The following is a 53,042-nucleotide window of genomic DNA, read 5'->3' on the forward strand; positions in this document are numbered from 1 at the left end:
CGCTTCGACAAGCTGGCCAGCCGCTACCTAGCTGGCGTCACCATCGCCTCACTCATGCTCTGGCTCCGGCAAGCCGAATTGTCAGACACCCTCTAGGGGGCGAGATCACCTCCGCTTGTCGTCACCATCAAGGTGTTGTGCAGGCAGGTGTCTCTACCCCTCCAGATACCGCTGCTCACTGCAACAACTGGTCAAGCAGGTACGACCACCTTGAGGGCAGACGGTCAGATCACCGGGACAGGCGGCGGTGGGTCAGGGCATGAGCATGCCCTGAGTCCGATCTCCATGGTTGGTGGAAGCCTGTCGCTCACTGCGGCCGAGCCGCTGTGATCACGCTCACCGCCCTGGACTACGGAAACACCATGAAGTAAGGCGATCACCAATCGTAAGAGGCCAGATTCAGTGGACGAGCACAGTCCGTGGTAACGGATTGCGATATTCCTCTTACTCTTGTGTCGCCGGGAGCGGAAATGAGTATTTCCACATCATCTCTTGTTCGGCCCCGCATGTCGGCTGACAATGGTATTGCCTCGCAAAGAGAAGCGTGGGCCTCATGACGTTGAATTAGGCGAGATGAGGGAACTGTTGAGCTGTCCGCCGGTTGGCCAGTCTCTGTGTATCGGTGCGACGACCACTTCCCGAGCAATACATCAATTCTGAGCTCAATATACAGCCACGGTCCTACTCTATCCCTCGACGTTGATCCGTGCAGGGCTGCATCCGCTGCGCATATCGGTATTCACTGTGTCAGTGATCGACCTGGCGAACATAAGGAGAATTTTTCCGATTTATGGGATCACGGATCCTGACACCGTTGATACGGGAGGCGTCCATGTCAATTGTTCTGGCGTCCGTATTGGCCGGCAGCGCTGTTTCTGCAGTCGCCGTTCTTTGGTTTCGTCGTACCTTTCTAGTCGTGACGGTGCGGGGCAAGAGTATGGAGCCAACCTATCAAACCGGGGAACAGGTGCTCGTCCGCCGGATGCGGCGGTCGGAAGTGCGCGCAGATGAAGTCGTTGTCCTTCGCGGGCCAGAGTCGGCACGCGTGCAATCTCCTTCTCGATCTGCTCAGAAGGGAAGCGGCGCGGAACCCGGATATCTGATCAAAAGAGTGCTGGCCGTTCCTGGTGACGATCTCCCGCGCGAGCGGGTGCCGGCCCTGCGGGACGTTGCCGACCGACATGTGCCGGCAGGCATGGTGGTCCTGCTGGGGGATAATTCCGCAGCCAGTTACGACTCTCGCAGCCATGGTTATTTCTCCCTCGCGACCGTCGTCGGAACAGTTGTGCGACGGCTCCCGACGCAATCGAGATCCGGCTCCTGAATCAGAAGTGCGGTGCCTCTTCCCGCAACTGAGCGTGCTGTGTTGACGTCGGTTGATTCCTCGATCAGAACGGCTATTAACGACTCATCTCTTTCCGGGAACTGCTCCATGCCGTGGCTTCCGGCCGACTCTGTCACCGACTATACGTTCATGCGCACCGAAAGATGAGAGCAGAAGTGAGTGATTTTCAATTCCGTCTGTTGGGGCCGCTGCGAGTTATCACCACGGAAGGTGTGGAGGTGAAGATCGGCCGCCCGAAGCTGCGACTGCTGCTCGCCATTCTGCTGACCGATCCCAACGCCCCGGTGTCGGTGGACCGACTCGTGGACGAGCTCTGGCAGGGGGAACCGCCGGAGTCGGCCCTTTCGAACGTGCGGACGTATGTGTGGACCCTTCGCCGCATGTTGTCCTCGACTATACGGAAGACCGCTCCAATCAGCACGGATCCGCTGGGCTACATGATCGAGGTACCATCGGACGGCCTCGACGCTGTGGTGTTCGAGCGCCTGATCGCGGAGGGCACCGCAGCGCGACTACAGGGCGACCTGTCGTTGGCGACTGAACGCTTCAAGCAGGCGCTGGGCCTGTGGCAAGGGCCAGTTTTCCAGGACGTGCCGCACTTGAGTGATGCGCTCGCGATTGCCGCCCAGCGTTTGGATGAGCAGCGTCTGATGGCAGTGGAGTCGCTCTGCGATGCGCAGCTCGCCATGGGGATGCAGGCAGAGGTCACCGCTGAGCTGCAGAGCTGGGTCCATCGATATCCACTGCGGGAGCGTCTGTCGGAACAGCTGATGCTGGGACTGTACCGGGATGGCCGACAGGCGGAAGCGCTTTCAGTCTTTCATCGCCTCCGGACGCACTTGATCGAAGAAATCGGCGTGGAGCCAAGCCTGCCGTTACAAATCCTACAAGGCCGCATTTTGCAGTCGGATCCACAACTGTCGTTGCCCGGCCATGGCGCCATGACGGTCGCCGCGCCTCCAATCTTCACCACACCGCAGCAGTTACCGCTGGACATCGAAACATTCGTCGGCCGGCACGACGATCTAGAGATGCTCGGCGGCCTGCTGCGGACAGGTGATCCGGCAAGGTCTGGTGCGGTGGTGGTGATCCACGGTCCGCCTGGCGTCGGCAAGTCGGCGCTGGCGATTCGATCCGCATATCGATGGTCTGCCTATTTCCCGGACGGACAGTTGTATGTGGATCTGAGAGGGACGACATCCGATAACGAACCGCTGTGTCCAGGCGAGGCCCTGGGACGCTTTCTGCGAGCTCTGGGCGTCCCTGCAAAGGGCGTGCCACAGGACATCGAAGAGGCTGCTGCGCTCTTTCGCACCTTGATCGCCAGGCGACGGATGTTGATTATCTTGGACAACATCGCGACAGAAAGGCAGGCGCGCGCTTTGCTGCCTGGCTCGTCCCGCAATGTTGTGCTGATGACCAGCCGTGCCAGGCTTGCCGCCCTCAACGGGACCACTGATCTGGAGCTTGGCCCGCTCGATCCAGACGCCGCGCAGACGATGTTGCAGCATCTCGTCGGAAGTCCCCGGGTGGTGTCGGACCCTTTGGGGGCGGTCGAGCTCGCGCAGCTGTGCGAATATTTGCCGCTCGCCCTTTACGCGGCCGCGTATCGACTGAAGGCTCGTCCGGGCTGGACCGTTCGTTGTCTGGTGAACCGTCTCGCAGACGAGCGATATCGTCTAGATGAGTTGGCTGTCAGCGACGTCCGCGTGCGCGAGAGTCTTGAGGTCAGCCATTCCGCTCTGCGGCGCAGCGAACATCCCGATGACAGGGTGGCGGCGCGCGCGCTCTGCCTGATCGGGCTTGCACCCGTCCTCGAACTCGATGTCGGCAGAGTGGCGGATCTGCTTGACATTACCTCGGTCGAGGCGGACCGAATAGTTCAGCGCCTGCTCGACGTTCATTTACTGGAGACGGTAGGACATGACCGCTATCGAATGTCCGGCTTAATCCGGTTAGTCGCCCGTGAATTGGCGACCGATGCTCTTATGCATGACCAAGGCATCACGGCGCTCAGCGGGGCGCCGGCGTATGACTAGGAGCACGGTGCGGTCTGGCGCATAACGGATCCGGCTTCCCGGTGGGCAGTGGTCCATCGGGAAGCCGGCCGGCCTCTGCAGGCACGCATCAGGTCGCGATACGCCGAAGGCGGCGGGCATGTAGGCCGCCTGAAGGGTTACCGACTCAGGCGGCGGCGGCGCAGGTCCCGCAGTCGCCCATGTCCCACGAAGTCATGCATATGCCATTGCTGTAGCAACAGGTTTGACCGTACCTGATGCGGTCCTGCCAGGGCAGGGTGCAGAACCCGCTGACGCACGAATCGTAGAACCAGGGGCCGCATGTCGCACCGTCGGCAGTAACCGACGGCGCCACCAGGCGGACCATCCGCTCGCCCAGTGACTCCAGAAACTTCATTTTCGCCTCCCTCTCTTCGATGCTCTTACTGGATGTGACGGGTGACGTCGGCGACAGGAAACGTCGCTGTTGACATTTGTGAACCCGTCCTCGGCATATTACGATTTGGCATGCGTGAGTGTGTACACGATAAATCCAATACTCCTACACTCGCAGAGGTGTGCGTGTATTCACTCGTCGTACGCGGTAAGCGCCGATCGTGTGGAGTGCTCGCGAGCTGGGATCCAACGTCGGATGCAAGAGCCAAGGGGTGCGTATTCGGTCTTCATTCGCCAGCGTAACCGGGTCGAATGTAGCGCGCCGTAGTCCCAAAAGCTGCGCGGTGGTTGCTGATCAAGAAAGGCCGTTTGGGTGCCACGTTGACCGCGGCAGGTCCTGCCGTCCGGCGCGGGCGGCGGCTTGCGGCAGGGGCTCGGCCGGGCAGCGCTGATCTCCCTTCCCTTCGCGGTCTGTCTGGCGCTGCTCGGACGCAGGGCCCGGGGTGTCCGTGGACGGAGGAGGCTGCGTTGGAGCGCTGGGGCCGATCACGCAAGAGCTCGGACGAGGAACGTTCCTGCTCCGTGCTTCGGAAACCGGCTCCGGTACGTCGCCGTAGTGGGGGACGACGGCCAGACGCACGTACGAGAGGCGCAACCCCACGACGAGCCACGCGTGTGGGACCTTCGCCGCTGGTCCTACGAGAAGCGGCCGCCGGGCGAGCCGGTGGCCGGAGAAGTGCTCGGCACGGTGGAGATCCAGTTGCAGCAGCCGTCACCGGACACGTGCGAGCTCACCGAGTTCACGATCACCCGCACCGGCCATGGGCAGGCGGTCAGCGGCCTGCTCGGCCGGCGCGTCCGTCAGGATCTACAAGAGGCCGGTATCAGCCGCACCACCGGTTGGCTTCCCTGGAACGACCTGTATCCGCATGGTCGCCGTTTTCTGCGGGTGCTCGGCCGGATTCGTGAGGGCTCTGACGGGGTCCAGGTCCTGATCGGCGGGTGACGTGGGCCCGCCTCCGGCGCGGGGCCGGAGGCGGGTGTGGTGCGGGCGGGGGGAGTCGCAGTCAGGCGGGGAGCAGGCCGATGGCTGCCTTGGTCTGGCGGATCTTGGCGCCGGCCAGGTCGCGGGCTCGTTCGGCGCCGGACCGCAGAGCCTTCTGGACGTGGCCGGGGTCTTCCGACAGGTGCAGGTAGCGGTCGCGGATGGGGGTCAGGGTGGTCACCACCGCGTCGGCCACCGCCTCCTTGAGCTCGCCGTAGCGGTCGAACCGGGACGCCAGGTCCTCGGGGGCCTCGCCGGTGCAGGCGGCCAGGATGGCCAGGAGGTTCGAGACGCCGGGTTTGCGGTCGGGATCGTAGGCGACCGTGTTGTCCGCGTCGGTGACCGCGCGCATCACCTTGCGCCGCAGCACGTCGGGCTCGTCGAGCAGGCGCAGGGTGCCGCCCGGCGTGGCGGCCGACTTGCTCATCTTGTCGGCGGGAGACGTCAGGTCCATGAGACGGGCGGCCACCGGCGGGTTGACCGTCGTGGGCACGGTGAAGACGGGGGCGTACCGGGTGTTGAACCGCTGGGCGACGGTTCTGGCCAGCTCGACGTGCTGGCGTTGGTCCTCGCCGACGGGGACCTCGTCGGTGTCGTACAGCAGGATGTCGGCGGCCATGAGGATCGGGTACGTCAGCAGCGACATGCGGACCTGCTGCTGGCGGCCGGACTTCTCCTTGAACTGGATCATTCGCTGGGCCTCGCCGTAGCCCGTGGTGCATTCGAGCAGATAGTGCAGTTCGGTGTGTTCCGGGACGTGCGACTGGACGAGGAACAGGCAGGACTCGGGGTCGGTGCCGGCGGCCAGCAGCAGGGTGGCGAATTCCAGGGTGCGCCGGCGCACCTGGGTCGGGTCGTGGTCCAGGGTGAGCGCGTGCAGGTCGGAGATGAAGACGACGGTGTCCGTGGTGGTCTGACCGGCGATGATCGGGGCGATGGCGCCGAAGTAGTTGCCGAGGTGCAGGTCGCCGGACGGCGTGAAACCCGTGAGACGTCGTGGCATCGGTGGAGCTCCCTCAGGTCGGGAGCCGCCCGTCGTCCTGGATCGGCCGAGGAATGAGGACACCGACGGGCCGCCCGGGACTGGGCGGCCGCTTTGTCAGGTCTGCGCGGATGAGCAGTGCCGCCCGGTCAGGGGCGCCACCAGCCGAGAAATGAGTGGATCATCCGCATGACGCATACCGTACCACCCGGTTTGCAGCGGGTGGGGCGCCGGTTGATGACTGTGGGAAACGTCTGGCGGTTGGGTGGGTTGGTCCGGGATCATGCTGCTCGTGGCGATGCTCCTGTTGTTGGCGATTGGTCTTCTTGCCGGTGCCGCGCTGTGCCTGGTCCTGTGGCCGCCGCTACGTGCGGACGATTTTCAGCATGCGCGGCTCTCGACGCTGATGGCCCTGGAGATGGGGCAGTTCGTCACCGTGCCGATCGCGCTGGTCGTGGGGCTCGTGCTCGCCGTGAAAGGGGTATGGGCGCGGACTCCTGGCTATCTGCTGGGAACGGTCACGACGCTTTTCGGGCTGCTGGTCGCCACTCAGGCATGGGCCATGGGCGAATGGGTCGAGACTGGCCCGTCCGGGATAGGCGATCCGGACGGCGAAAGCGTCCTGGCGTTTTCGGGCCTCTTCTCCGGTGCGATGACGACGGTCGTCGGCCTGTGCATCTTGATGGTGCGATGGTCCGGCTACGATTCCGCGACCGCGCCGGTACGTCAGCGACGCCCCCGCAGGGGGACTGATTCGTGGAAACAAGGAGTTCAGTGAAGCGCTGGTTCTCGCGGGTGATGGTCGCGGCTGCCGTGGCATTGTCGGGGATGTCCGGGCAGGCCGCGTCGGCCGAAACAGGGCCCGGTCCCGCGGATGTCGCCGCCGTCGACGACGGGGAAATCGCGGTGTTCCTCTGTACGCCGTCCGCCCGCGGCTGTCACAAACGGCCCGTGACGGCGAAACAGCGGCGGGACGTCGAGGCTTTCCTGACATCCACGCCCGGGGTGACCGAGGTGCGGTTCGTGAGCCGGGCGGCGTCCTATGCGGAGTTCCGCCGGGAGTTCGACGGCGAGACGAAGATGCTGGCCGAGGTACGGGCCAAGGACCTGCCTGAGTCGTTCTGGATACGGGTTTCCCAGACGGCCGACCGGGCACGCATCGCGTCGGCGGCGGGTTTGCGCCCTGGCGTGGCGCGGGTCGTCGACCAGTTGGAGGTCCGTAGGGCCACCCGGTCCCGTTGGGAGGCGGAACTCTCCGTCTTCCTCTGCACGAGCGGTACCGTCATGCCCGGATGTCGGCACGGGCGGGGACCGGCGAACCGGAAGGCCGCCACCGCCAAGGAGAAGAAGGCGATCGTCGCCGTCATCGAGCGGATTCCCGGCCTCGAATCGTACGAATACGAGGACCAGAGGACGGCGTATCGCAACTTCGCCGAAGCGTACGCGGACAGGGAGTCGCTGATCGCGGCCACCAGGGTGTCGGACATGCCTGAGTCGTACCGGCTGTCGATTCGGTCGGACGTGAATCGCGGCCCCTGGCGCCGCCGGCTCGCGAGGATGCCGGGGGTCACGGAGGTGTTCGACTACGAGTGCTTCGTGCAAGAGGTACGGCTCAGGTCGGAGTACGGGCTGAAGAAGGTCGGAGCCCGAACCCGGGCATGCGAGTAGCGGCGGTCACGCAGGCGTCGTGCGAGCGTTTCGTTCAAGACCGGGATGCGGCGGGCGGATGAGACTGCGTCCATGTCTGAACAGACCTTCACCCCCGCCCTCGGACGTCTGAAGTTCACCCGCCTGTACGACCCGGTGGTCGCGCTGACGCGGGAACGGCTGTGGCGCACCCTGGTGGCCATGCACGTCGCCCCCAGGCCGGACGAGACGATCGTGGACGTCGGCTGCGGCACCGGTTCGCAGGCCATGCTGCTCCACCGCCTCCAGCCGCGGGCCAGGATCGTCGGCGTCGACCCCGATCCGGAGACGCTGGCCCAGGCGCGGCGCAAGGGCAGGGCGAGCGGTACGGCCCCGGAATGGCGGCTCGGCATGGGGGACGCGCTGACCGGCCTGCTGGGGCCGGGTTCGGCCGACACGGCGGTGTCGAGCCTGGTCCTGCACCAATGTCCGCTCGCGATGAAACGCGCGATCCTCGCCTCCATGCACGCCGTGCTGCGGCCGGGCGGCAAGCTGGTGATCGCCGACTACGGTTGGCAGCGGACGGCGTCGATGCGGCTGGCGTTCCGCGTGGTGCAACTGGCCGACGGGGTGCGGGACACGCAGCCCAACGCCGACGGCGTGCTGCCGGCGCTGATGACCGACGCGGGGTTCGCGGACGTCCGCGAGGCGGAGGTCGTGCGGACGGTGACCGGCTCAATCTCCGTCTACGTGGCCGCCCGCGGCTGACCGGCTCAATCTCCGTCTACGGGCCGCCCGCGGCTGATCGGCGCAGCAGCGGCAGCACGGTCGCCGGCGTGAGCCCCAGCATGTCGCGTAACTGCCGATGGAAGTGGGCCTGGTCGGCGAAGCCGCCGTTGAGCGCGGCCTCGGCGATCGAACTGCCGTCGGCCAGGGCGCGGGCCGCGCGGGTGAGCCGCCGCCAGATGCGCCACCTGGCGAGCGGCATGCCGAGTTGCAGCCGGGCCAGGGCACGCAGGCGCTGCGGGGAGAGCCCGGCCTGCGCGGCCGCGTCGGCGACCAGGAGGTTCCGCGACGTCAACGCCTCCATCGCCACCACCAGGCGCGGATCGAGCGCCCGGAACGGCCGAGGTTCCACGACCCGACGGAAATCCTCCTCACGGAGGGCATGCAGATCGGCAGCCGCGGTGATCACCCCACCGCCGGGCGGCAGGTCGGAGCCGGTAGGGGGGCCGTCGTCGGGCGGAAGGTCGGAGCCGATGGGCGTGGTGCCGGGGAACCGGGTGCAGCGGTCGCGCAGGACGGACGCGTACGAGCACTGCGGCTCGACGAACCAGATGCGGACGTCCGGCGCCCCCGGCATGCGGTGCCGGACCATGGGCGGGATGATCAGCGCAGGCCCGCGATGACACGTCCCCCGCTCGTCGACGACCGCCACCTCGCCCTCCACGGCGGCCGTCACCTGGTACGCGGCGTGACGATGGAGCGAGTTGTCCGCCGACGGCCCCTGGTACGTCGCGTACCCCTCACCGATGAAGAACCGGCTCGCCACCCCTCACCCCCATCCCCGAACCACCGCCCATCGTGCCAGCCGGCACCCGGAAGCCGGGACGTGCGGGATCAGTTCCAGGTGGCGCGCTTGAGCACGCCGGCCAGCCCGTAGGTGTTCCAGGCGTCCACCACCAGGATCCCGGACTGCGGCAGGAACCACTCCTTCTCGTTCCACTTGCTGGTGGTGCGGCCGGTGTCGTTCGTCACGCAGCGGTTCGGCCAGGTGGTGTACTTCGCCTGGTGCCCGGCGCCCACCGGCCGCAGCCCGCGGTAGGACGCCTTCTCGCCGGGATACCAGCTCAGGTTGGAGTTGAACGGGCACGGGATCACCCCGCTGAACGGATGGAACTGCTGCTTGCCCGTGTACGTCATGGAACCGCCGCCGACCGGCACGTTCGTGTAGTCCTTCGGCCCGAAGATCCAGAAGCTCTCGCAGTCGGGCGCGAACGGCTCCGGCTTCTTGCACAACAACCCGGTCACCACCACGACGTGGTCACCCGACCGGTGCACTTTCCAGTCGGCGGGGATCCGCAGCGTCATGCCGCGGAAGGAGAGCGTCTTCCCGGCGGCGGAGGCCGACGCGAGGGACGTGGTCGCGGGCAGCACGACGGCGGAGGCGGCGGTCAGGGCGGCGAGGAGGAGAGGGAGCTTTCTCATGGTTCGGGAAGGTACGCACCCCCACTTGCGGAGGGCTGGCCATCCACTTGGAGGAGGTCCGTCCTGGGTGGGTATGGGGTAAAGCATGATCTTCCTGAGACGGGCCGTTCTGATGGCCGTCCTCGCCTTCCTGGTCATCCCGATCACCGAGGTCGTGGCCGCGCCGCAGCCGGCCGCGGCGCAGTCCGGCGCACGCGCCCATGCGGGCGCGCAGGCCAGTGCGGCGCGGGCCCGCCGCATGCTGGCCCAGCTGCGGGTCGCCAGGCCCTTATCGTTGCGCGGCTACACCCATCGCCGGTTCCAGCCCAAGTGGGGACGTCACAAGGGAAGGTGTGACGTACGCGAGACCGTCCTGGCCCGGGACGGGCGGCGGGTGCGCAGGAACGCGGCCTGCCATCCGGTGAAGGGCGTCTGGTACAGCCCGTACGACGGCAGGCGGCTGAAGAGCGAGCGCCTGGTGGACGTCGACCACGTCGTCCCGCTGGCCTACGCCTGGCGCTCGGGCGCCAAGAGGTGGAGCCCGGCGCGGCGGCGGGCCTTCGCCAACGACCTCACCCGTCCTGAGCTGGTCACCGTCAGCCATTCCGCCAACATCGCCAAGGGCGGGCAGGGGCCGCAGAGCTGGCGTCCGCGCCGCCGTGCGTACTGGTGCCGCTACGCGACCTCGTGGATCACCGTCAAACACCACTACCGGCTGTTCGTGACGCGCAGCGAGCGTGTGGCGCTGTCCAACATGCTCCGCACCTGCGGCCGCTGACCGCCCCGCGCTGACCGCCCGGCGCTGACCGCCCGGCCGCTGACCGCGCGGACGTTCGCGCCCGTACGTTCACGCCTGGACGTGGCGCGGAGCGAGGAGCTTCTTGAGTGCCCGAGCCGTCGCGCGCGGGAAGGCCGTGTTGCCGTTGTGGCCGCCCGGCAGCGTGACCGGCTCGACGCCGAGCAGCTCGGCCAGCGCGAGCGCGCAACGGTAGGTGTGCACCGACGGCCGGGTGGCGAGGCCGATCGCCGGGATCACCCGGGTCCCGGTGCCCGCCGTCTCGGCCGGGGCGAGGTCGTCCTCCATGACGGCCGTGAACTCCGTCCCGATGAAGAACCCGAAGTTGGCCTGCCGCCTGGCCGTGAGCGGCTGCGGGGTGAGCCCGTCCTCGGTCTCGTCGTGGGCCGGGTCGATGCCGAGGTGCCGGGTGATCGCGGGGAAGGCCGCGGCCAGCCCCCCGTCCGCGTACGCCCGCTGGATGGCCGCCAGCTCGGCCACGTGCTCGGCGCGGCCGGCGGCGGGCAGCAGGTTCGGCAGCACGGGCTCGTGCGCGATCAGCGTGCGCAGCACGCCGGGGTGGCGGGCCGCGACCCGCAGGCCGATCGCGCCTCCCATGCTGAACCCGGCCATCAGGGCGGGCCCGTCGGCGACCTCGGCGAGCAGCCGCGCGACGTCGTCGGCGTGGTCGGCCATGGTGACGGGCGGCGCGGCGGGGTCGAGGGTGCTGCGCGACAGGCCGCGCCGGTCGTAGGTGACGACGGTGAAGGTGTCCGCCAGGAGCGGCACGAGGTCGGCGGTGCGATCGGCGTCGCCCTCGCCGCTCTGCGACAACAGCAGGACCGGGCCGCTGCCCTCGACCTGGAAGTGGAGGGTGGCGCCGGGGACGGGAAGGGCGGTCATGCGGGTCTCCTCCGCTAGGGAAAAAAAGCATCTAAATCGATGCATCGATCTAGATGTATCATGACTTCATGAACGGAGTCGAACTGTTCCTGCTAGGCCGCACCCTCATGAAGATCGGCGAGCAGGCGATGCCCCAGCCGAAGGGCGACGGCCCGCGGGGCTCGGTCCGCACGGTGCTCGTCGTCCTCGGCGACGTGGTCGCCCACCCCGGCACGACGGTCAGCGAGATCGCGGCCCGGACCGGCCTGCCGCAGAGCCAGGTGTCCACGGCCGTCGCCCGGTTGGAGTCCACGGGGTCGATCGAGGGCGTGCCCGATCCGGCCGACCGGCGGCGGCGGCTCATCCGTCCCGCGGCGACGCCCTCCGCCCGGGTCGCCGAGGTCAGGGCCGCCCCGATCGACGACGCCCTCGCCGCCGCCCTGCCCGACCCGGGCCCCGAGGCGGTCGGCGAGGTCACCGCCGCCCTGGAGGTGCTGGCCCGCCACCTCACGCCGGAGGTCGCCGCCCGCGTACGCGATGCCGAGGGGGCGGCGGGCGTCCTACGATCTCAACCGTGAAGACACCGGCACGCAGTCTCCATGTCATCGTGTGCGCGGCGGGCCCGGCCGGCGACGTCGCCAGGCTCGTCGTCCCGGCTCAGGAAGAGGGCTGGGACGTCCAGATCGTCGCCACGCCCTCGGCGCTCGGCTTCGTCGACGTGCCGGAGCTGGAGCGCCTGACCGGGCGCCCGGTCCGCAGCCGCTACCGCAGGCCGGACGAGCCCAGGCCGCCGCGGGCCGACGCGATCATCGTCGCCCCGGCCACGTACAACACGATCAACAAGTTCGCCATGGGCGTCGCCGACACCTACGCGCTCGGGCTGCTGGCCGAGGCTCCGGGGCTCGGCATCCCCGTGGTCGTCCTGCCGTTCGTCAACAGCGCGCTCGCCGCCCGCGCGCCCTTCCGGCGCAGCGTCGAGGAGCTGCGGTCGGAGGGGGTGCGCGTCCTGATCGGGCCGGGGCAGTTCGAGCCGCACGCGCCGAGCGCGGGCGACGGCAACGACACCTACGTCTGGGAGAGCGCCCTCACGGCGCTGCGTCCGTGACGAGAGCCTCGTCCGTGACGAGAGCCGCGTCCGTGACGAGAGCCGCGTCCGTGACGAGCGGCCGGAAAGAGGCGCGGTAGGACTGCGGCGGCACGCCGACCACCCGCTTGAACCGCTCGCGGAGGGCGACCGCCGAGCCGAACCCGGACTGCGTGGCGATCCGCTCCACGCCGTGGTCGGTGGTCTCCAGGAGGAGCTGCGCCCGCCGCACCCGGGCGCGCAGCAGCCACTGCAGCGGCGTGGTGCCGGTCTGCTCGCGGAACCGGCGGCCGAACGTGCGCTCGCTCATCCCGCTCTGCGCGGCCATCGCGGCCAGGGTCACCTTGCCGTCGAGGTTGTCCTCGATCCACGCCAGCACCGGCTCCAGCAACGAGCCCTGGGGCACCGGCGGCCGGGTGTGCGCCATGAACTGGGCCTGGCCGCCCTCCCGCTCCAGGGGCGTCACCGACAGGCGGGCCGAGTCCGCGGCGACCGCCGAGCCGAAGTCGCGCCGGACGAGGTGCAGGCACAGGTCGAGCCCGGCGGCGGCGCCGGCCGAGGTCAGGATCTGGCCGTTGTCGACGTAGAGCACGTCGGGCCGCACGTCGACGTCGGGGAAGAGCTCGGCCAGCCGGTCGGCGGCCATCCAGTGGGTGGTCGCGCCCAGCCCGTCGAGCAGCCCGGCCGCGGCCAGCGTGAAGGCCCCCGCGCAGATGGAGGCGATGCGGGTGCCGGCGGCGGCCGCGTCGCGCAGCGCCGCGAGCACCTCGGGGCTCGGCGGGGCGGCCTGCTCCGAGCAGCCGGGCACCATGATCGTGTCGGCCGTGCGCAGCGCCTCCAGGCCGTGGGGCGCGACGATCGTGAAGGCGTCGGCGGCCACCTGCGGCGTCGCCGCGCACACCTGGACCCGGTACGGGCGGCTCCCGTCGGCCAGCCGGGCGCGGCCGAAGACCTCGACCGGGATCGCCAGGTCGGCCGCCACCACGTGATCGAGGGCCAGGACCGCCACAGTGTGCATGCGGCCACGCTAGGCCAGGCGGCGGGCGGTTGGCGGGAACTCGTCGGAGTTTGTCGAGCCACCCTCTGGGAGGGTCAGGACGGCCCGCCTAGCCTGGCTGCGTTCCCCCGAATCCAGCAGGAAGTGCCCCATGTCCATCCTCATGCCGATCCTGATCGGCCTGGTCGCCGTCTCCCTCGTCTCCCTGATCCCCGAGCCGCACGGCCGCCGCGCCAACGCCGTGCTGGTGGCCGGCGCGGGCGCCGCGTACCTCAGCGGCGGCGGGCTCGGCTACTGGGAGTTCCTGCTGCCCGTCGTGATGACCTACGTCGCCTACCGCGGGCTGGAGAGCTGGACGTTCATCGGCATCGGCTGGCTGCTGCACACCGCCTGGGACGTGCTGCACCACCTCCAGGGCAGCCCGCTGCTGCCCTTCGCCGCGGACTCCTCCTTCGGCTGCGCCATCTGCGATCCGGTGATCGCGTTGTGGTGCTTCGCGGGCGGTCCGCCGGTCCTCGGCCGGCTGCGGGCCCGCTTCACCCGGCCGCGGGCCTTGTCGAACGAGATTCGCGAATGACATTCTGGAATTCGGAACCTCGTCCCCGGAGGACGTATGGACAAAGAAGCCCTCCGCCGCAAATACCTCGAAGAGCGCGACAAGCGGCTCCGCCCGGACGGCAACGACCAGTACGTCCGCCTCACCGGCCGCTTCGCCCACTACCTCGAGGACCCGTACACGCCGAGGACCGAGCGCGAACCGAAGACCGACCACGTGACGGTGGCCGTCGTCGGCGGCGGGTTCGCCGGGCTCGTCACCGGCGCCCGGCTCAGGGAGGCGGGGGTCGGCGACGTGCGGATCGTCGAGAAGGGCGGCGACTTCGGCGGCACCTGGTACTGGAACCGCTACCCGGGAGCCCAGTGCGACACCGCGTCGTTCGTGTACATGCCGCTCCTGGAGGAGACCGGCCACATGCCGACGGAGAAGTACGCGCACGCCCCCGAGATCCTCGAACACTGCCGCCGCATCGGCAAGCACTACGGCCTGTACGACGACGCGCTCTTCCACACCGAGGTCCAGGACCTGGAGTGGGACGCCTCCCGGTCGCGCTGGACCGTGCGCACGAACCGCGGCGACGCCTTCACCGCCCGGTTCGTGGTCATGGGCATCGGCCCGCTGCACGTGCCCAAACTCCCCGGCATCCCGGGCATCGACGACTTCCGCGGGCATTCGTTCCACACCAGCCGCTGGGACTACGACTACACCGGCGGCGACCCCACCGGCGCGCCCATGGACCGGCTGGCGGACAAGCGTGTCGCCGTCATCGGCACGGGCGCGACGGCCGTGCAGTGCGTGCCGCACCTGGCCCGCGCCTGCGCCGAGCTGTACGTGTTCCAGCGCACCCCCTCCTCGGTGGACGTACGCGACAACCGGCCCACCGACCCCGCCTGGTTCGCCGGCATCGCCGCCACCCCGGGCTGGCAGCAGCGCTGGCTGGAGAACTTCACCGGCAACCAGACCGGCGGCCTGGTCGACGAGGACCTGGTGATGGACGGCTGGACCGACATCGCCCGCCGCGTCCGCGCCCGCATCGCGGCCCTGCCGCCCGAGGACCTGACCCCGGAGAAGATGGCGCAGGCGTACGAGGACTCCGACTTCGAGAAGATGGAGGAGATCCGGGCCCGCGTCGACGCGATCGTCGCCGACCCGCGGACCGCCGCGAAGCTCAAGGCCTGGTACCGCCAGCTCTGCAAGCGTCCCTGCTTCCACGACGAGTACCTGCAGTCCTTCAACGTGCCGGGCACCCACCTGGTGGACACCGACGGCAAGGGCGTCGAGCGCGTCACCCGGCGCGGGGTGGTGGCCGGGGGCGTCGAGTACGAGGTCGACTGCGTCATCTACGCCTCGGGCTTCGAGGTGACCACCGACTACACCCGGCGCGCCGGCTACGAGCTGACCGGCCGCGACGGCCTGCGGCTCACCGACCGCTGGGCGGACGGCATGCGCACCCTGCACGGCATCCACGTGCACGGCTTCCCCAACGCCTTCGTCGTCCAGCCCACGCAGGGCGCGAACCTCATCTCCAACATCCCGCACAACCTCACCGAGGCCGGCCGGACCATCGCCACGATCGTCAGCCACGCGCTCGACCAGGGCTTCGACGAGGTCGAGGCGACCCGGGAGGCCGAGGACGCCTGGATCGAGCTGCTGCTGTCGGGCCCGGGAAGCATCCTGGGCGCCTCCGCCGACTGCACACCCGGCTACTACAACAACGAGGGCCAGGACGCCGGCATGAAAGGCCGGCTGAACATCGGCCATCCCCAGGGGGCGATGGCGTACTTCGCCTACATCGACGGCTGGCGCACGTCGGGAACGTTCGAGGGGCTGGAGTTCCGCAAGCACGCAGCGGGAGAATGATCCGGCGCTCCCCGTCGGAACATTACTGCCGCCGCAGTGAATTCACTCTTCCGTGACGGGGACATTGTCGGTCATGGCATTCGATGTCACACTCATGCGTAACGCCACCAGGGAAAAGGGGATTTGCCGTGGCGCGTCCATGGGAAGCTGACGCATCGGCCGAACTGCGACGACGCCTGGGGAGGTCGGCCCTTGAGCTGGGCGATACCACGGCAAGCCCCTCATGTCCCGATATCTGGGAGCTCTCCAACGGCGATATCGCGGTGATAGGACGCGACCTCACGGAGAGTTATCGTGGCCGCCTGCCCGCGGGGGTTAGTATTGCCCGAGACGAACGCCTGGTCGTCATTCCCCGCAAGATGCTCGTAGCCGCCAAGCCGGATATCCCTGATGCTTAGAAACGTCGCTGCGGCGCAGTCCCAGCAGCTCACTCCAGATGAGTATTTCTCCGATTTCTGGCCGTACTTCCGCGAGCTCGAACGTGTCTTCTGGAAACTGGAGACCCGCCAGAGCTACCGCGAGCCGGACGAGCCGAGCTGGCTGGCCCTCGACGCCGGCGACTGGGGAGAGGCGATCCGGCTCATCGACGAGCGTCGCCACGAGATCCAGCGGCCGCTGCGCGAGGCGGGGGAGTTCGCGATGCGGCGCGTGCGGCTGGTCGAGCGGCCCTTCAGCCGTTACCTGCAGTGGGAGCTCTACTACATCCGCCTGCGGGCGCTGGCCGGTGAGCACATCCGCGTGCTCGAAGCCGACCGCCTGCCCGCTCTCGGCTTCCCCGGGCCGCTGCCCGAGCTGGTCGTCCTCGACTCGACCGTCATGTACGAGGTGCTCTACAGCGAGGACGGCACACTGACCGGAGCGCGCAAGATCCTCGACCGGCCGTTGATCGAGAGCTGCGGAGACGAGCTGGAAAAGCTCTTCGGTCAGGGAGTGGAGCTCATCCCGTACATGACCGCCGAACGCGACGTCCTCCCCCCGCCCCTGCGCCACTCCGCCACGTTCTAGCGCGGTGAACAGACGGTCGTTCGGGCGCTACTGGGTGACCATTTTGCTCCTGCTGTCGGTCGTCGCCGCCGCCGGACTGGTCGTCGCCTCCCCGTTCTTCCTGGCCGCCCTGGGGCGCAGCCGCGGCGACTGGTCGGTGCTCGGCGACATCGGCCAGACGTACGGCGCGGCCTCGGCCATCCTGGCCGTCCTCGCGCTCATCGGCGTGGCGTTCTCGCTCGTGCTCCAGGCCAGAGAGGCCAAGTCCGCCAGGGAGCAGGCGCTGCGCACGCTGCACGGCGACCTGATGAAGATGGCGATGGACGACCCGCTCTACCGGGCCTGCTGGGGAGCGTTCTTCGCCTCCGGCGACGAGGAGGGGCAGCGGGCCCACCTGTACGTGAACATGATCCTCAACCACTGGCTGCTGATGTGGGAGCTGCGCTCGATCACCGAGGCGCACCTGCGGCAGATCGCCGCGACCGTGCTCGCCGGGCCGATCGGGCGCGACTTCTGGCGTCAGGTGCGGACGTTGCGGACGACGAGCGCCGGGTCGCGCAGGGAACGCCGGTTCAACCTGATCATCGACGACGTCTACTCGGAGGTCACCGCCGGCGAGGCGGCGCCCGTGGCCGCGCAGGCGCCCCGCGGGGGAAGTTCCGTGGTGGTGAGGGTCGGGGTGGCGCTCGCGCTGGTCGTTGTCGTTCGGCGTATTCTGCGGGGTTTCGTCGGGGGTGGGCGCTAGTTTCGTCCACCATGAGCTACGACCTGTACTTCGGCTCGGAGAGCGACGAGCCGCGCCCGCCGGACCTGGTGGCCTGGAACAACGTCGTCACCCAGGCCCGCGCGCTCCTCGGCGACGTGACGGTCTTCGAGGGCCCGCCCAACTGGGAGCTCGAACACGAGGGCACCGGCATCTCCGTGGACCACTGGGCGGGCGGCTGGGGGATCAGCGTGCCGTACTGGTGGCACGGTGAGGCCGCGGGCCGGGTCGTGGGCCTGATGTACCAGGTGGCGCGGATCGTCGAGCGGGAGTCGGGGCTCGACGGCAATGACCCGCAGCTCGACTGCCCGATCACGGAAGCGGACGCGGCGGCGGCGGTCCGGATCTTCGACGCGGTCGCGGTGCGCTACGGGAGGGTCTGACCCCGTCAATCTGAACGATCGGTCGTTAATGTATGCTGGCGGCATGGCCGACGTGAAGGAAGACGGTCGCCGGGCGCGCGGGCAGCGCAGCCGTGAGGCGATCCTCGGGCAGGCCGTGTCGCTGGCCTCGGTGCACGGTCTGGACGGGCTGACCCTGGGCCGGCTGGCCGAAGCCGCCGGTGTCAGCAAATCCGGATTTTTCGCTCACTGGCGAGATAAAGAGCAACTTCAGCTCGACACCATCGAGTGGGCCGTCCGCCAATGGACCGACGAGATCGTCAAGCCCGCGCTCAAGGCCCCTCCCGGCGTGGCCCGCGTCCTGGCCCTGCACGAGGCGCGCCTGCGTTTCTACGAGAGGGGCGTCCTGCCCGGCGGGTGCTTCTTCTACACGGCGCGGGTGGAGTTCGACGACCGTCCCGGCCCGGTCAGGGACCGGGTGGCCGAGTCGATGGCCGAGTGGCTGCACTTCGTCGAGCGGCTGGTCCGGGAGGCGGTCGAGCTGGGGGAGCTGCGCCCGGAGACCGACCCGGCGCAGCTCGCGTACGAGATCGACGCCCTCGGCGAGGCCGCGGTCACCCACACCCGCCTGCTCGGCAGGGGCGAGGCCGCCTACGAGCGGGCCCGCCGCGCCGTCCACGACCGACTGAAGGAGCTCGCGTGACCCAGACCCGACCCGCCCAGGTGCACTTCGACGACCTCGACGCGATGGGCCTGCTGCACAACTCGCGTTACGCCCTGCTGGTCGAGCGCGCGATCTCCGCCTACTGGGCCGAGCAGGGCTGGAGCTTCGACCCGGCGATCTCCAAGTTCAAGGACCTCTACCTGGCCGTACGCGAGTTCAAGATCACCTACAACGCGCCGGTCATGGGCGCGGGCGAGGTGCAGGTCGACTTCTGGATCGACCGCATGGGCCGCACCAGCGGCGTGTACGGCTTCCGCGTCCTGTCGCAGGACCGCTCAATCGTGCACGCCGAGGGCTACCGCGTCAACGTCAACCTCGATCCGCAGACCTTCCGGCCCACGCCGTTCAGCGCCGAGCTGCGTACCGCCGCCGAGCCGCTGATGGCGAGCTGAGCCGCCGAGGGTAGACCCTGCACTACTGCGGGCCGTTCCCGTCCCCGGATACGGTCGCCGGGTGGGAAACAGGACCGCGCTCGAAGCGCTCACGCAGCGGCCGGCCGCCTTCCTCCGGTCGGCCTGGCCGTGGCGGTGCGTGGCGTACCTGGTGGGCAGCGTGCTGCCGGGGGCGGCCGTCGGGCTCGGGGTCATCGCGGTCGGGCTCGCCGGGCCGCCGGTCGGCCTGCTGCTCGTGCCGGTGCTGCTCGCGCTGGTCGTGCCGCCGGTCGCCCGGTTCGAACGGGTGCGGCTGCGCCTGGTGGACACCGTGCCGCTGCCGTCGGTGCCCGACCGGCGCCGGCGGGCGGCCGGGGTCGCGGTCATGACGGTGTTCGCGATGTGGTGGATCGACCTGGTCATGCTGGGGTTCACCGTCGGGGGGCCGGTGCTGCTGATCCTGTCCCCCGTGGTCCAGCCGGAGGCCGGGCCGGTGCTCGGCGCCGTGGCGGGCGTGGCGGGGGTGCTGCTGCTGCCGGTGGCGGCGTACACGATCACGGCGTGGGGCGGGGCGCGCGGCGCGATGGTCAGGGCGGTGCTCGCGCCGGCCGGGTCGGAGCTGAGCGAGATCATGCGGTCGCGGGCGCGCCTGGTGGACGCGTTCGAGACCGAACGCCGCCGGATCGAGCGGGACCTGCACGACGGCGCGCAGCAGCGGCTGGTCGCCCTGTCGATGACGCTCGGCCTGGCCCGGCTGGACGTGCCCGACGATTCGCCGACGGCCCGGCTGCTCGACGTGGCGCACGACGAGGCCGGGCAGGCGCTGGCCGAGCTGCGCGAGCTGATCCGGGGCGTGCACTCGCAGGTGCTCACCGACCGGGGGCTGGGCGCGGCGATCCGCGACGTGGCCGGACGCTCGCCCGTCCCCGTGGACGTGGACGCCGACGAGCTCGGGCGGCTGCCCGCGCCCGTCGAGGTCACCGCGTACTACGTGGTCACCGAGGCGCTGGCGAACGTGGCCAGGCACAGCGGCGCCACCAGGGCCGCGGTCACCGCCCGGACGGCGGCCGGCACGCTGGCCGTCGAGGTGCGCGACGACGGCGTCGGCGGCGCGGACCCGGCCAGGGGCACCGGGCTGACCGGCCTGGCCGACCGGCTGGCCGTGGTGGCGGGACGATTGTCGGTGTCCAGCCCGCCGGGCGGCCCGACCCTGGTACGAGTGGAGATCCCGTGCGCGTCGTGATCGCCGAGGATGCCGTGCTGCTCCGCGAGGGGCTGGTGGGGCTGCTCGAACGGTTCGGCCACACCGTGGCGGCCTCGGTCGGCGACGCCGGCGCCCTGGTCGCGGCGGTCGCCGAGCACCGCCCCGACGCCGTGGTGACCGACGTGCGCATGCCCCCGGGCTTCACCGACGAGGGCCTGCGCGCCGCGCTCGGCCTGCGCCGCCGCCACCCCGAGCTGGCCGTCCTCGTGCTCAGTCAGTACGTCGAGCAGACGTACGCGGCCGAGCTGCTGGAGTCCGGCGCCGGCACGGGCGTCGGCTACCTGCTGAAGGACCGGATCGGCGACGTGCGCGAGTTCGTCGACGCGCTCGACCGGGTGGCCGCGGGCGGCACGGTCGTGGACCCGGAGGTGGTGCGCCAGCTCCTGCGCCGCCGGCGCGACCCGCTGGCCCGGCTCACCCCGCGCGAGCAGCAGGTGCTCGCCCTGATCGCCGAGGGCCGCGCGAACGCCTCGATCGCCAGGGAGCTGGTCGTCACCGACGCCGCGGTGGCCAAGCACATCGCCGGCATCTTCACCAAGCTCGACCTGCCGCCGGAGTCTGACGGCCACCGCCGGGTCCTGGCCGTGCTGGCCTACCTCCGGGGATGACCGGCGGGAAGTCCGAAAAGTAAGGTTCGTTGCCATGAACGAGCAGTGGCAGGAGGTCGGCGACCGCGTCTACGTGCGTCGCCATGAGTCCTTCGACCTGAACACGGGCCTCATCGTGGGCGACGGGCACTGTCTGGTGCTCGACACCCGAAGCTCCCACCGGGAGGCCGCCGACCTGATCGACGCGATCAGGACGATCACCGGCCACCCGTGGACGGTCGTGAACAGCCATTCGCATTTCGACCACTACTTCGGCAACGCGCTCTTCCGTCCCGCCGAGATCTGGAGCCACGTCCGGTGCGCCGAGGAGATCGAGGTGTACGGCGAGCGGCACCGCGCGGACGTCATGGAACGGCGGCCCGACCGCCGCGCGGAGATGGAGGAGATCGCCGTCACGCCGCCCGACCACACCTTCACCGTCTCGGCCAGCCTCGACATCGGCGGACGCATGGTGCACCTGCGGCACTTCGGGCTCGGCCACAGCAGCAACGACATCGTCGTGCACGTGCCGGACGCCGGCGTGGTGTTCGCCGGCGACCTGGTCGAGGAGGGCGCGCCGCCGGCGTTCGGCGACTCCTACCCGCTCGACTGGCCGGACACGACGGCCGCGATGCTCGACGCGCTGCCCGAGCAGGTGTTCGTGCCGGGGCACGGCGCGGTGGTCGGCCGGGCCTTCGTCCAGGAGCAGCAGGCCGAGCTGGCGCTGGTGGCGGAGCTGGCCGCGAAGGCCCACGTGGAGGGGCTGCGGGACTCGATCACCCGGTTCCCGTACCCGGAGCAGGTGTCGCGGCAGGCGATCGAGCGGGCCTTCCTCCAGCTCGACGGGTGAGCTATATTGCAAATTGCAATATAGGGGGAGGCAACATGGCACAACGCAAGGGCCTGGTCGACCTGACCGTGCTCGCCCTGCTCACGGTGCACCCGAGCCACCCCTACGAGCTCCACCGCTTCATCATCGACACGCACAAGGACTACATCACCGGCCTGCCGCGCAGCCTCTACCACGCGGTCGAGCGGCTGGCCAGGGACGAGCTGATCGTCCCCGCCGCGACCGGCCGCGAGGGCCGCCGTCCCGAGCGCACGGTCTACGAGATCACCGACGAGGGCCGCGAAGAGCTGATCACCCGGCTCCGGCGGCTGCTGGAGCAGCCCGACCCCGACCGGCGCGCCTTCGTCGCGGCCATCTCGCTGATCGGCTGCCTGCCGCTGCCCGAGGCGCAGCGGGCGCTGCGCACCCGCGCCGCGACCCTCGAAGGCACGCTCGCCGGGATGGAAGGGCACATCAAGGCCATGCACGACAGCGGCCTGCCCGAGATCCTCATGCTGGAGGTCGAGTGCGAGCAGGCGCTGCACGCCGCCGAGCTCGCCTGGATCAGAAGACTTCTCGACCGGCTCGACCAGGGCGAGCTCGCCTGGACGAGCACGACCGAGGGGTGAGAGAAGGGCCGCCGGGGTGCGCCAACACCCCGGCGGCCGACATCCGAACACGGCGCCTGCCCTGCCCGGACGCGCAACTCCCAGGATAGGCGCCGCGACGAAAGGAGCTGTGCCATGTCCGAAGAGATCACCCGCCTGGTGGAGCGGATGACGGAGACCTGGAACGCCGGCGACTCCGCCGCCTACGCCGGCCTGTTCACCGAGGACGCCGACTACATCACCTTCTTCGGCCTGCACCTGCGGGGCAGGAAGGCGATCGAGGAGACCCACCGCGCGCTGTTCGAGACCTCGATCAAGCTGGCCGAGGGCGGCCCCGCGCCGATCGTCCGGCCGCTGACCGACGACGTCGCGCTGGTGATCGTCGGCGGCAGCTCGTCGGTGGCCGGCGTGCCCGACCCGAGCAGGGAGTCCGTCGTCACGCTGACCGCGCTGCGCACGCCGGAAGGCTGGCGGTTCGCCTCCTTCCAGAACAGCCGGGTGCGCAAGCCGTGAGGAAACGGCTGATCACCGAGGTGGCCGGGGTGGTCGGCGCCCCGGTCGAGCAGGTGTGGCAGGCCCTGACGCGCTCACTGCCCACACACCCGATGACCGTCGAGAAGGACGGGTACACCGTCGCCTTCCAGGGCGGCTGGTGGTACCGGGGCGAATGGGCCGTGCTCCCGCACCCCGAGGGCGCCCGCGTGGAGCACCGCGTCTACGACGTGGCCGAGCGGGGACGCTGGGCCGTGCCCCTGGCCAACCGGTTCTTCATCGGGTTCGGCCAGCGGACGAGGAAGGGCTTCGCCGAAGGCATCACCCGCATAGGGAAAGAACTGGGGTGTTTCGCCAGGCTGTCCTAGGCTGCTGGCCATGAGCCTGGTGTGGGAACCGCTGACCCCTGACGACGCCGAGGCGCTCGCCGCCCTCCTGGCCGCGATCGAGGCCGAGGATCGCACGGGCGAGATCCCCGACCTCGACGACGTCAGGGAGCAGCTCGGCCACCGCCTGATCGACCTGGCCGCGGGGACGCTCGCGGCCAGGCAGGGCGGCGAGATCGTCGCCTACGGCTACCTGCCGGTCCGGCAGTCCGTCACCGACAGCCACGTCATGCGGCTGTCGGGCGGCGTGCACCCCGCCCACCGCAGGCGCGGGCTCGGCCGGCGGATCGTCGACTGGAGCCTGGCCGTGGCGCCTGGGTTGAGCGAGCGGGCCTTCCCCGGCGTCCAGCCGGAGATCCACCTCCACGTGCCCGACACCAACGTCGGGCTGAAGGCGCTGGCCGAGGGCGCCGGTTTCGTCGCCAACCGCTGGTTCGCCCACATGGGACGCTCGCTGTCGGGCGACCTGCCGGCCTTCGCGCCGCCCGCCGGGGTGACCGTCGCCCCCTGGTCGCCCGAGCTGGACGAGGGCGCCCGCCGCGTACGCAACGAGGCGTTCCTCGACCACTGGGGCAGCGTTCCGCACACCCCGGAGAGCTGGCGCGACTACATCGTCGGCTCCCAGAACTTCCTGCCGGAATCGTCGTTCGTGGCCCTGCACGACGGCCGGGCGGTGGGCACGCTCATCACCCACACCTTCGAGGGCTACAACGAGCTGGCCGGCGAGCGCCGGGCCTGGATCCAGATCGTCGGCACGCTCCGGGAGTGGCGCGGCAAGGGCGTGGCCGGCGCGCTGATCGCGCACGCCCTGGCCGCCTTCCGCGCGCAGGGGTTCGACACGACCGGGCTGGGCGTCGACGCCGACAACCCCACGGGAGCCGTCAGCGTCTACTCCCGCGCCGGTTTCGAGATCTTCCAGCGCAGCACGAACTACGCCCTGGTCGTCAAACGGGGCTGAGCGCCCCCTCCGCGAGGGGGAACCGGGCCACGAAACCGGCGTCCGTGTACGTGAGCGTGCCGCCGTGCAGGTGGGCGATGTCCCTGGCGATGGGCAGGCCGAGCCCGGCGCCGCCGGCGTCCCTCGCCCGCGCCTCGTCCAGGCGGGTGAAGCGGCCGAAGACGGCCTCGCGGTGCTCCGGCGGGATCCCCGGGCCGTCGTCGTGCACCTCCAGCACGGCCTGGCCCTCCTCGGCGCGCACCCGCACGCGTACGGCCGAGGCGGCGTGCCGGACGGCGTTGTCGGCCAGGTTGGTGACCAGCCGGTCGAGGTGCGCGCGGGAGCCGTTCAGCACCACGTCGGGCTCGATGTCCAGCTCGACCCTGATCTCCGGCCGCCGCCTGACCCGCAGCGACTCCTCGGCCGCCACCTGACCCAGGTCCAGCTCGCCGGTGCGCAGCGGCTCGCCGGCGTCCAGCTTGGCCAGCATGAGCAGGTCGGCGGCCAGCGACTGCAGGCGTTCGACGTCGGCCAGCGCCTCGCGGGTGAGCTCGCTCTGCTCGGCCAGTTCGAGCCGGGCCCGCAGGGTGGCGATGGGGCTGCGCAGCTCGTGAGCGGCGTCGGCGACGAACCGTTTGTGCCGGCCCACGGCCGTCTCCAGGCGGTCGAGGGTGCCGTTCACGGTGGTGGCCAGGGCCGCGATCTCGTCCTTGGAACCCGGCACCGGCACGCGCTGGTGCAGGTCGCGGGCCGTGATGTCGGCCACCTTGGCCCTGATCGCGGCCACGGGGGCCAGCGCGCGGCCCACGGAGAACCAGGTCATCCCGGCCACCACGAGCAGCAGGGCAGGCACGCCGGGCAGCAACGCGCCGTACAGGGCCTGGACGGCCTTCTGCACGCCGTCCAGGGAAACCCGCGACCAGAGCGTGGCCGGGCCGGTCGGCGTGCTCACCTGCAGGCCCGCGACGGCGTATTCGGCCGGCTGCGCCCACAGGGCGGGCGAGCCGGTGGCGCGGCCGGCCAGGACGAGGTCGGGATCGGCGAGCCGCACCACGGACAGGTCGTCCGCCATGATCGTGGTCGTCCGGGCGGCGGTCGTCGTGGCCGCCGGCGTCACCCCCTCAGGCATGATCGGCACCGTCTCCGCGTACGGCATCGCCGCCGCGGCGCGCCTGGCCGCCTCCTCGCCCGCGTTGCCCTCCAGCGTGCCGCGCAACGCCATGACCAGCACCAGGGCGGCGACGCCGAGCGCCAGGGCCACCACCAGCGTCGCCGCGACGGTGGCCCGCACCCGCACCGACGACAGCCCGCCCGGCACCCGCGCCCAGCTCGGCCTCCGTTCGAGCAGCGCCCTCATGCCGCCTCCAACCGGTAGCCCGCTCCCCGGACGGTCACCAGCGTCGTCCGCCCGAACGGCAGGTCGATCTTCCTGCGCAGTGCGCTGATGTAGACCTCGACGATGTTCGGGTCACCGTCGTAGGAGAAGTCCCACGCCTGGGCCAGCAGCTCGCTCTTGGAGACCACCTCGCCGGGGCGGCGGGCGAGCGCGTGCAGCACCGCGAACTCCTTCGGCGTCAGCCCGACCTCCACCCCGCCCCTGCGGCAGCGCAGGCCGGCCGGGTCCACCACCAGGTCGCCGACCGTGATCGTGACCGGCCGCTCGGTCCCGCCGCGCCGCACCAGGGCGCGCAGCCGGGCCAGCAGCACCACGTACGAGAACGGCTTGGCCAGGTAGTCGTCGGCGCCGTTGTCCAGCGACTCGGCCTCGTCGTGGACGCCGTCCTTGGCGGTGAGCATCATGATCGGGGTCCAGTCGCCCGCCTCGCGCAGCCGGGAGCAGACCGTGTAGCCGTTCATCCTGGGCAGCATCACGTCCAGGACGATCACGTCGTAGGCGTTCTCGGTCGCCATCCACAGGCCGTCGCGGCCGTCGTGGGCCACGTCCACGGCGAAGCCCTCGCCCGCCAGCCCGCCCTTGATCAGGCCGGCCAGCCGTTCCTCGTCCTCCACCAGCAGCACTCGCACGACGTAAAGAGTGCCTGAGCGAACCTAAAGCCAACCTGAAGATCATTTAGGGCGCGTTCAGGGACGCTTCAGGTGCGGGCGAGCACGCTCGGGGCGTTCGGATGGATCCCACTGAGGAGAATGCATGTTCAAGCGACGTCTCGCGGTCCTCGGCACGGTGGGGGTGCTCGCGCTCGCGGGCCTGGGCGGCTCCGCCCTGGCCGACGGGACCCCCGCCCCCGACGCCACCACCACCACCATGGCTGTGTCCTGCCGGACGGCGGACGGCAAGGAGCTCAAGCTCGCCGACGGCCCGGCGGCTCGGGTGTTCGTCATGCGCGCCGAGAAGGGTGAGCGGGCGGACGGCGCGCCGGAGCTCAAGGCCGAGCAGGGCCGCGTGATCGAACTCGCCCCCCGGGCCAGCACCGAGGCCACCCCGACCACCCCCTCCGCCCCGGCCGCCCCTCGGTCCGGCACCGAGGCCGCGCCCACCACGCCGAGCGCCACCCTTCCCGAAGGCGAGGCCGTGCCCGCCGTCCCGGCGACGCCCCTGACCGATGCCGAGACCGGGCCCGCCGACCTTCCCGAAGGCGAGGCGGCGCGGGTGCTCCCGGCGCTGCCCGCGACCGAGCTTCCCCCGGGCGCCGTGAAGCTGGACGACCCCAGCAAGGTCGTCCGCATCGTCTGCGCCCCCGCCGAGTCCGTCAAGTAGTTCACCCGGGGAACGACGGGTGCGGGCCGAGCGCCCAGTACTCGAACAGGCCGTGGCCGACGAGCCCGTCGTACTCGAAGCGGCCGACGGCGTCGACCAGGCCCCACATCCTGGCGGCGTCGTCGGGCAGCCGGTACGTCACCCCCTGCACGACCGTTCCCGACCCCTGGTACATGCCGTGCCGCCACTCCGGCTCCAGCCCGTATCCGGTGCCGGCCATGAGGTGCACCGGCAGCACCGGCGTGCAGCGCACCTCGAACGGCTTGCCGCCGGGCGGCGAGAAGGCGATCACGGCGTCCACGACGTCCCGGGTGCCAGGGGCGTAGACCGGGCGGTAGTCCGGCCGGCCGAGGTACTCCTCCTCCCGCCCGTCCGTCCAGACGCGTACGGCCTCCTCCAGCAGCCGCCGGCCACGGTGGTCCTCCTGGACGATGCACAGGATGGCGTGGTCGTCGAACTTCATCGGCGTGTACAGCCAGTAGAACGTGCCGGGGTTGTTGGCCTGGATGCCGGGCGGCTCGGGCTCGCCCACCGGCCGCACACCCCATGACCGGTCCCTGGTGCCGAGCCAGCGGTCGGGGGTGACCGGGATCACCTGGTCGCCGACGGTGATGCTGCCGGACCAGCGGCCGGTCTGGGCGAGCCGCACCGAGTCGAACATCACCCGTTCCTGCCAGCGCAGGAAATGGCGGGGTTCGAGGGTCGCCGGGATCGTCCCCTCCCAGTCGAGCTCGAAGGACAGGCCATGCTCGGTCGGCTCAAGGATCACCCGGAGCCGCTTGAGCCCTTCGATCACCTCGACCCGGAAGGGGCCGATCCTGGTGTCCATCCGGTCGGGGCCCAGCTCGCGCGAGGCCCGCACGACCCGGTGCAGGTCGCCGTGCCGTACGCAGGCGAAGGCGTCGGTGACGCCGAGGTTGGGGTACTGGCCGAGGCCGACGATCAGCATGAGCTCGTCGGTGCCGGCGTGGCAGTTGAAGTAGTAGCGGTCGTAGAAGTTGCGGTCGGAGGTGGCGACGTGCCGCATGACCTGGGCGGTCTGGTGCACGGGGTGATCGTCGAGCGGTGACAGCGCCATGCCCGGGTTTGTAGCAAGCGCTTGGTGAAACGTCAACGGGCCGGAACGCGGAAGCGCGCCCCCGCTCTCACGAGAGCGGGGGCGCGCTTCCTGTCCGGATCAGGGCATGTTGTGCGATGCCTGGTCCGTCTTGTTCTGCACGTTGGACGCCATCCGGTCCGCCGAATGCGCGGTCCTGTCCGCCTTCTCACCGACCCAGCGTGATGCATCGGAGGCAGAGTCCTTCATGTGCTCGGTCCACTGCTGGGCGTTGCGGCGGTAGGCCATGTAGCCGATCGCGCCGACCGCAAGACCGGTCAGCAGCACCATCGTCGGCCACCGCCGTGACCGGGACGGTTTCGGATCGATTCTCCTGGCCGCCGCCGACAGCATCCTGCTGACCTTGGGGGCGACCTGATCCTCGAACCCGTGCGCCGCGGCGTCGAGCCTGGGCGCCGCCCAGTAACGGGCGTCTTCGATGCGCTGTGCGGTGGCCACCTTGGCCTGGTCCGCCATTGGCGCCATGCGATGGCCGGTCTTGACGGCCTGGGCCTTCATGCGGCCCATCCACGTGGCGGGTACCTCTATTACCACGCGGCGTCTCTTCAGTGTCAGGGACACGACAACCTCCCCTGTCGTTGGGGCCCCGCGCTTGACCTTCCCTGGACAAGGCGGCTCAATCATGGCGGTCCATGGGAGGATGGCTCAGGAGGCCGAACGGCCATATTCCGCAGAACATCACATACAACCCTGTACATAGAGGGGGGCAGCTGTCTCGTGGCTGAGAAGCTGATCGCAAATCTGAAGACCAATCGCGGCGATATCAAGGTCGAGCTTTTCCCGAACCAGGCGCCGAAGACCGTCCGCAACTTCGTGGAGCTCGCCGAGGGCACCCGCGAGTGGACGCATCCGGAGTCGGGCGAGAAGAGCACGGCCCGGCTGTACGACGGGACCGTCTTCCACCGGGTCATCTCCGGTTTCATGATCCAGGGCGGCGACCCGCTCGGCCAGGGCATCGGCGGCCCCGGCTACGAGTTCGACGACGAGATCCACCCCGACCTCTACTTCAACCGGCCCTACCTGCTGGCCATGGCCAACGCGGGCGTCCGGGGCGGCAGGGGCACCAACGGCTCGCAGTTCTTCATCACGGTCGTGCCCACGCCGCACCTCAACGGCAAGCACACGATCTTCGGTGAGGTCGTCGAGGGCCAGGACGTCGTCGACGCCATCGCCAAGACCGACACCGACCGGCGCGACCGTCCGGTCCAGGACGTCGTCCTGGAGTCGGTCACCATCGAGCGCGTACAGGGCTGAGCCCGTCCCTGACGGGGGCGGGCCACCCACGGGTCCCGCCCCCTTCGGGCAGGCATGTCACAGCCCTGATCGACGGCACACAGCTGGGTCCGGTACGTCATAGGCTCTGGACATGACCAGCCAGCCGCCCAGCCCGCCCTCGCAGCCCGAGCAGCCCGCCGAGGCGGTCCCCACGTGCTACCGGCATCCCGGCAGGGAGACCTGGGTCCGCTGCCAGCGCTGTGACCGGCCCATCTGCCCCGACTGCATGCGCGACGCCGCCGTGGGCTTCCAGTGCCCCGAATGCGTCGCCCAGGGCAACCAGGGTTTCCGCCAGGCCCGCTCCACCTTCGGCGGCCAGGTCGTCGGCACGCCGTACGTCACCTGGGCCATCCTGGCCCTCAACGTCCTCGTCTTCGGCGCCCAGTACCTCGTGCCCGCCGTCACCGGGGCGCTGCAGATGTGGCCGGCCGGAGTGGCGGTCTTCGGCGACTACTACCGGCTGGTCAGCGCCGCGTTCGTGCACGCCGGCGTCTTCCACATCCTGTTCAACTGCTGGGCGCTCTACGTCGTCGGGCCCTATCTGGAGCGCGCCTTCGGTCACGTGCGCTACACGGCCCTCTACCTCGTCAGCGCCGTCGGCGGCAGCGTGCTCAGCCTCTGGCTCGACCCGCTCGGCCAGCCGACCGTGGGCGCGTCCGGCGCCATCTTCGGCCTCTTCGGCGCCGTCTTCGTGGTGGGCCGAAAGCTCAACATGGACGTCCGCGGCATCGCCATGCTCATCGTGATCAACCTGGTGATCACCTTCGTGTTCCCCGGCATCAGCTGGACCGGGCACGTCGGCGGCCTGATCACCGGCTCGGTGCTGGCGGGAGCGATGGCCTACGCCCCCAAGAACAACCGGACCCTGTGGCAGGTGCTGGCGATCGCGGGAGCGCTGGCCGTGCTAGCCGTGCTCGTGATGGCCCGGACCTCGGCGATCCTGAGCTCGATCTGACTTCCCCAGGCTGTGGAAAAGACTGTGGAAAGAACTAACGCCAGCGGGTGGAAAGAACCACACCGAAGATGATGAAGACAAACCCGATCAGCAGGTTCCAGTTCTGGAGGTCGCTGAAGAAGGGCGCCTGCGGGGCGACGTAGTAGATCGCGATCCACAGGATGCCGATGATCCAGGACACCACCATGGTGGGCGCCAGCCAGCGCGGGCTGACCTTGACCTGCTGGGACTTCTGCGGCGGGGTGTAAACCGCCTTCTTGCGAGCCTTGGACTTGGGCACTGGGTAACTCCTGCTGAGGGCCTGGGCTTCCGGATCGTCCACAGGCTCTTCGTTAAGCGTAGTTGAAGCGTGCCCCAGGATAGTCGCCACGCGCACGACATGGCGATCCCCCACGTCGCGAGATGTCATGAATACGCTGACGACATGCGGTCCATCTTCCGGGCCGTGGGGGAGCTGAGCATCACCGCCGGCCTGGTCCTCATGTTGTTCTGCGCCTACCTGCTCTGGGGCACCGGCGCCTACACCAAGAGCCAGCAGTTGCTGCTCCAGCGCGAGCTGGCCGCCGAGAAGGCGGAGCGCGACCGCGGCCGCATCGACAACATCGAGCTCGGCAAGGCCGTCGCCATGCTGAGCATCCCGAGGCTCGGCCGCGACTACCGGTACGCCATCGTCGAGGGCGTGGACGCCGAGCACCTGAAGAAGGGCCCGGGACACTACCCAGACAGCGCCATGCCCGGCCAGGTCGGCAACTTCGTGGTCTCGGGCCACCGGACCACGTACGCGGCCCCGTTCAAGGAGCTCGACGAGCTCGAACGCGGCGACGAGATCATCGTGGACGCCCGCGAGGCCCGCTACACCTACCGCGTCACGTCCCAGGACGTCGTGGAGCCCACGGAGGTGGAGGTGCTCGCCCCCGTCCCCGGCAAGCCCGACATCCGTCCCATCCGCGCCTACATCACCCTCTCCACCTGCCACCCCGAATACTCCGCCGCCCAGCGCCTCATCGTGTACGGCGTGCTCAAGAAGACCGAGCTCAGAAAGGACTGACATGTACGGCTGGATCTGGCGCAGACTGCCCGGCGACACCCGCCGCAAGGTGCTGGTGGCCGCCGTGCTGGTCGCGGTCGTGGGGGTCGTACTCTGGTATGCCGTGTTCCCGCTCCTGGAGCCGGCGGTGACGCTCGACGAGGTGACCGTAAGAAGATGACCCGCGTGCTGGTCGTGGACAACCACGACAGCTTCGTCCACACGATCGTCCAGTACCTGCGCGTGCTGGGCGCCGACTGCGACGTGCGCCCCCGCGACGTCGTGGGCGTGCGCGACGGCGACGCCTTCGACGGCGTGCTCGTCAGCCCCGGGCCGGGCACCCCGGAGGCGGCCGGCGTGAGCGTGCCCCTGGTGCTGCGCGCGGCCGAGCGCGGCACGCCCCTGCTCGGCGTCTGCCTCGGCCACCAGGCCATCGCGGTCGCCTTCGGCGCCACCGTGGCCCGCGCGCCCGAGCTGGTCCACGGCCGCACCAGCGCGGTGCACCACGACGGCAAGGGGGTCTTCGAGGGCCTGCCGTCGCCGGTGCCGATGACCCGCTACCACTCGCTCGCCGTGCTGCCGGAGACCGTCCCCGAGGTCCTCGACGTGACCGCCCGCACCGACGACGGGGTCATCATGGGCCTGCGCCACCGCCGGGCGCCCATCGAGGGCATCCAGTTCCACCCGGAGTCGGTGCTGTCCGAGCACGGCCACCGGCTGCTCGGGAACTGGCTGCGCGGGATCGTGTAACGCCCGGCTCGCACAGAGCGACTACCAAAGGAACGCCCCCGCCGTTGCCCCCGAGCGGCGGGGGCGTTCTTTCGTGCTCGGGGAACGCCGAAGGGCCGCCCTTCCCGCGTGGGGAGGGCGGCCCTGGGTGCTCGGTCAGCCGTTGAGGCCGTCGTCGCCGATCGGGTTGTCCTCGGTCGGCTCGTCGGACGGGAAGTCCGTCTGGTCGTCGGTCGGTTCGTCGGTGGGCTGCTCGTTGGTGGGCGGCGGAGCCGTCTCGGGGCCGGTGGACACCACGATCGTGATCGTCGTGTTCGGCGGCAGCTTCTGGCCCGCGCCCGGGTTCTGCTGGATGACCGTGCCCTCGGCCTGGTTGTCGGCCTGCGGCGACACCTTCACCTTGAAACCGGCGCCCTTGAGCGCGGCGATGGCGTCCTTCTGGGTATAGCCGGTCACGTCGGGCAGCTCGGTCAGCTCGAACGGCACGTAGAGGGTGACGCTGGCGTCCTTCTCGATCTCGGTGCCGGCCGCCGGCTTGGTCTCGAAGACCTTGCCCTGGGGCTTGGCGGACTGCTTGGTCTTGACCACGCCCTTCAGGCCGACGTCGTCGAGGGCCTTCATCGCGTCCTGGGTGCTCATGCCGATGAGCCCGTCGGGGACGGCGACCTTCTCCTTGCCCTTGGACACGACCAGCTTGACCGTGGAGCCCTTCTCGACCTTCTCGCCCTCGGCCGGCTCGGTGCGGATCACCGTGCCCTTGCCGAACTCGTCGCTGGCCTCCTGCACCACCTCGGGCTTCAGGTTCAGGGCGATGAGCGCCTTCTGCGCGGGATCCAGCTTCTGCGTGGCCAGGGCCGGGATGGTGACCGAGGCGTCGGTGGGCGTGGTCTTGGTGCCGAACACCAGGTAGCCGACCGTGACGAAGGCGCCGATGATCAGCAGCGGGATGATGATCCACAACGCTGTCTTGACCGCGTTGCCGCCGCCGCCGGAGGCCCTGCGCCGCCCCACGCGGGTGCCGTCGCCGTCGCCGTACTCGTACGGCGGGACCGCGCCGGTGCGCTGCGTGGCCGGGCCCTGGGCCGCCTGGGTGGCGGTCATCATGCGGGTGCCCTGGTTGAAGTTCCCGGTCATCGCCATCGTCTGGGCGTCGACCGGCATGCCGGACATGGCCCGCTGGATGTCGGCCCGCATCTCGCCGGCGTTCTGGTAGCGGTGGGCCGGGTCCTTGGCCATGGCCTTGAGCACGATCGCGTCGGCCCACGCCGGGATCTCGCGGTCGATCTGCGAGGGCGGGATCGGCTCTTCGCGGACGTGCTGGTAGGCGATCGCCACCGGGGAGTCGCCGGTGAACGGCGGCTGGCCGGTGAGCAGCTCGTACAGCACGCAGCCGGTGGAGTAGATGTCGCTGCGGGCGTCGACGCGCTCGCCGCGGGCCTGCTCGGGCGACAGGTACTGGGCGGTCCCTATCACCTGCGCCGTCTGGGTCATGGTGGCGGCCGAGTCGGCCATCGCGCGCGCGATGCCGAAGTCCATCACCTTGACGTCGCCGGCGCGCGTGATCATCACGTTGGCCGGCTTGATGTCACGGTGGACGATGCCGCCGCGGTGGCTGTAGTCGAGCGCGCGCAGGATGCCGTCGACCAGCTCGGCCGCCCGCTCGGGCAGCAGCCGGCGGTCCTGGCGCAGCAGGTCGCGCAGCGTCCGGCCGTCGACGTACTCCATCACGATGTAGGGCACCGGGGTGCCGTCGGTGACGTCTTCGCCGGTGTCGTAGACCGCGACGACGGCGGGGTGGTTCAGTGAGGCCGCCGACTGCGCCTCGCGGCGGAAGCGGGCCTGGAAGGTGTGATCGCGCGCCAGGTCGGAGCGGAGGGTCTTGATCGCGACTATGCGGTCCAGCCGGATGTCTCGGGCGCGATACACCTCGGCCATGCCGCCGCGCCCGACGACACCGTCGAGCTCGTAACGACCTCCGAGTAGCCGAGGCTGAGTCATTTCCTGCACTGTCCCTTACCGTTCATCTTGGGTACCGGCCTGCTCGGGGGGCCGCCGGTGTCCATCATCGACCCCGTAGCGCATCACGTCTCCTCCTTCGGCGGGTTTGTGCCACCCGGGTCCGGCGAAGCGGTTGGTGTCGGAGTTGTCGGTGTCCTGCTGGGCGTTGGGGTGGTGGGGGTGGGAGTCGGGGTACGGGTGGTCGGGGTTGGCTTCGGTGTCGGCTTCTTCGTGGGAGTAGCCGACTTGCTTACCGTAGCCGACCGCGAGGGTACCGGCCGCGTCGACTTCACCGGAAGCGCAGGGGGTCGGCGCGTGTGCTTCTTCACCCGCGTGGGCCTGAGCAGCTCGGGCGACTGCATCGGGGAGTGGCTGGGCTCGGCGATCTCCGGCAGGGGCGGCGGCGTCGTATCGCGGTTGGCGAACGTGATCGCGCTCAGCCCCACCGCGGCCACGCAGCCGGCCGTCGCGACCAGCGCCAGCGTCCGCGCGCCACGGCGGCCGCGGGCCGGCGGATCGGGCGGGCTCTGGACCGTCGTGGCCGGGGCGAGGCTCTCGGTCGCCCGCTGGTCCTCCGTGGCCGGCTCGCGCACCCGGAAACCCGCCGGATCGGTGTACATGCTCAGGTCGGCGCCCTGCTCGACGCCCTCGACCAGCGACTGACGCAGCACGTACGCCCGGTCGGCCGCCTCCAGCGCCGAGGCCGGACGCATCCCCGGCTCCTTGGACAGCAGCGTCATGACCAGGTCGCGCACCGGGACGGGCACGTCCGCGCCGAGCGGCGGCGGCTGCTCGTTGAGGTGCAGCAGCGCGATCGCCACCTGGCTGTCGGCCCGGAACGGCGTGTGGCCGGCCAGGCACTCGTAGGCCACCACGCCCAGCGAGTACAGGTCGGTCGCGGGCGTGAGCGGGAAACCCTGGGCCTGCTCGGGGCTGACGTACTGGGCCGTGCCGAGGACGGTGCCGGTCTGCGTGACGGGCGCCGCCTCCAGGGCGCGGGCGATGCCGAAGTCGGTCACCTTGATCGTGCCCTCGCGGGTGACCAGCAGGTTGCCGGGCTTGACGTCCCTGTGGATGATCCCGGAGGAGTGGGCCGCGTGCAGCGCCTTGGCGGTCTGGTGCACCACGTCGAGGGCCACCTCGGGCCCGAGCGCGCCGTTGCGCCCCAGGATGGCCGACAGCGGCTCGCCGTGCACCAGCTCCATCACGAGATAGGCCAGGTCGCTCTGCTCGCCGTAGTCGAAGATCTGGGCCACCCCGGGATCGGCCAGGGCGGCGGTGAGCCGCGCCTCGTTGCGGAAGCGCTCGCGGAACGTGGGGTCGGCGTGCATGTGACTGCGCAGGATCTTGACCGCGACCTCGCGGCCCAGGAGCTCGTCACGGGCGCGCCACACCTCTCCCATACCGCCCGTGGCGATGCGGGAGAGCAGGAGGTAGCGGTTACGGAGCCGCATGACCCAGCACGTTACCGTCACTCACTTGTTCAGCACCGCCTCCAGCACAGCCTTTGCGATCGGGGCGGCGGTGTGACCGCCCGTGGCCTCCGCGCCGACGTTGGCCGCGCCCGACTCGACGATGACCGCCAGCGCCACCTTCGGGTCCTCGGCGGGCGCGAAGGAGATGAACCAGGCGTGCGGCGGCGCGCCGTCGGCGGTCTCCGCGGTGCCGGTCTTGCCACCCACCTGGACGCCCGGCACCTGCGCGAGGTTGGCCGTGCCGTTCTTGACCACGCTGACCATCATGTCGCGCAGCTTGGCCGCCGTCTCGGAACTGACCGCCTCGGTCAGCTCCTCGGGCTTGGCCTCCTCCATGACGTCGTTCTTGGAGTCGGTGATCTTGTTCACCAGGTACGGCTTCATCACCTTGCCGTCGTTGGCGATGCCGGCCGCGATCATGGCCATCTGCAGGGGCGTCATCCGGTTGTCGCGCTGACCGATCGAGGCCATCGCGAGCGCGGCGTCGTCGTACTTGCTGCCGAAGTCGCTCTGGGCCACCGACATCGGCACGCCGATCTGCTTGCCCATGCCGAACTTCTCGGTCTGCTCGTTGAGCTTGTCGTAGCCCAGCTGCATGCCGATCTTGGCGAACGGCGTGTTGCAGGACTTCTCCAGCGCGTACACGAGCGGCACCTGGCCGGCGCCGCAGGCCGCGCCGCCGTAGTTGGGCAGGCTGATGTTCGTGTTGGGCAGCGGCAGCCGCTGCGGCGCGTCGACCGTGGTGTCGCCGCCGCGCGAGGAGTCGTCCTCCAGGTACGCCGCCGCCGTCACCACCTTGAACGTCGACCCCGGCGGGTACGTCTGGGCGATGGCCCGGTTGAGCAGCGGCTGGCTCTTGTCCTTGTCCAGCTGGTTGTACCGGGTGAACACCGTGCCCTTGTCGGTGCCCGACAGCTCGGCCGGGTCGAAGGTGGGCAGCGACACCATCGCCAGGATCCCGCCCGTCCGCGGGTCGAGCGCCACCAGCGCGCCGCGCTTGCCGCTGGCGCGCAGCGCGTCGTAGGCCGCCTTCTGCGCCTTGGGGTTGATCGTGAGGTCGACGTTCGCGCCCCTGGTCGGCTCGCCCGTGAACAGGTCGATGCTGCGCCGCAGCAGCAGGTCGGCGCTGGAGCCGTCGAGCAGCTTGTTCTCGGCCCCCTCGATCGCGCTCGCGCTCTCGGGCGAGAAGTAGCCCGTGACGTGCGCGTAGAGCTTCCCGTCGGTGTACTTCCTGACGAACCTGAAGTTCTTGCTGTCGGTCTCCACCGACTGGGCGATCACCTTGCCGCCGGCGGTGATGCGGCCGCGCTCGACGGCGTAGCGCTCGTAGTAGTTGCGGCGGTTGCTCGGGTTGGAGCGGTAGTCGTCGGCCCGGACCGCCTGGAGGATGTTCACGTTGATCATCAGGAGCGCGAACATGACCAGGCAGGCCACGGCCGCACGCTTCAGAGTGCTGTTCATCGCTGGAACACCTGGGTGAGTCCTTCGTTCTGGATCGCCTGGGGCGGGGGCCGTCGCGCCGCGTCTGACATGCGTATCAGCAGCGCGATAAGGATCCAGTTAGCCAGCAGCGCCGAGCCGCCCTGCGACATGAACGGGGTGACCAGGCCGGTCAGCGGGATGAGGTTCGTCACGCCGCCGACGATGATGAACACCTGCCAGGCCAGGATGAACGACAGGCCGCCGGCCAGCAGCTTCGAGAACGGGTCGCGGGCCACGAGCGAGGTGCGCAGGCCGCGCTCGACCAGCAGCGCGTAGAGCATGAGCAGCGCCATCAGGCCGGTCAGCCCGAGCTCCTCGCCGGTCGCGGCGAAGATGAAGTCGGAGAAGCTCAGCGGGATCAGATCGGGGTGGCCCTGGCCGAGCCCGGTGCCGAGGATGCCGCCCGCGCCGAAGCCGAACAGCCCCTGCATGATCTGGTAGCTCTTGCTGCACATCGGGTCGCCCGGCGGGTCCTCCAGGCAGATGGGGGCGGTGCCGAAGTTGACCGGGTCGCTCGGGTCGAGCCAGGCGTCGAAACGCGCGCCGACGTGGTCGAAGACCTGCCCGGCGAGGAAGGCGCCGCCGACGAACAGCAGGATGCCGATGAGCACCCACGAGGTGCGCTGGGTGGCGATGTAGAGCATCGCGATGAACGTGCCGAACAGCAGCAGCGAGGTGCCGAGGTCCTTCTCGAAGACCAGCACCAGCAGGCTGAGGCCCCAGGTGACCAGGACCGGGCCGAGGTCGCGGGCACGCGGCAGGTCGATGAAGAGCAGCCGCCGCCCGGCCAGCGCCAGCACGTCGCGCTTGGCCACCAGGTAACCGGCGAAGAAGACCACCAGCGCCAGCTTGGCGAACTCGCCCGGCTGGATGGAGAAGCCGCCGACGCGGATCCAGATCTTGGCGCCCTGGACCTCGCTGAGCGAGCCGGGCAGCAGCGCCGGGATCGCCAGCAGCACCAGGCCCACCGCGCCCGCCGTGTACGTGAGGCGTTGGAGCATGCGGTGGTCGCGCAGCACGATCAGCGTGATCGAGAACATGACGACGCCGACGCCGGTCCACATGATCTGGTTGGCCGCGGAGGCGCCCTTCATGTCGGCTGACTCCAGCCGGTAGATCATCACCAGCCCGAGGCCGTTGATCAGGGTCACCAGCGGCAGGATCAGCGGATCGGCCCATGGCGCGAACTTGGCCAGCACCAGGTAGGCCGCCAGCATCAGGCCGCCGAGGCCCAGGCCGTAGGCCAGCATGCCGGCCGGCACCTTGCCGTCGACGGCCAGGCCGACGTTGGCGTAGGCGCCCATGATGATCAGCACCGCCATGGCGAGCAGGACCAGCTGGGCCACCCGCCGTTTGGCCGGCATCGGGACGGGGGTCGCGAGCATTTCTGCCATTTATTGCGATTTCGTCTTGGTGGCGGAGGGAGTCGGGGACGTGGCCGTGGTGGAGCTCGTGTCGCCCGTGTCGCCCTTGTCGTCCTGGGAGAACTTCAATCCGTTTATCTTCGTCACGCCTTCGTTGACGTCGGTGACGGGTATGCCGCTCTTGATCAGGGCCTGATCCGCCGGGGACAGCTTGGAGAGCGGACGGCCGGTGCGCTTCTCCACGTGGAAGAACTCGATCGGCCCCACCTCCTGCTTGATCCCCTGGAAGATGACCACTTCGTCGCCCCTGGCACCGACGAAGAACTGGTCCTGGGTCCACTGCCATCCGAGGTAACCGCCGGCGCCCAAGGCGACGGCGCCCACCCCGAGCACGGTGACCAGCACGGGCCACACACGACGGCGCCGCCCCGACCGCCGGGTCGCCTGCGCGACCGGCTCGTCGAAGTCGTCACCGTCGGTGATCGCCGGCTGGGGTGCGGTCACCGCGCTCAATCGCCCCGGCTGGGTCTCCGGGGCGCCTCCTCGTAGCCTGGTCATCCCCGCGGCGCCGACGACCGCCGCCTCCACGGGGACTTCCTGGCCGTCGCTGATCTCCAGCACGTCGGCGAGCACGCACGTGATGTTGTCGGGCCCGCCGCCCCGGTTCGCCAGATCGATGAGCTGGCGGACCACCTCTTCGGGGTCGTCGATGTTGGTCAGCGTGGCGTGCAGCGTCTCGGCGCTCACCACGCCCGACAGGCCGTCGGAACAGAGCAGGTAGCGGTCGCCCACCTGCGCCTCGCGCAGGGTGAGGTCGGGATCGACCTCGCCGCTGCCGTCGAGCGCGCGCAGCAGGATCGATCGTTGGGGGTGCGTGGCCGCCTCTTCGGGCGTGATGCGCCCGTCGTCGACGAGCTGCTGCACCAGGGTGTGGTCATGGGTGATCTGGTAGAGCTCGCCGCGTCTCAGGAGGTAGGCGCGCGAGTCGCCCACGTGCACCAGGGCGACCTGGGTGCCGTTCCAGAGCATGGCGGTGAGCGTCGTGCCCATGCCTTTGAGGCTGGGATCCCGCCCGACCATCTCGTGCAGCCGGCGATTGGCGTCGCGCACCGCTGCCTCGATGGCGTTGAGCAGGTCACCCCCCTGTTGGGCCTCTTCCAGAGAGGCCATGGCGGCGATGGCGACAGAGCTCGCCACCTCGCCGTGTGCGTGCCCGCCCATGCCGTCGGCGACGGCCAGCAGGCGGCCGCTAGCGTACGCCGAGTCCTCGTTCCCTTCGCGGAGGAGGCCGACGTCCGAGCGGGCGGCGTAGCGGAGTGCGATGGTCATTTGCGCAATTCAATGACTGTCTTGCCGACGCGGATCGGAACACCGAGCGGCACCGGGGTCGGACGGGTGACTTTCGAGCGGTCGAGATACGTGCCGTTGGTCGAACCGAGATCTTCCACGATCCATTGACCGTCCTGAGGGAAGAGCCGGGCATGCCGGCTGGATGCGTAGTCGTCGCTGACTACCAGCGTGGCGTCGTTCGCCCGGCCAATGGTGATGGGCGTCTCCGTGAGGTTAATGGTGGTGCCCTGCAATGGGCCACCGGTAACGATGAGCTGGCGTGGCTCGCCCTTCTTGCTCTTGGGCTTGGCCACCGGTTTGGCGGGCTTCACGGCTTTGCGCGGGCCCGCGGGAGCCGTGCGTGAACCGAACAAGTCAGTCCGGATCACGCCGACTGCGGCAATGACGAAAAACCACAGCACCGCCAGGAAGGCGAGCCGGATCAGCAGCAGCGTGAGCTCGGACATGGACCGTCTGTCTACCCCTAATCGCGCCGGAACACCAGAGTCGTGCGTCCCAGCGTCACTCGCGTGCCGTTCTGGAGCTCGATTCTGCGTACCGGCTGGCCGTTGACGAAGGTACCGTTCGTCGAACCGAGATCGACGAGGGCCACGAGCTGCCCCTCGACGCGCAGCTCCGCATGGTGCCGCGACACTCCCGGATCGACAAGACGAAGATCGCAGTCGGTGCCCCTGCCCAGCAAGGTCACCGGCGTGGTGAGCTCGTAGGAGCGGTCGCCCTGCGGGTCGTCCTGGGTGGAGACGAGCAGCCTGGGCCGCCCGTTGAAGGCCCCGGGCCTGGACGGGGGCAGGTCGCTCGCCGGCTGGCGGATCTCGTCCTGCTCGACCGTCGCGCCGCGGATGACGCCGGACCGGATGCGGAACAGGCCCACAGCCAGGTCTCCGGCGGTCTCGAAGCGCACCCGGACCGGTCCCACGAAGGAGTAGCCCTGTTCCTTGGCGTACTCCCTGGCGAGGTTGGCCAGCTCGTGGCTGATGCTGTCGGCGTAGACCTCAAGCCGTTCGCTGTCGGTCGTGGACAGCTCCACCACGAAGTCGTTGGGCACGAGCGTCCGGCCCTGTGCGACGATCGCCGCCCGCTCGTCCATCTCCCGTTGAACCGCGCTGGCGACCTCGACCGGCTGAAGGTCAGATTTGAACGCCCGCGCAAAGGCCCCCTCAACCAAGCCTTCGAGCCTTCGCTCGAAGCGCTGAAGGACTCCCACCGGGTACCTCCCTTCTTCCCTGCATATGATCGCGGCCCCAGACGCTTCCGGCGCCCGGTTTCCGCTCGTCCCACGTGGCGGCGTCGTGACGCTCGTTGCCAGTCGCGCCCAGCTCCTCCGCTTCCGTGTCTTCTGCGATCGTATCCGGGTTCAGTACCAGTGGCTGTTCCGTGCTACTGTTTCTCCGCACCCACAAACGGGCGGGTGGCGGAACGGCAGACGCGCACGGTTCAGGTCCGTGTGTCCGAAAGGACGTGAGGGTTCAAATCCCTCCTCGCCCACTCGGTGACTAGGGGATCCTTGGTCGCCGGCCTTACAGGTCGGCTTCCTCGGGTCCCCTCGTCATATCTGCCCGGGGGATAACCCCCGGACCCCCAGGGGGACAAGCGTCCGGGGGATTCTCCCCCGGACCCCCGTCCATGAGGGTTGCTCGTCTCCTGGGCCTGGCCCCTGCTTTCTGGGTCTGGCCCACGGTTTCGTACCGGGTCTTGCTGCGCAAGGGTCCTGGGATTTCTTTCTTGTGACGTGGCTCTTGGACTTTAGGTCAGGCGGCTTGCAGGGAACTTTCCGGTGGCTTGCGTGATTTAGGTCACATTGGTGTGGTGGGCGAGTTCGGGTGATCCTGAGGGCTACGGCAAACTGTGGCCGCTGGGTTTCTGTTCAGGGGGTTGCCGCACATGGATGACTCGATGGTTCAGCTGCTCACGCCCTCAGGTGAGCGCGTGGAGCATCCGGAATATCCGCTGGACGTCTCGGATGACGAGATCCGGGACCTCTATCGGGATCTCGTGACCGTCCGGCAGATCGACTCCGAGGCGGTCGCGCTCGCGCGGCAGGGGGAGCTGGGGCTGTGGACGTCCCTGCTCGGGCAGGAGGCCGCCCAGGTCGGCTCCGGGCGCGCCGTCGGCGATCTGGACGCCGTCTTCCCCTCCTACCGGGAGCACGGGGTCGCCTACTGCCGGGGAATGGACCCCCTCGACGTGGTCGCCATGTGGCGCGGCGTCAACCACGGCGGCTGGGACCCGTCCCGGCACAACTTCTTCCTGTACACGATCGTCATCGGGACGCAGGCGCTGCACGCCACCGGTTACGCGATGGGCATGCAGCGCGACGGCGTCATCGGCACCGACAAGGCCGGGGCGACCATCGTCTACTTCGGCGACGGCGCCACCTCCCAGGGCGACGTGAACGAGGCGTTCGTCTTCGCCGGCGCCTGTCACGCGCCGATCGTGTTCTTCTGCCAGAACAACCAGTGGGCGATCTCCGAGCCCCAGGAACGCCAGTCGCGGATCCCGCTGTACCGCCGGGCCGAGGGCTTCGGGTTCCCCGGCGTCCGGGTCGACGGGAACGACGTGCTGGCCTGTCTCGCGGTCACGCGCAAGGCGCTGGCCGACGCCCGGTCGGGGCAGGGGCCCACGCTCGTCGAGGCGTTCACGTACCGGATGGGGGCGCACACCACCTCCGACGACCCCACCCGCTACCGGGCCAAGGACGACGTCGAGGCGTGGCGGCGGCGCGACCCCATCGAGCGGGTCAGGGCGTACCTGACCGCGGCCGGCACCGGCGACGACTTCTTCCGCGCGGTCGAGGCCGACGCCGCCAAGGTCGGGGCCGAGCTGCGCAGGCGGCTGCTCGAACTGCCCGACCCCGCCCCTTCGGCGATCTTCGAACACGTCTACGCCGAGCCGCACCCGCTCGTCGAGGCCGAGCGGGCGCAGCACGCCGCCTACCTCGACGGGTTCGCCGCCGGGGAGTAGGCGCGCGAGGCGGCCTTGGTGTCCAGGAGCTCGCCCAGGAGGTCCGTGAGGCTCACCATGCCGATGACCGCGCCGCCCTGGCCGGTGACCAGCGCCAGGTGCGCGCGGGCCTCCTGAAGGGCCGTCACGGCCTCGGGGACCTGCGTGACGCACGCCAACCTCGGCAGCGGCCTGGCGAGCTCACCGGCCGTACGCGTGGGCTGCAGGAGGGCGTCACGGGCGTGCAGGACGCCCTCGATGCCGGCCGGGCCGCCCACCAGCAGCCGCAGGTGGCCGCTGCCCGCCGCCCTGGCCCTGATCTGGGCCGACCCGGCGGCCGGCGGCACCTTCACGGCCCGGTCGATCGGCACCATCAGCCGCTCGATGCCCTCGGCCTGCAGCCGCAGCGCGCGGGTGAGCAGGTCGTGCTCCTCCCGGTCGAGCAGGCCCATCCGGCCCGACTCGCCCACCAGCATGGCGAGCTGCCGGGGCGTCCTGGTGGTGGCCAGCTCGTCGCGCGGCTGCACGCCGAACAGGCGCAGGATGAGGTTGGTCAGCGCGTTCAGCGACGACAGCAGCGGGCGCATGAGCTGGGTGAACCCGCGGAACGGCAGCGTCAGAACCAGCGCCGCCCGCTCGGGGTGCGTCAGCGCCCACGACTTGGGGGCCATCTCGCCCACCACCATGTGCAGGAACGTCACCAGCGTCAACGCGATCGTCAGCGCGATCGGCATGCGCAGCGACTCCGGCACGCCGACGGCGGCGAAGACCGGCTCCAGGAAGTGCTCGATGGCCGGCTCGGTGACCTGGCCGAGGCCCAGCGTGCACAGCGTGATGCCGAGCTGCGCGCCGGCCAGCATGAGCGAGAGCTGACGCCCGCCGCCCACGGCCGACTTGGCCGCGACCCGGACCAGGCGGTTGCCGCCCGAGGCCATCTCCTCCAGACGGTGCCGCCTGGAGGAGACGAACGCGAACTCGGCGGCCACGAACAGGGCGTTGAAGAACAGCAGCGCGAGGCTGACCAGGATCATCGTCATCGGGACGCCTCCGCGTGCTGCACGGGCGCGAGCCGCACCCATTCGGGCACCCGGCGGTTGAGCGACATGACGGTCAGCTCGGCCAGGTGCTCGGCCGCGTCGTCGGCGAACGGGTCGGCGTCCCCCTCGATCGGGACGGTCACCACGTCGCCGGGGTCGGGCATCCGGCCCAGCCGGGCCAGCACCAGGCCGGCGAGGGTGTCGTAGTCGTCGCTCTCCGGCAGCGCGACGCCGGTCGCGCGCTCGACCTCGTCCAGCCTGAGCCAGCCGGGCACCTCCCAGACGCCGCCGGGCCGCTCGACGGCGCCCGCCGGCTCGGGGTCGTTCTCGTCGACGAGCTCGCCGACCAGCTCCTCGGCCAGGTCCTCGACGGTGAGCACACCGGCCAGGCCGCCGTACTCGTCGATGACGCAGACGATGTCGTCGTTGGCCGCCCGCATCCGGTCGAGGACGGCCGGCAGCGGCAGCGAGTCGGGCACCAGCAGCGCGGGGCGGGTGATGCTGGCGACCAGGCCCTCGTCCAGTCCGGACTCCAGCAGCTCGCGCACGCCCGTCACGCCCACCACGTCGCCGTCGTCGCCGACGACGGGGTAGCGGGAGTGGCCGCGTTCGCGCATGACCTCCAGCAGCTCGGAGATGGGCTGGGAGTCGCGCAGCGCCACCACGCGGGGGCGCGGCACCATGATCTCCTCGGCGCTGTGGTCGCCGAACTCCAGGGCGCGCTCCAGCAGCTCCGACAACCTCGGGGGCAGCTCGCCCGCCTGGGTCGACTCCTCGATGATCCGGGAGAGCTCCTCGGGGGTGGCCCCGTGCTCGACCTCCTCGACCGGCTCGATGCCGACGCGGCGGAGCAGCCCGGTGGCGGCCGAGTCGAACAGCTTGACCACCGGCCCCACGACCGCCAGGTAGACCAGCGTGGAGCCGGCCAGGAACTTGGCCACCGGCTCGGGCCTGGCGATGCCGAGGTTCTTCGGCGCCAGCTCGCCGAGCACCATCTGGACCACGGTCGCCACGAACACGCCGGCGGCCACGGACAGCCCCGTGATCGCCGCGTCGGGCAGGCCCGTGCCGTCGAGCCAGGGCCGTACCAGGACGGAGATGGCCGGCTCGGCCAGGAAGCCGACGAGCAGGGCCGTGACGGTGATGCCGAGCTGGGCGCCCGAGAGCATGAACGAGAGCCGGGAGGTCACCTGCAGTGCCTTTTCGGCCTGGGTGTCACCGGCCGCGGCCTGCTCGCGCAGGAGGCCCCGGTCGGCGGCGACGAAGGCGAACTCCTGGGCGACGAAGTACCCGGTGGCGGCGGTGAGCAGGAAAAGGGCCAGCAGGCCGAGATAGGCGCTCACCTGAGTGAGCCCTCAGAGAAACCCGTGCCGAGGCACGGGCCAAGACTCCACGAGTCCGGAGCGGACACGATCATCCCTTCGATAGAGGTCGTCCATAACGCTAACGACGCAGTCCGCGTCTATGTTTCCGCAGTGACTCTCCGCCAGTTGTGTGTACTTGTCCGTGGAAGAAACTTGGTGAGATGTCTTCACTGCCAGGGGGTTGGACGTAGCGTCTATGGCATACCGAAGGGAAGAAGGCGAAGTGTCTGAGGACGACCGTACGCGGGCCATGCGCTCGCCGGGCGACGGCCGCCCGCTGCCGCCGAGGCCCGGCGACGGGCCGCGCTCCGGCGGCGCACCCGCCCACCGGGTCCCGCCGGGCGTGCCGAACGCGGCCACGTCCAAGCTGCCCGCCTACTCCGACGACCAGCAGTCGCCGCCGCCTCCGCCGCCTTCCCGGTCGGGCAAGGTCTACGGACGCGAGCGCGCCGGGAACGGCCCGGTCAAACCGCTCAGGGCGGCGGGCGAGCCCGCGCCGAAGGAGCCGCGCGGGCCCAGGGGGCCGCGGGTGCGCGGCCGGACCGTCCTGAAGATCGTCGCGGGCCTGGTCGCGCTGCTCCTGGTGGCGGCCGTGGGCCTGTTCTTCTGGATCGACTCCCGGCTGGCGGGCATCGACGGGGTGCTCGACGAATACGAGGGCCGGCCCGCCGACACACCCGGCACCAACTGGCTGCTGGTCGGCTCCGACAGCCGCAAGGGCCTGACCGCGGCCGAGCGCAAGAAGCTGGCCACCGGGCGCGCGGTCGGGCAGCGCACCGACTCGATGATGCTGCTGCACATCTCCGACAACGGCGACAAGCCCACCCTGGTCAGCCTTCCGCGCGACTCGGCGGTGACCATTCCGGGGCGCGGGCGCGACAAGCTCAACGCGGCGTACGCGTCCGGCGGGCCGAAGCTGCTGGTCCGCACGGTCGAGACGGTCACCGGCGTGCACGTCGACAACTACATGGAGATCGGCTTCGCCGGCTTCGTGGACATCGTGGACGCGATCGGCGGCGTCGAGATCAACGTCCGGGCCGACGTCGACGACCCCAAGGCCGGGCTCAAGCTCAAGAAGGGCAAGCAGGTGCTCAACGGCGCCCAGGCCCTCGGCTACGTACGCACCCGCAAGGGCGGCGCGCTGCCGGACTTCGAGCGCACCAAGCGGCAGCGGCAGTTCCTCGGCGCGGTGGTGAAGAAGGCCGCCAGCCCGGGCGTGCTGATCAACCCGTTCACCTCGATCCCGCTGGCCATGAGCGCCACGGACGCGGTCGAGGTCGACTCCAGCACGGGCGCGTTCGACATGCTCTCGCTGGGGCTGGCGATGGGCGACAGCCCGGTCACGACCGTGGTGCCGTTCGGCGGGAACGAGATCGTCGCCGGCGGCGGTGCGGCGGTCAAGTGGGACCGCCTCAAGGCGCTGGCCCTCTTCGACGCGCTGAAGGCCGACAAGCCGGTGCCGAAGGAGATCGTCGACGCCGGTTGACCCGCTTCCCGCGCAGGCGCGAGCCTCGCGGGAACAGCGGGGCCCGGCTCAGGACGTGGTGGCGGCGACGACCGCGGCGGTGGAGGCGGTGGCGGCGATGGCCGCGGTGATGGCGGCGATCGTCTTGGCGACCGCCTGGCCGGCCCACTCGCCCTCGGCGATCTCCTTGACGCGCTTGCGGTCGGCGCCGGGGAAGGCTTTGCGGTCGAGCTTCGCCGCGTGCATGATCGCGATGAGCGTGGCGGTGCGCTCGTCGGGGTCGGCGCCCGCGAGGACGGCCGTGACGCGTTCGCGCACGTCGGCCTCCACCTGGGGGTCCGCCTCCGGCCACCGCGTGGTCGGGAAGACGCCCAGGACCCGGCCGCGCTCCTCGGCCAGCACGCCCGCCTCGGCGAGCCTGGTGAGCAGGCGCCTGCGCAGCTTGTCCGACTGCAGCCGCTGCACCCACCACGCGGGCTTCCTGGCCTTGCCGTCCGCGGCCATGCGGGCGAGGGCGGCGTCGAGCTCGGCGTCGCCCAGCGGGGTGGGGTCCTTGACCGTCACCTTGTCGTCGGCCAGCTCGACGCGGCCCGCGGCGGCCAGCTCGGCGAGGATCGCGCCGCCGAGCGCGGGGTCGAGCTGCACGCCCCCGATGAGCTGCTTGCCTTCTGCCTCGTCGTGGGCGAGGAGGAGGAGTTCTTCGGCAATCGTCACGGTCATGTCCCGACACTAACCTCCCAGCATGAGCATTTCGGAAAGACTTCACGCGATCGGCCGGCCCTTGCTCCAGGCGCAGCTCGACCATCCCACGGTGGCCGGCATCGGGCGCGGCGACCTGGCCGAGCCGGTCTTCCGGTCCTGGCTGGAGCAGGACTACCTGTACCTGCTCGACTACGTGCGGGTGTTCTCCAGGCTGGCCTGGCAGGCGCCGGACGGGCATCTGGGCGACCTGGTGGATCTGGCGTACTCGACGTACCACGACGAACTGCGTCTGCATCGGTCGTTGTCGGCGGAGTTCGGGGCCGATCTTGACAATGCGGTGAAGGGGCCGGCGTGTGCGGCGTACACGGCGTTCCTGCTGGAGGCGGCGGGGTCGTACGGGGAGGGGTTGGCGGCGCTTTATCCGTGTATGTGGGGATATTCGAGTCTTGGGAAGATCCTCGCCGAGAACCCGCCCGCCGAGCCGCGCTACCGGGCCTGGGTGGACACCTACGCCGACCCGGCGTTCGCGGCGCTGACCGTACGGATCGGGCAGATGATCGACGAGGCCGACCCCGACCCCGTACGGGCGGAGGCGCTGTTCGCCGAGGGCATGGCACACGAGCTCGCCTTCTGGGACGTGCCGTAGTCGCGTGCCGGTCCGGTACGCGCCATACCCTGGGGGCATGCCGGAACTTCCCGAGGTGGAGTCGCTCACCAACTTCCTGCGCGAGCGGGCGGTCGGCCGCTCGATCGCCGGCGTCGACGTCGTCGGCTTCCAGGCGCTCAAGACGTTCGACCCGCCGGTCACCGCGCTCGGCGGGCTCACCGTCACGGGCGTGTCGAGGCACGGCAAGTTCATCGACCTCGACTGCGACGGCCTGCACCTGATCATCCATCTGGCCCGCGCCGGCTGGCTGCGCTGGCGCGACGACCTGACCGGCGCGCGGCCAGTGCGGCCGGGCAAGGGGCCGCTGGCCGTACGCGTACGGCTGGCGCCCGACGACGACGGCCTGGCCCCCGGGTTCGAGCTGACCGAGGCCGGCACGCAGAAACGGCTGGCCGTCTACGTCACCGACAAACCGGAGGACGTGCCCGGCGTCGCCGCCCTGGGCCCCGACCCGCTCGACGACGCCTTCACCGTCGAGGCGCTCAAGCGCATCGTGGGCGGCAACCGCACCCAGATCAAGGGGCTGCTGCGCGACCAGAAGGTGATCGCGGGCATCGGCAACGCCTACTCCGACGAGGTGCTGCACGCGGCGAGGATGTCGCCGTTCAAGATCGCTGGGACGCTGACCGACGCGCAGATCGCCGACCTGCACGAGGCCATCGTGACGACGTTGCGCGACGCCGTCGAACGGGCGCACGGGCTGGCCGCCAAAGACCTCAAGGCGGAGAAGAAGTCCGGGCTGCGCGTGCACAACCGGGCCGGCCAGCCGTGCGACGTGTGCGGCGACACGATCCGCGAGGTGTCCTTCGCCGACTCCGCGCTCCAGTACTGCCCGACCTGCCAGACGGGCGGCAAGCCGCTGGCCGACCGGCGGATGTCGCGCCTGCTCAAGTAGGGTCCCGGGCGCGGGATGATGGAGGCATGACCGTTCCAGAGATCGACGTCACCGCCGTTCCCGACGACGCCTACCTGCTCGACGTCCGCGAGCAGGACGAATGGCTCGCCGGCCACGCCCCCGAGGCCGTGCACATCCCGATGTCGCAGATCCAGGGCCGGGTCGAGGAGGTGCCCGCCGACCGCACGGTCTACGTGGTGTGCCGGGTCGGCGGCCGGTCGATGCAGGTCACGGCGTGGCTCAACCAGCTCGGGCGCGACGCCGTCAACGTGGGCGGCGGCATGCAGTCGTGGGAGTTCGCGCGCCGTCCGATGGTCAGCGAGACCGGGCAGGATCCTTTCGTGGCCTGAATGCCCCACTGTGGCGGTTCCGCCGCCATTGAGGCATGATGAGGGCGCCAACTGCATAGTCGCGGGAGCTCGGGGTGCCGGGCTGAGAGGGCAGCAACACAGCCGCTGCCGACCGCCTGAACCTGTCCGGGTAATGCCGGCGTAGGGAGTGTGCGATGACGCATGTCGTCGACGAAGTTCCGCTGACCCTTGACGGCGCGCCCCCCAAGACCCTCGGCGTCCTCGACCAAGGCGCGCTCTGGGCCAACCTCGGTGTCAGCCTCCTCGGCTTCTCCGGCGCGCTCGTCCTGATCGACCCTCTGGGCAACGCGCCGCTCAGCCTGGTGGCCGCGCTCACGGCCGCCGTGGTCGGCAGCCTCATCGGCACGGCCATGGTCGGCCTGTCGGCCATCCCCGGCACGCAGACCGGGCGGCCGGCGATGGTGCTGCTGCGCGGGCTGTTCGGGGCCAAGATGTCGTACGTCCCGTCCGTGCTGAACATCGTGCAGATGCTCGGCTGGGGGGCCTTCGAGCTCTGGGTGATCGCCAAGGCCGCGAATGCGATCTTCGGGAGCGTCCCGTACCAGGTGTGGGTGGTGGTGGCGGGGGTGCTGACCACCGCGCTCGCCGTCTGGCCGCTCGGATCGATCAGGCTGCTGCGCCGGTACGTGACCGCCGGCGTGATCGTGTCGCTGATCTGGTTCACCGTGTCGTTCCTGGGCGAGGCGCCGACGTACACGGGCGGGTCGTGGACGGCCTTCGCCCCGGCCGTCGACTACGTCATCGCCCTGTCGGTGTCGTGGGTGCCGATGGCCGCCGACTTCGCCAGGCACTCGCGGTCCAGCCGGGCCGCCTTCACCGGGGTCGTCGGCGGCTACACCGTCGCCCAGGTGGCCTGCCTGGCCCTCGGCGTGTACGCGGTGGCCATCGCGGGCGCCCAGGCGGTCGCGGCCGACGGCATGGTCGTCTTCCAGCCGTTCGTCGCGGCGCCGCTGGGCGCGCTGTTCTTCGGCATCCTGGTGCTGCGCGAGACCGACCAGTCCTTCGCCAATGTGTACTCCACCACCCTCTCGCTGCAGAACCTGATGCCGAAGGTCGACCGGCGGATCGTCTCCACCGCGATCGGCGTGCTCACCACCGCGATCGCCCTGGTCGTGGACGTCACCTCCTACGGCGCGTTCCTCGGGGTGATCGGCGCGGTGTTCGTGCCGATGTTCGCGGTGCTGGCCGTCGACTACTTCGTGCTCGGCGGCGCCGCCCGCTGGAACACCGCCGAGGACGCGCCCTCGCGCTGGCTGATGCTGCTGCCGTGGGCGCTGGGCTTCGCCGCCTACTGGTTCACCACCTCGACGCCCACGGTCGCCGGCTGGGACGGCTTCTGGGCGTCGGCCCGCGACGCCGTCGGCTTCACGCGGGAGCCGTGGATGAACGGCGCGCTCGGCGGCGCGCTGGTCGCGGCCCTGGTGACGCTGGTCGTCGGCGTGCTCGGCCGGCGCCGCTCAGCGGCCCGCTGAGGCCCGGCGTTCGACGTTGAGCAGGTGCTGCTTGGCGGCCACGCCTCCGGCGTAGTCGCCGAGCTCGCCGTCCTCACGGACCACCCGATGACAGGGCACGATCACGCACACGGGGTTGGCGCCGACCGCGTTGCCCACCGCGCGCAGGGCGCGCGGCCGCCCGATGCTCGCGCCGATCTCCTCGTACGTCGTGGTCGTGCCGTAGGGCACGGCCATGGTCTTCTGCAGCACGGTACGGGCGAACGGCGTGGCCAGCGCGAGGTCGACCGGCGTGGCGAAGGTGCGCAGCCGGCCGGAGAAGTACGCGTCGAGCTCCCGGCGCACCGGGTCGAGGCGGCGGGCGTCGGGCCCGATGAACGTGCCGACCTCCTTGGCCACCCGCTCGAACACGGTGTTCTCGGCCTCGAAACTGCAGGCCGCGATGCCCTTGCCGGTCACCGCGAGCACCAGCCTGCCCACCGCGCCGTCGTAGGTGCCGAACGCGATGTCCGGGGGCCCCTCGCCCTTGTAGGTGCTGGAGGTCACTCTCAGCAGGGCATCGAGGTCGCTGCTCGACATGCCGCTCACCCGTTTCAGCCACCGGAATCTTCGTGAGCGCAGCGTATCGGACGGATCGCCCGTCAGACCCACCACGCCACGTGCACTATGGAGGTGTGGGATACGCATGGGTCGGGAGTGACGAGGAGATCGCCCGCGCCGTGCTCGCCGGGTCCCCCAACGCCGTGGTGGCGCTCGACCGCGACCAGAGCGTGCTGGTCTGGAACGCGGCGGCCGAGCACCTGTTCGGCTGGACGGCGGCCGAGATGCTGGGTCGCCGGGCGCCGATCGTCCCCGACGAGCTGGCCGCCGAGCACAACGCGGTGCTGGAGCGCGTACGCACCGGGGGGCAGGTGTCGCTGCGCACCAAGCGCGTCCACAAGGACGGCAGGCCGCTCGACCTGCGCGTGGACATCAACGCCCTGCGCATGGGCAACTCCGTGGTCGGCTACGTCCTGGCCCACCATCCCGCGCGGGCCGACGAGGTCGCCGGGCTGCGCATGGAACGCCGGGCCAGGCTGGTGCGCCGGCTCACCGACGTGGTCGGCGACATCAACTCGGAGCTGGAGCTGCCGGCCGTGCTCGACCGCATCTCGGCCAGCCTCACCGAGCTCACGGGCGCGGACGCGGGCGGGTTCGTGCTGATCGAGGGGGAGCGGCTGCGGCTGGTCAGCACGTACCGGCTGCCGGAGACGCTCAGGGGCACCACCACCGGCCTGCGGACGAGCCTGGTGGACAAACTCTTACGCACGGGCAAGACCGTCATGCTGGAGTCCCAGGGGCTCGGCGACCTGGTGTGGGCCAGCCTCGACGGGCTGCACACGATCGCGCTCGGCCTGGCCGCGGTCGGCGGCCGCCCCTACGGCGCCCTCTACGCGCTGTTCGCCGGGCCCGCCCCCGGCCACCTGGAGCTGGAGCTGCTGGAGCTGCTGGCCGGGCACGCCGGCATCGCGGTCGGCAACGCGGTGGCCTACCAGGAGGCGGTGCGGCAGCGGGCGCACGAGCGGGCCGTGTTCGACGCCAGCGCCGACGGCATCGCCGTGCTGGACGACGCCGGCCGGGTCGTGCGCTGGAACCCCGCCGCGGCCGAGCTGACCGCCTTCCCCGCCGACGCGGTGATCGGCGGTCCGCCGCCGTTCCCGCTGCCCAGCCCCGGCGAGAAGCTCACCTTCCAGATGGAGAACGGCCGCTGGCTCGACGTGGTGAGCGCGCGGATCGAGGAGACCGGCGAGATCGTCATCGACTTCCGCGACGTCACCCAGGCCAAGGAGCTGGAGGAGGCCAAGGACCTCTTCCTGGCCACGACCAGCCACGAGCTGCGCACGCCGATCACGATCGTGCGCGGGTTCGCCGGCACGCTCGACGCGCGCTGGGACAAGATGAGCGACGCGGAACGCCGGTCGGCCGTGCACACGATCGCCGAGCGGGCCGGATCACTGGGCCAGCTCATGGACCACCTGCTGCTGGGGGCCAGGGCGGGTGCGGACGAGCTGGCCGTCCGGATCGAGGCGTTCGATCTCGCGGCCCGCATCCACGCGGCCACGCTCGGCCTCCCCGTGTTGTCCGACCGCCACCGCGTCGAAGTGCGCATCCCGGACGACTTGCCGCCGGTGCTGGGGGACGCCCTGGCAACCGACATCGTTCTGGGGCAATTGCTGGAGAACGCGTTTAAATATTCCCCAATGGGTGGATTGATCTGTGTTGAAGCTTGGCCCGAAGACGACGGCGTGGTCGTAGTGGTGGATGACGAGGGGGTCGGAATCGCACCGCCTGACCGCGAACGGATCTTTGAGCGCTTCGTCCAGGTGGACAGCGGGGACCGGAGGCGCTTTGGTGGAGTGGGGCTCGGCCTCTACATCGTCCGCAGTCTGGCCAGGGCACAGGGGGGAGAAGTGAGTGCTCAACCGAGGCCCGGAGGGGGTACGAGGATGCGGTTGATCCTGAGGCGCGCTTCCCCTATCCGATCCGACACACCGATGCGGTAACGAGGTGGTCACAGTTGAGCTGATCTATCGTCCAATGTGTACAAGCTGTGATCGAGATGCGGTTTCTGCGATTGGCTAACGGGGCATTTCGGTCGTACCGG

At 70.1% G+C, this 53,042-nt stretch carries 59 protein-coding genes, 1 tRNA gene and 1 riboswitch; of the genes, 38 read left to right on the forward strand and 22 right to left on the reverse strand.

The features are described from left to right. Window positions 1-832 precede the first annotated feature (832 nt). A complete protein-coding gene (locus ACFYYW_RS22980) occupies window positions 833-1,324 on the forward strand; it encodes a S26 family signal peptidase (protein WP_387651277.1) in 492 nt (163 codons plus the stop codon). A 239-nt stretch (window positions 1,325-1,563) separates the two neighbouring features. Then, window positions 1,564-3,384: a BTAD domain-containing putative transcriptional regulator gene (locus ACFYYW_RS22985; RefSeq protein ID WP_387651279.1), complete on the forward strand. Its 1,821-nt coding sequence runs from the start codon at window positions 1,564-1,566 to the stop codon at window positions 3,382-3,384. Window positions 3,385-3,529: 145 nt separating this feature from the next. Here the strand turns inward: ACFYYW_RS22985 and ACFYYW_RS22990 are convergent, their stop codons facing one another. Continuing rightward, window positions 3,530-3,760 carry a hypothetical protein gene (locus ACFYYW_RS22990; RefSeq protein WP_387651282.1) on the reverse strand — a complete coding sequence of 77 codons (231 nt, stop codon included), beginning with the start codon at window positions 3,758-3,760 and terminating at the stop codon, window positions 3,530-3,532. A 651-nt stretch (window positions 3,761-4,411) separates the two neighbouring features. On the opposite strand from ACFYYW_RS22990, the gene ACFYYW_RS22995 reads away from it, so the two are divergent. After that, on the forward strand, window positions 4,412-4,744 hold the full coding sequence (locus tag ACFYYW_RS22995) for a hypothetical protein (protein WP_387651284.1): 333 nt from the start codon (window positions 4,412-4,414) through the stop codon (window positions 4,742-4,744). A gap of 61 nt (window positions 4,745-4,805) precedes the next feature. Here ACFYYW_RS22995 and trpS read toward each other — a convergent pair whose 3' ends face one another. Further along, window positions 4,806-5,786 (reverse strand): tryptophan--tRNA ligase, encoded by a 981-nt coding sequence (gene trpS / locus ACFYYW_RS23000; protein ID WP_387651287.1) that lies wholly within the window; start codon window positions 5,784-5,786, stop codon window positions 4,806-4,808. A gap of 271 nt (window positions 5,787-6,057) precedes the next feature. Here trpS and ACFYYW_RS23005 point away from each other — a divergent pair, with 271 nt between their 5' ends. The 3 genes from ACFYYW_RS23005 to ACFYYW_RS23015 all read left to right on the forward strand — a co-directional run bounded on the left by ACFYYW_RS23005 (window position 6,058) and on the right by ACFYYW_RS23015 (window position 8,159). Then, window positions 6,058-6,543, forward strand: coding sequence for a hypothetical protein (locus ACFYYW_RS23005; protein ID WP_387651290.1), 486 nt, complete (start codon window positions 6,058-6,060; stop codon window positions 6,541-6,543). After that, window positions 6,540-7,433 (forward strand): permease-like cell division protein FtsX, encoded by an 894-nt coding sequence (locus tag ACFYYW_RS23010; protein ID WP_387651293.1) that lies wholly within the window; start codon window positions 6,540-6,542, stop codon window positions 7,431-7,433. The genes ACFYYW_RS23005 and ACFYYW_RS23010 overlap by 4 nt, the downstream gene beginning before the upstream one ends. Before the next feature lie 72 nt (window positions 7,434-7,505). Continuing rightward, window positions 7,506-8,159: a class I SAM-dependent methyltransferase gene (locus ACFYYW_RS23015; RefSeq protein ID WP_387651296.1), complete on the forward strand. Its 654-nt coding sequence runs from the start codon at window positions 7,506-7,508 to the stop codon at window positions 8,157-8,159. A 16-nt stretch (window positions 8,160-8,175) separates the two neighbouring features. On the opposite strand, the gene ACFYYW_RS23020 is transcribed toward ACFYYW_RS23015, so the two are convergent. After that, entirely contained in the window at window positions 8,176-8,943 is a 768-nt protein-coding gene (locus ACFYYW_RS23020; RefSeq protein WP_387651299.1) for a helix-turn-helix domain-containing protein, read from the reverse strand. A 68-nt stretch (window positions 8,944-9,011) separates the two neighbouring features. Next, on the reverse strand, window positions 9,012-9,599 hold the full coding sequence (locus ACFYYW_RS23025) for a hypothetical protein (protein WP_387651301.1): 588 nt from the start codon (window positions 9,597-9,599) through the stop codon (window positions 9,012-9,014). 85 nt (window positions 9,600-9,684) lie between these two features. On the opposite strand from ACFYYW_RS23025, the gene ACFYYW_RS23030 reads away from it, so the two are divergent. Further along, window positions 9,685-10,356: an HNH endonuclease family protein gene (locus ACFYYW_RS23030; RefSeq protein WP_352323833.1), complete on the forward strand. Its 672-nt coding sequence runs from the start codon at window positions 9,685-9,687 to the stop codon at window positions 10,354-10,356. Between the two features lie 69 nt (window positions 10,357-10,425). Here ACFYYW_RS23030 and ACFYYW_RS23035 read toward each other — a convergent pair whose 3' ends face one another. Beyond that, complete coding sequence (locus tag ACFYYW_RS23035) at window positions 10,426-11,256, reverse strand: alpha/beta hydrolase (RefSeq protein ID WP_364416581.1); 831 nt, start codon at window positions 11,254-11,256, stop codon at window positions 10,426-10,428. Between the two features lie 68 nt (window positions 11,257-11,324). Here ACFYYW_RS23035 and ACFYYW_RS23040 point away from each other — a divergent pair, with 68 nt between their 5' ends. Beyond that, window positions 11,325-11,813: a MarR family winged helix-turn-helix transcriptional regulator gene (locus ACFYYW_RS23040; RefSeq protein ID WP_387651303.1), complete on the forward strand. Its 489-nt coding sequence runs from the start codon at window positions 11,325-11,327 to the stop codon at window positions 11,811-11,813. Then, entirely contained in the window at window positions 11,810-12,340 is a 531-nt protein-coding gene (locus ACFYYW_RS23045; RefSeq protein WP_387651305.1) for a flavoprotein, read from the forward strand. Before ACFYYW_RS23040 ends, ACFYYW_RS23045 begins: the two co-directional genes overlap by 4 nt. Here the strand turns inward: ACFYYW_RS23045 and ACFYYW_RS23050 are convergent. Next, window positions 12,321-13,337: a GlxA family transcriptional regulator gene (locus ACFYYW_RS23050; protein WP_387651307.1), complete on the reverse strand. Its 1,017-nt coding sequence runs from the start codon at window positions 13,335-13,337 to the stop codon at window positions 12,321-12,323. The genes ACFYYW_RS23045 and ACFYYW_RS23050 overlap by 20 nt on opposite strands. A 130-nt stretch (window positions 13,338-13,467) precedes the next feature. Here ACFYYW_RS23050 and ACFYYW_RS23055 point away from each other — a divergent pair, with 130 nt between their 5' ends. The 15 genes from ACFYYW_RS23055 (at window position 13,468) to ACFYYW_RS23125 (ending at window position 24,039) form a co-directional block, all read left to right on the forward strand. Next, a complete protein-coding gene (locus tag ACFYYW_RS23055) occupies window positions 13,468-13,893 on the forward strand; it encodes a DUF6010 family protein (protein WP_352323828.1) in 426 nt (141 codons plus the stop codon). Between the two features lie 36 nt (window positions 13,894-13,929). Beyond that, on the forward strand, window positions 13,930-15,732 hold the full coding sequence (locus ACFYYW_RS23060; protein ID WP_387651311.1) for a flavin-containing monooxygenase: 1,803 nt from the start codon (window positions 13,930-13,932) through the stop codon (window positions 15,730-15,732). A gap of 128 nt (window positions 15,733-15,860) precedes the next feature. Beyond that, a complete protein-coding gene (locus ACFYYW_RS23065) occupies window positions 15,861-16,130 on the forward strand; it encodes a hypothetical protein (RefSeq protein WP_358291054.1) in 270 nt (89 codons plus the stop codon). Next, the gene (locus ACFYYW_RS23070; RefSeq protein ID WP_387651314.1) at window positions 16,123-16,737 is read left to right on the forward strand and encodes a DUF6879 family protein; all 615 of its coding nucleotides are present in this window, start codon (window positions 16,123-16,125) and stop codon (window positions 16,735-16,737) included. The genes ACFYYW_RS23065 and ACFYYW_RS23070 overlap by 8 nt, the downstream gene beginning before the upstream one ends. 4 nt (window positions 16,738-16,741) lie before the next feature. Further along, window positions 16,742-17,461, forward strand: coding sequence for a DUF6082 family protein (locus ACFYYW_RS23075; RefSeq protein WP_352323824.1), 720 nt, complete (start codon window positions 16,742-16,744; stop codon window positions 17,459-17,461). Window positions 17,462-17,472: 11 nt separating this feature from the next. Further along, window positions 17,473-17,862: a hypothetical protein gene (locus tag ACFYYW_RS23080; RefSeq protein ID WP_387651316.1), complete on the forward strand. Its 390-nt coding sequence runs from the start codon at window positions 17,473-17,475 to the stop codon at window positions 17,860-17,862. A 43-nt stretch (window positions 17,863-17,905) separates the two neighbouring features. Continuing rightward, window positions 17,906-18,523, forward strand: coding sequence for a TetR/AcrR family transcriptional regulator (locus ACFYYW_RS23085; RefSeq protein WP_387651319.1), 618 nt, complete (start codon window positions 17,906-17,908; stop codon window positions 18,521-18,523). Continuing rightward, window positions 18,520-18,936 (forward strand): acyl-CoA thioesterase, encoded by a 417-nt coding sequence (locus ACFYYW_RS23090; protein ID WP_387651321.1) that lies wholly within the window; start codon window positions 18,520-18,522, stop codon window positions 18,934-18,936. The genes ACFYYW_RS23085 and ACFYYW_RS23090 overlap by 4 nt, the downstream gene beginning before the upstream one ends. Window positions 18,937-18,997: 61 nt before the next feature. Beyond that, window positions 18,998-20,158, forward strand: coding sequence for a sensor histidine kinase (locus ACFYYW_RS23095; RefSeq protein ID WP_387651324.1), 1,161 nt, complete (start codon window positions 18,998-19,000; stop codon window positions 20,156-20,158). Further along, entirely contained in the window at window positions 20,146-20,787 is a 642-nt protein-coding gene (locus ACFYYW_RS23100; RefSeq protein ID WP_387651327.1) for a response regulator, read from the forward strand. The genes ACFYYW_RS23095 and ACFYYW_RS23100 overlap by 13 nt, the downstream gene beginning before the upstream one ends. A 34-nt stretch (window positions 20,788-20,821) precedes the next feature. Further along, complete coding sequence (locus tag ACFYYW_RS23105) at window positions 20,822-21,616, forward strand: MBL fold metallo-hydrolase (RefSeq protein WP_387651329.1); 795 nt, start codon at window positions 20,822-20,824, stop codon at window positions 21,614-21,616. Window positions 21,617-21,651: 35 nt separating this feature from the next. Continuing rightward, the gene (locus ACFYYW_RS23110) at window positions 21,652-22,224 is read left to right on the forward strand and encodes a PadR family transcriptional regulator (protein ID WP_364388691.1); all 573 of its coding nucleotides are present in this window, start codon (window positions 21,652-21,654) and stop codon (window positions 22,222-22,224) included. Window positions 22,225-22,338: 114 nt separating this feature from the next. Next, a complete protein-coding gene (locus ACFYYW_RS23115) occupies window positions 22,339-22,716 on the forward strand; it encodes an SgcJ/EcaC family oxidoreductase (protein WP_387651332.1) in 378 nt (125 codons plus the stop codon). Further along, window positions 22,713-23,063 carry a hypothetical protein gene (locus tag ACFYYW_RS23120; protein ID WP_387651334.1) on the forward strand — a complete coding sequence of 117 codons (351 nt, stop codon included), beginning with the start codon at window positions 22,713-22,715 and terminating at the stop codon, window positions 23,061-23,063. Before ACFYYW_RS23115 ends, ACFYYW_RS23120 begins: the two co-directional genes overlap by 4 nt. A gap of 10 nt (window positions 23,064-23,073) precedes the next feature. Beyond that, window positions 23,074-24,039 carry a GNAT family N-acetyltransferase gene (locus ACFYYW_RS23125; protein ID WP_387651336.1) on the forward strand — a complete coding sequence of 322 codons (966 nt, stop codon included), beginning with the start codon at window positions 23,074-23,076 and terminating at the stop codon, window positions 24,037-24,039. On the opposite strand, the gene ACFYYW_RS23130 is transcribed toward ACFYYW_RS23125, so the two are convergent. Both ACFYYW_RS23130 and ACFYYW_RS23135 read right to left on the reverse strand, forming a co-directional pair. After that, a complete protein-coding gene (locus tag ACFYYW_RS23130; RefSeq protein WP_387651339.1) occupies window positions 24,026-25,375 on the reverse strand; it encodes an ATP-binding protein in 1,350 nt (449 codons plus the stop codon). The genes ACFYYW_RS23125 and ACFYYW_RS23130 overlap by 14 nt on opposite strands. Further along, entirely contained in the window at window positions 25,372-26,043 is a 672-nt protein-coding gene (locus ACFYYW_RS23135) for a response regulator transcription factor (protein ID WP_387651341.1), read from the reverse strand. The genes ACFYYW_RS23130 and ACFYYW_RS23135 overlap by 4 nt, the downstream gene beginning before the upstream one ends. Before the next feature lie 124 nt (window positions 26,044-26,167). Here ACFYYW_RS23135 and ACFYYW_RS23140 point away from each other — a divergent pair, with 124 nt between their 5' ends. After that, complete coding sequence (locus ACFYYW_RS23140; RefSeq protein WP_387651344.1) at window positions 26,168-26,734, forward strand: hypothetical protein; 567 nt, start codon at window positions 26,168-26,170, stop codon at window positions 26,732-26,734. 1 nt (window position 26,735) lies between these two features. Here ACFYYW_RS23140 and ACFYYW_RS23145 read toward each other — a convergent pair whose 3' ends face one another. Beyond that, window positions 26,736-27,812 carry a hypothetical protein gene (locus ACFYYW_RS23145; RefSeq protein WP_387651346.1) on the reverse strand — a complete coding sequence of 359 codons (1,077 nt, stop codon included), beginning with the start codon at window positions 27,810-27,812 and terminating at the stop codon, window positions 26,736-26,738. 99 nt (window positions 27,813-27,911) lie between these two features. Further along, window positions 27,912-28,349 (reverse strand): hypothetical protein, encoded by a 438-nt coding sequence (locus ACFYYW_RS23150; RefSeq protein WP_352330470.1) that lies wholly within the window; start codon window positions 28,347-28,349, stop codon window positions 27,912-27,914. A gap of 219 nt (window positions 28,350-28,568) precedes the next feature. Between ACFYYW_RS23150 and ACFYYW_RS23155 the strand changes: the two genes are divergently transcribed. Next, a complete protein-coding gene (locus ACFYYW_RS23155) occupies window positions 28,569-29,105 on the forward strand; it encodes a peptidylprolyl isomerase (RefSeq protein ID WP_387651348.1) in 537 nt (178 codons plus the stop codon). Between the two features lie 112 nt (window positions 29,106-29,217). Continuing rightward, window positions 29,218-30,081 (forward strand): rhomboid family intramembrane serine protease, encoded by an 864-nt coding sequence (locus ACFYYW_RS23160; RefSeq protein WP_352330474.1) that lies wholly within the window; start codon window positions 29,218-29,220, stop codon window positions 30,079-30,081. A 34-nt stretch (window positions 30,082-30,115) separates the two neighbouring features. Here ACFYYW_RS23160 and ACFYYW_RS23165 read toward each other — a convergent pair whose 3' ends face one another. After that, window positions 30,116-30,361, reverse strand: coding sequence for a cell division protein CrgA (locus ACFYYW_RS23165; RefSeq protein ID WP_125640971.1), 246 nt, complete (start codon window positions 30,359-30,361; stop codon window positions 30,116-30,118). 144 nt (window positions 30,362-30,505) lie between these two features. Here ACFYYW_RS23165 and ACFYYW_RS23170 point away from each other — a divergent pair, with 144 nt between their 5' ends. Genes ACFYYW_RS23170 through ACFYYW_RS23180 form a run of 3 tightly spaced genes read left to right on the forward strand, consistent with a single transcriptional unit; the run spans window position 30,506 to window position 31,858 of the window. Further along, window positions 30,506-31,129, forward strand: coding sequence for a class E sortase (locus tag ACFYYW_RS23170; RefSeq protein ID WP_352330476.1), 624 nt, complete (start codon window positions 30,506-30,508; stop codon window positions 31,127-31,129). Window position 31,130: 1 nt separating this feature from the next. Then, window positions 31,131-31,289: a hypothetical protein gene (locus ACFYYW_RS23175; protein WP_352330478.1), complete on the forward strand. Its 159-nt coding sequence runs from the start codon at window positions 31,131-31,133 to the stop codon at window positions 31,287-31,289. Next, the gene (locus tag ACFYYW_RS23180) at window positions 31,286-31,858 is read left to right on the forward strand and encodes a gamma-glutamyl-gamma-aminobutyrate hydrolase family protein (RefSeq protein WP_352330479.1); all 573 of its coding nucleotides are present in this window, start codon (window positions 31,286-31,288) and stop codon (window positions 31,856-31,858) included. The genes ACFYYW_RS23175 and ACFYYW_RS23180 overlap by 4 nt, the downstream gene beginning before the upstream one ends. 135 nt (window positions 31,859-31,993) lie before the next feature. Here the strand turns inward: ACFYYW_RS23180 and pknB are convergent, their stop codons facing one another. From pknB to ACFYYW_RS23215, 7 genes are all read right to left on the reverse strand, one after another. After that, the gene (pknB, locus tag ACFYYW_RS23185; protein ID WP_387651353.1) at window positions 31,994-33,835 is read right to left on the reverse strand and encodes a Stk1 family PASTA domain-containing Ser/Thr kinase; all 1,842 of its coding nucleotides are present in this window, start codon (window positions 33,833-33,835) and stop codon (window positions 31,994-31,996) included. 83 nt (window positions 33,836-33,918) lie between these two features. Continuing rightward, on the reverse strand, window positions 33,919-35,289 hold the full coding sequence (locus ACFYYW_RS23190) for a protein kinase (protein ID WP_364416557.1): 1,371 nt from the start codon (window positions 35,287-35,289) through the stop codon (window positions 33,919-33,921). A gap of 21 nt (window positions 35,290-35,310) precedes the next feature. Continuing rightward, window positions 35,311-36,771, reverse strand: coding sequence for a penicillin-binding protein 2 (locus ACFYYW_RS23195; RefSeq protein ID WP_352318294.1), 1,461 nt, complete (start codon window positions 36,769-36,771; stop codon window positions 35,311-35,313). After that, a complete protein-coding gene (locus tag ACFYYW_RS23200) occupies window positions 36,768-38,186 on the reverse strand; it encodes an FtsW/RodA/SpoVE family cell cycle protein (protein WP_352318292.1) in 1,419 nt (472 codons plus the stop codon). Before ACFYYW_RS23200 ends, ACFYYW_RS23195 begins: the two co-directional genes overlap by 4 nt. Then, window positions 38,187-39,485, reverse strand: a complete 1,299-nt coding sequence (locus tag ACFYYW_RS23205) for a Stp1/IreP family PP2C-type Ser/Thr phosphatase (protein WP_352318290.1) — start codon at window positions 39,483-39,485, stop codon at window positions 38,187-38,189. Further along, window positions 39,482-39,952, reverse strand: coding sequence for an FHA domain-containing protein (locus tag ACFYYW_RS23210; RefSeq protein WP_357693136.1), 471 nt, complete (start codon window positions 39,950-39,952; stop codon window positions 39,482-39,484). Before ACFYYW_RS23210 ends, ACFYYW_RS23205 begins: the two co-directional genes overlap by 4 nt. Window positions 39,953-39,969: 17 nt before the next feature. Next, a complete protein-coding gene (locus tag ACFYYW_RS23215) occupies window positions 39,970-40,710 on the reverse strand; it encodes a DUF3662 and FHA domain-containing protein (RefSeq protein ID WP_125640997.1) in 741 nt (246 codons plus the stop codon). Between the two features lie 198 nt (window positions 40,711-40,908). On the opposite strand from ACFYYW_RS23215, the gene ACFYYW_RS23220 reads away from it, so the two are divergent. Both ACFYYW_RS23220 and pdhA read left to right on the forward strand, forming a co-directional pair. Next, window positions 40,909-40,991, forward strand: a tRNA-Leu gene (locus ACFYYW_RS23220). A gap of 408 nt (window positions 40,992-41,399) precedes the next feature. After that, window positions 41,400-42,467 (forward strand): pyruvate dehydrogenase (acetyl-transferring) E1 component subunit alpha, encoded by a 1,068-nt coding sequence (gene pdhA / locus ACFYYW_RS23225; protein WP_387651359.1) that lies wholly within the window; start codon window positions 41,400-41,402, stop codon window positions 42,465-42,467. Here pdhA and ACFYYW_RS23230 read toward each other — a convergent pair. Further along, entirely contained in the window at window positions 42,437-43,483 is a 1,047-nt protein-coding gene (locus tag ACFYYW_RS23230; RefSeq protein ID WP_364416555.1) for a hemolysin family protein, read from the reverse strand. The genes pdhA and ACFYYW_RS23230 overlap by 31 nt on opposite strands. Beyond that, window positions 43,480-44,826, reverse strand: coding sequence for a hemolysin family protein (locus ACFYYW_RS23235; RefSeq protein WP_352318283.1), 1,347 nt, complete (start codon window positions 44,824-44,826; stop codon window positions 43,480-43,482). The genes ACFYYW_RS23230 and ACFYYW_RS23235 overlap by 4 nt, the downstream gene beginning before the upstream one ends. A 244-nt stretch (window positions 44,827-45,070) precedes the next feature. Between ACFYYW_RS23235 and ACFYYW_RS23240 the strand changes: the two genes are divergently transcribed. Beyond that, window positions 45,071-46,333 (forward strand): LCP family protein, encoded by a 1,263-nt coding sequence (locus tag ACFYYW_RS23240; RefSeq protein ID WP_387651362.1) that lies wholly within the window; start codon window positions 45,071-45,073, stop codon window positions 46,331-46,333. Window positions 46,334-46,381: 48 nt separating this feature from the next. On the opposite strand, the gene ACFYYW_RS23245 is transcribed toward ACFYYW_RS23240, so the two are convergent. Then, a complete protein-coding gene (locus tag ACFYYW_RS23245; protein ID WP_387651364.1) occupies window positions 46,382-47,032 on the reverse strand; it encodes a GPP34 family phosphoprotein in 651 nt (216 codons plus the stop codon). A 22-nt stretch (window positions 47,033-47,054) separates the two neighbouring features. On the opposite strand from ACFYYW_RS23245, the gene ACFYYW_RS23250 reads away from it, so the two are divergent. The 4 genes from ACFYYW_RS23250 to ACFYYW_RS23265 all read left to right on the forward strand — a co-directional run bounded on the left by ACFYYW_RS23250 (window position 47,055) and on the right by ACFYYW_RS23265 (window position 50,419). Then, complete coding sequence (locus ACFYYW_RS23250) at window positions 47,055-47,660, forward strand: TenA family protein (RefSeq protein ID WP_387651367.1); 606 nt, start codon at window positions 47,055-47,057, stop codon at window positions 47,658-47,660. Between the two features lie 37 nt (window positions 47,661-47,697). Further along, on the forward strand, window positions 47,698-48,576 hold the full coding sequence (locus tag ACFYYW_RS23255) for an Fpg/Nei family DNA glycosylase (RefSeq protein WP_387651369.1): 879 nt from the start codon (window positions 47,698-47,700) through the stop codon (window positions 48,574-48,576). Window positions 48,577-48,602: 26 nt separating this feature from the next. Next, window positions 48,603-48,926, forward strand: coding sequence for a rhodanese-like domain-containing protein (locus ACFYYW_RS23260; protein WP_352318274.1), 324 nt, complete (start codon window positions 48,603-48,605; stop codon window positions 48,924-48,926). A 51-nt stretch (window positions 48,927-48,977) separates the two neighbouring features. Further along, window positions 48,978-49,091: riboswitch (TPP riboswitch) on the forward strand. Further along, window positions 49,082-50,419 (forward strand): purine-cytosine permease family protein, encoded by a 1,338-nt coding sequence (locus ACFYYW_RS23265; protein WP_387651372.1) that lies wholly within the window; start codon window positions 49,082-49,084, stop codon window positions 50,417-50,419. (Overlaps the previous riboswitch by 10 nt.) Here the strand turns inward: ACFYYW_RS23265 and ACFYYW_RS23270 are convergent. Continuing rightward, window positions 50,405-50,977, reverse strand: a complete 573-nt coding sequence (locus ACFYYW_RS23270) for a methylated-DNA--[protein]-cysteine S-methyltransferase (protein ID WP_357982973.1) — start codon at window positions 50,975-50,977, stop codon at window positions 50,405-50,407. The two genes, ACFYYW_RS23265 and ACFYYW_RS23270, sit on opposite strands and share 15 nt — an antisense overlap. Window positions 50,978-51,072: 95 nt before the next feature. Here ACFYYW_RS23270 and ACFYYW_RS23275 point away from each other — a divergent pair, with 95 nt between their 5' ends. After that, entirely contained in the window at window positions 51,073-52,941 is a 1,869-nt protein-coding gene (locus ACFYYW_RS23275) for an ATP-binding protein (protein ID WP_387651376.1), read from the forward strand. The last annotated feature ends 101 nt before the right edge of the window (window positions 52,942-53,042 follow it).

This window comes from Nonomuraea sp. NPDC001831 (assembly GCF_042892035.1).
GTDB lineage: Bacteria > Actinomycetota > Actinomycetes > Streptosporangiales > Streptosporangiaceae > Nonomuraea.

What these genes read in the sequence shown, in the direction of transcription:
- ACFYYW_RS23150 (WP_352330470.1), bottom strand. Translation starts at nt 28,349, where the DNA reads ATGAAGGCCCAGGCCGTCAAGACCGGCCATCGCATGGCGCCAATGGCG.
- ACFYYW_RS22990 (WP_387651282.1), bottom strand. Translation starts at nt 3,760, where the DNA reads ATGAAGTTTCTGGAGTCACTGGGCGAGCGGATGGTCCGCCTGGTGGCG.
- ACFYYW_RS23050 (WP_387651307.1), bottom strand. Translation starts at nt 13,337, where the DNA reads ATGCACACTGTGGCGGTCCTGGCCCTCGATCACGTGGTGGCGGCCGAC.
- ACFYYW_RS23085 (WP_387651319.1), top strand. Translation starts at nt 17,906, where the DNA reads ATGGCCGACGTGAAGGAAGACGGTCGCCGGGCGCGCGGGCAGCGCAGC.
- trpS (WP_387651287.1), bottom strand. Translation starts at nt 5,786, where the DNA reads ATGCCACGACGTCTCACGGGTTTCACGCCGTCCGGCGACCTGCACCTC.
- ACFYYW_RS23015 (WP_387651296.1), top strand. Translation starts at nt 7,506, where the DNA reads ATGTCTGAACAGACCTTCACCCCCGCCCTCGGACGTCTGAAGTTCACC.
- ACFYYW_RS23265 (WP_387651372.1), top strand. Translation starts at nt 49,082, where the DNA reads ATGACGCATGTCGTCGACGAAGTTCCGCTGACCCTTGACGGCGCGCCC.
- ACFYYW_RS23125 (WP_387651336.1), top strand. Translation starts at nt 23,074, where the DNA reads ATGAGCCTGGTGTGGGAACCGCTGACCCCTGACGACGCCGAGGCGCTC.
- ACFYYW_RS23035 (WP_364416581.1), bottom strand. Translation starts at nt 11,256, where the DNA reads ATGACCGCCCTTCCCGTCCCCGGCGCCACCCTCCACTTCCAGGTCGAG.
- ACFYYW_RS23140 (WP_387651344.1), top strand. Translation starts at nt 26,168, where the DNA reads ATGTTCAAGCGACGTCTCGCGGTCCTCGGCACGGTGGGGGTGCTCGCG.
- ACFYYW_RS23080 (WP_387651316.1), top strand. Translation starts at nt 17,473, where the DNA reads ATGAGCTACGACCTGTACTTCGGCTCGGAGAGCGACGAGCCGCGCCCG.
- ACFYYW_RS23055 (WP_352323828.1), top strand. Translation starts at nt 13,468, where the DNA reads ATGTCCATCCTCATGCCGATCCTGATCGGCCTGGTCGCCGTCTCCCTC.
- ACFYYW_RS23145 (WP_387651346.1), bottom strand. Translation starts at nt 27,812, where the DNA reads ATGGCGCTGTCACCGCTCGACGATCACCCCGTGCACCAGACCGCCCAG.
- ACFYYW_RS23255 (WP_387651369.1), top strand. Translation starts at nt 47,698, where the DNA reads ATGCCGGAACTTCCCGAGGTGGAGTCGCTCACCAACTTCCTGCGCGAG.
- ACFYYW_RS23210 (WP_357693136.1), bottom strand. Translation starts at nt 39,952, where the DNA reads ATGTCCGAGCTCACGCTGCTGCTGATCCGGCTCGCCTTCCTGGCGGTG.
- ACFYYW_RS23245 (WP_387651364.1), bottom strand. Translation starts at nt 47,032, where the DNA reads ATGACCGTGACGATTGCCGAAGAACTCCTCCTCCTCGCCCACGACGAG.
- ACFYYW_RS23205 (WP_352318290.1), bottom strand. Translation starts at nt 39,485, where the DNA reads ATGACCATCGCACTCCGCTACGCCGCCCGCTCGGACGTCGGCCTCCTC.
- ACFYYW_RS23025 (WP_387651301.1), bottom strand. Translation starts at nt 9,599, where the DNA reads ATGAGAAAGCTCCCTCTCCTCCTCGCCGCCCTGACCGCCGCCTCCGCC.
- ACFYYW_RS23250 (WP_387651367.1), top strand. Translation starts at nt 47,055, where the DNA reads ATGAGCATTTCGGAAAGACTTCACGCGATCGGCCGGCCCTTGCTCCAG.
- ACFYYW_RS23175 (WP_352330478.1), top strand. Translation starts at nt 31,131, where the DNA reads ATGTACGGCTGGATCTGGCGCAGACTGCCCGGCGACACCCGCCGCAAG.
- ACFYYW_RS23200 (WP_352318292.1), bottom strand. Translation starts at nt 38,186, where the DNA reads ATGGCAGAAATGCTCGCGACCCCCGTCCCGATGCCGGCCAAACGGCGG.
- ACFYYW_RS23230 (WP_364416555.1), bottom strand. Translation starts at nt 43,483, where the DNA reads ATGACGATGATCCTGGTCAGCCTCGCGCTGCTGTTCTTCAACGCCCTG.
- ACFYYW_RS23270 (WP_357982973.1), bottom strand. Translation starts at nt 50,977, where the DNA reads ATGTCGAGCAGCGACCTCGATGCCCTGCTGAGAGTGACCTCCAGCACC.
- ACFYYW_RS23110 (WP_364388691.1), top strand. Translation starts at nt 21,652, where the DNA reads ATGGCACAACGCAAGGGCCTGGTCGACCTGACCGTGCTCGCCCTGCTC.
- ACFYYW_RS23190 (WP_364416557.1), bottom strand. Translation starts at nt 35,289, where the DNA reads ATGCGGCTCCGTAACCGCTACCTCCTGCTCTCCCGCATCGCCACGGGC.
- pdhA (WP_387651359.1), top strand. Translation starts at nt 41,400, where the DNA reads ATGGTTCAGCTGCTCACGCCCTCAGGTGAGCGCGTGGAGCATCCGGAA.
- ACFYYW_RS22980 (WP_387651277.1), top strand. Translation starts at nt 833, where the DNA reads ATGTCAATTGTTCTGGCGTCCGTATTGGCCGGCAGCGCTGTTTCTGCA.
- ACFYYW_RS23160 (WP_352330474.1), top strand. Translation starts at nt 29,218, where the DNA reads ATGACCAGCCAGCCGCCCAGCCCGCCCTCGCAGCCCGAGCAGCCCGCC.
- ACFYYW_RS23130 (WP_387651339.1), bottom strand. Translation starts at nt 25,375, where the DNA reads ATGAGGGCGCTGCTCGAACGGAGGCCGAGCTGGGCGCGGGTGCCGGGC.
- ACFYYW_RS23040 (WP_387651303.1), top strand. Translation starts at nt 11,325, where the DNA reads ATGAACGGAGTCGAACTGTTCCTGCTAGGCCGCACCCTCATGAAGATC.
- ACFYYW_RS23105 (WP_387651329.1), top strand. Translation starts at nt 20,822, where the DNA reads ATGAACGAGCAGTGGCAGGAGGTCGGCGACCGCGTCTACGTGCGTCGC.
- ACFYYW_RS23195 (WP_352318294.1), bottom strand. Translation starts at nt 36,771, where the DNA reads ATGAACAGCACTCTGAAGCGTGCGGCCGTGGCCTGCCTGGTCATGTTC.
- pknB (WP_387651353.1), bottom strand. Translation starts at nt 33,835, where the DNA reads ATGACTCAGCCTCGGCTACTCGGAGGTCGTTACGAGCTCGACGGTGTC.
- ACFYYW_RS23060 (WP_387651311.1), top strand. Translation starts at nt 13,930, where the DNA reads ATGGACAAAGAAGCCCTCCGCCGCAAATACCTCGAAGAGCGCGACAAG.
- ACFYYW_RS23070 (WP_387651314.1), top strand. Translation starts at nt 16,123, where the DNA reads ATGCTTAGAAACGTCGCTGCGGCGCAGTCCCAGCAGCTCACTCCAGAT.
- ACFYYW_RS23030 (WP_352323833.1), top strand. Translation starts at nt 9,685, where the DNA reads ATGATCTTCCTGAGACGGGCCGTTCTGATGGCCGTCCTCGCCTTCCTG.
- ACFYYW_RS23115 (WP_387651332.1), top strand. Translation starts at nt 22,339, where the DNA reads ATGTCCGAAGAGATCACCCGCCTGGTGGAGCGGATGACGGAGACCTGG.
- ACFYYW_RS23260 (WP_352318274.1), top strand. Translation starts at nt 48,603, where the DNA reads ATGACCGTTCCAGAGATCGACGTCACCGCCGTTCCCGACGACGCCTAC.
- ACFYYW_RS23180 (WP_352330479.1), top strand. Translation starts at nt 31,286, where the DNA reads ATGACCCGCGTGCTGGTCGTGGACAACCACGACAGCTTCGTCCACACG.
- ACFYYW_RS23170 (WP_352330476.1), top strand. Translation starts at nt 30,506, where the DNA reads ATGCGGTCCATCTTCCGGGCCGTGGGGGAGCTGAGCATCACCGCCGGC.